Raw genomic sequence first — 57,671 nt, forward strand, 5'->3', positions numbered from 1 at the left:
CTTTGTTATGAACTGAAGGTGCCTCTGGTTTCGGGCGCGGCGATTCGCATGGAAGGTCAGTTGAGTGTGTTTGACTGGCAGCCTGGTGCGCCCTGCTACCGCTGTATCAGCCGTTTGTTTGGCGCTCAGGTGCTCAGCTGCGTGGAAGCCGGTGTAATGGCGCCGCTGGTGGGCGTTGTCGGTGCCATGCAGGCGATGGAAGCGATAAAGCTGCTGACCCGGTTTGGCACGCCCGCGCGCTCACGTTTGCTCATGTATGATGCCATGCGCGCAGAGTTTCGCACGATGCATGTCGCACAGGATCCGAATTGTGAAGTCTGTGGCCATTCTGAGTGCACAGGCTAAAGGCCGGTCTGATTGAACGCTGAGCGTGAGCGATTACAAAAGGCGGGTAAATGCACGAAAGAAAACGGGGTAGTCAGCGCTACCCCGCAGGTCTTAAACGATGCCCTGACTGCGCAGGTAGTCTTCGTAATTCCCGGTGAAATCGACGATGCGATCCGCCTTGATTTCCATAACACGCGTCGCCAGTGAGCTGACGAATTCACGGTCATGGGAAACGAAAATCAGCGTGCCTTCATACATTTCCAGCGCCATGTTTAATGACTCGATGGATTCCATATCCAGGTGGTTGGTGGGTTCATCCATAATCAGAATGTTAGGCTTCTGCATCATCAGCTTGCCGAACAGCATGCGCCCTTTCTCACCACCCGACAGCACCTTGGCGGGCTTTTTAATGTCGTCCTGAGAAAACAACAGGCGGCCAAGAATACCGCGTACGGCCTGCTCATCATCGCCCGGCTGCTTCCACTGACTCATCCAGTCAAAAACCGTCAGATCGTCAGCAAAATCGTCTGCGTGGTCCTGCGCGTAATAGCCAATTTTGGCATTCTCGGACCATTTAACGCTGCCGCTTTCTGGCGTCAGTTCGCCGACCAGGGTTTTTAACAGCGTGGATTTACCGATACCGTTAGCCCCTAATATCGCCAGTTTTTCACCGACTTCCAGCAGCAGATTAAGATTTTTGAACAGAGGACCGTTATCAAAGCCTTTCGTCAGGCCTTCCACTTCCAGCGCATTACGGAACAGTTTCTTATCCTGTTCAAAACGGATATATGGATTCTGACGGCTGGAGGCTTTCACTTCTTCCAGTTTTATTTTATCCATTTGTTTAGCGCGCGAGGTGGCCTGACGCGATTTAGAAGCGTTGGCACTAAAGCGGCTGACAAACGACTGCAGATCGGCAATTTGCGCTTTTTTCTTGGCGTTATCCGCTAACAGACGTTCACGCGCCTGGGTGGCCGCGGTCATATATTCATCATAATTACCGGAATAAACGCGCAGCTCGCCATAGTCCAGATCGGCCATGTGCGTGCAGACCATATTGAGGAAGTGACGGTCGTGCGAAATGATAATCATGGTGCTGTCGCGTTCGTTTAACACCTGCTCCAGCCAACGGATGGTATCGATATCCAGGTTGTTGGTCGGTTCGTCCAGCAGCAAAATATCCGGATTAGAAAACAAGGCCTGGGCTAAAAGAACGCGTAATTTAAAGCCTGGCGCAATTTCGCTCATCGGCCCGTAATGCTGTTCAACCGGGATGCCCACGCCAAGTAATAATTCACCGGCGCGCGATTCCGCGCTGTAACCATCCATTTCGCCATACTGTACTTCCAGGTCTGCGACTTTGTAGCCTTCCTCTTCGCTCATTTCGGGCAGGGAATAAATACGGTCACGTTCCTGTTTCACTTCCCATAATTCATGGTGCCCCATGATTACCGTATCAATCACACTATATTGTTCAAAGGCGAACTGGTCCTGGCGTAATTTACCAATACGTTCATTGGGATCGTAGGAAACATTGCCGCCCGACGGCACCAAATCGCCACCCAAAATCTTCATGAAGGTGGATTTTCCGCTGCCGTTCGCACCGATTAAACCGTACCGATTACCCCCGCCAAATTTAACGGAGATATTTTCGAACAGTGGCTTGCTGCCAAACTGCATGGTGATATTGCTGCTAACTAACACGGCATTGACCTTAGTGAAGAGAGTGGATGGAAAACGGCGGCTATTATGCCAGATGTGACGTAGCGCACGCCAGTCTCCGGCTACCCTTGCATGAGTGTCTGTTGAAAACGCATGACTTTTTATTTTCACTGCCCGTACGTTTGCCGCTTAACCCAGCCGCTGGCTAAACGTACCGGACGCTGCGCAGAGGGGAAGCCCTACCTGCGCACGCCACACCGGGTGCATGACAGCGAGAGTAATAAAGCAAAGAGCAGGGTTTTTTAAATAAAAAAAGCCGGCGACATAAATGTCGCCGGCTACCACTTACAAGGATTGTGTCGATTAATCGATCAGGAAGCTGTCCAGGCTTTTACCTTCGTCCAGCGCTTTTTTAATTGCTGCTGGCGTGCGGCCCTGGCCGGTCCATGATTTTTTCTCGCCATTTTCGTCGGTGTAAGAATATTTAGCCGGACGTGGCGCACGCTTAGTGCGTTTTTTACCCTGCTCCAGCGCACCTAATAATTCATTAGGATCGATGCCATCAGCCAACAGCATTTCGCGATATTTCGATAACTTCTCTTCTTTTTCACGATTCTGTTGTTCTTCAGCGTGCGCTTCTTCACGACGTTCCGTTACTACAACGGTCAATTTCTCAAGAATTTCTTCCAGATCGCTCAGTGGCAGTTCACGAGCCTGGGCACGTAATGTGCGAATGTTGTTTAGAACTTTAAATGCGTCACTCATCACAATATCCTTGATTAAGGGGTTTAAATAAACTGTAGCGTCAAGATTACCTAATTCAAATAAAAAAATAAATTAATTTATTACTACAGATAATTCCGATAGGTTTTTTAAATGTCAGTGAAGTATTCAGAATGCTTATGTGGAGAGATAATTAACCTCAAATTAACACTAAATGCCTGCTATCCTTGCACAATGTAAACGATTTCATTGATTACACTTACTGTATGAATTCGCTATGCGCTTTTAAATTTTAACGCTGAATATTTTTTAACACCGGTGAAGAATTTGGATTAATTTGCCTGTCCTGACTCAGACGTTCTCCGCCCGGAACACGCGGTCTGTGAACAAAATAGCTGACGTCGGGTACGAGGTTTATCGCGCTTCGCCACAATAATATCGGCTTTATGGCGAATAAAATGTGGGGATATTGCCTTTGTCCCCCTTCACTCCCCGACAAAAATGCTGCATCGGCACAGGCAAGGCGACGGCGTTTCACAGCCGTTATAAGGTTGAATACATTTACAGACAATTTATGCTTCACAGTAAGTGCGCCGGCTAAATAGCCAGCAACCCTTTTAAACCACCAGCTTTAAGGGTGATTAAATGAGTTTACTGAACGATATAACAGATAAATAATAAAGCGCAGGTATTACACTGTCTGATAACAGGCCGTGGTCTGCCGAAAGGCCACGGCCTGAAGGATTAATTTACCTGGGTCGCAGGTCCAAACACGTCATACTGAGGGAGCTGAACGTTTTGATAGGTTTCCCAGCCGCCGCCCAGCGCTTTGTAGAGCGCCACGAGATCCAGCCCGCTTTGCATGCGCGCCTGTGTTGCCTGCTCCTCGGCCTGGGCGAGCTGGCGCTGCGCATCAAGCACCTCAAGGAAGGTCGATAATCCCTGGCGATAGCTGTCGCTCGCCAAATCAAAGGTCCGTTGCAGTGCACCGGTCGTTTCGTCCAGCGCCGTGACGCGCTGCTGATCGGCCCGGTAACTCACAAGGGCGTTTTCGACATCCTGCAAAGCCGTCAGCACCGTCTGGCGATAATCCAGCGCCGCGCTGGCCTGCTGAGCACGTGCAAGCTTCACGCTGGAAACCAGCCGGCCCCCCTGAAAAAGAGGAATCGACAGCGAAGGCCCCACGCTATAGAAGTGGCTGCTCCAGTCGTCCAGATAACTGGCATCAGTATTGCGCACGCCCAACTGTCCGGTGAGAGAGAGGCTGGGGAACAGCTGTGCGACAGAAACGCCGATCCCGGCGGTTTGCGCATGGAGTTTCGCCTCTGCCTGGCGAATATCCGGGCGTCGACGCGCTAAGGTTGAGGGAATGCCGACCGCGACCGCATTCGGCAAGGCTGGCAGCGCTTTCGGCGTCTGCAGTTCTGCATCCAGCGCGCCGGGGGTTTTACCGATAAGCACAGCCAGACCGTTCATCGCCTGACGCGTTTGCGCCTGATACTGCGGTAGCTGCGCCTGTAAACTGCTCAACTGTGCCCGGGCATTTTCCACATCGGTTAACGGCGCCAGGCCATTGCGCTGCTGGCTTTGTGTCAGTTGCCAGGTCTGATCCGCCACCGCGATTTGCTGTTGCAGCGTGTTGACGGTTGCCTGCGCCCCACGCAGTTGTAACCAGGCACGGACAACTTCCGCTTCCAGCGACACCAGCGCATCGTTACGTTGCTCAATGGCCGCCTGTTGCTGTGCATTGGCTGATTCGATCTGACGTCGTACCTTGCCCCACAGATCCAGTTCCCAACTGGCATCGAAGCTGCCCTGATATAAGGTGACGGGCTGCGTCAGCCCGTTCAACTGGCTGGCGACAGTGCTGTCTACCTGGTCATTGACCCCATTCGCTTTCAGCAAACCTTCCAGCCCCAGTTGCTGACGCGTGACTTTTGCCGAACCGTTCAGGCTGGGAAACAAGCCGCCCTGCGCCTGAGATAACTGCTCGCGCGCGCCCGCAATGCGCAGGACGGTCTGCTGCAACGACAGATTACCCGCGATTGCGCGGGCAATCAGGCTGTCCAGTTGGGGATCGTTGAAGTTACGCCACCAGCGCGTATCCACTGCCGACGTCTGCGGTTTCGAGCGCTCCTGAGAATCCAGCGCGTGGTAGCTGCCCGGCAGCTGAGGTTTTGGCGCCTGGTAGTCCGGGCCCACGCTGCAACCTGCCAGCGATAACGTCAGCAATAAGGTAAAGGGATTCAGGCGATACGTAGTCATAACCTTCATGTCAGTGTGCTCCTGCACTGCCTTCGCTTTTGACGGGCGACAGCAGCCAACAAAATGGAATCAAAATCAGGGCGACAATACTTAAGCCTGAAAAGACGTCGATATAAGCCAGAATGCGTGACTGGACAATCATCTCTTTATAGAGCTGGCCGGTTGCCAGCGTCACGGGATCGCCCACCGCCGACGTAAAGTCGCGAATCGCCTGCGCCCAGTGCTGAACGGTAATGTTAAATTGTTCATTTAACGGCGTCATGTTGTGCACCATGTGGGCCGAACGCGCCTGCTCCCGCTCCGTAATTGCCGCCGTGGATAACGAGATGCCAATCGAGCCCGCAACGTTACGGAACATCGTAAATAATGCTGATGCATCCGCGTTCAGGCGTTGTGGGATGGTAATGAAGGCAATAGTGGTCAGCGGCACAAACAGGAAACCCAGGCCAATAGACTGCGCACTGCGCATCATGACCAGCGTGGAGAAATCGACATTGGGCGTTAACGTGGACGAGTAGAAAAACGCCAGGGCCAGGCAGCTAAAACCAAATGCGATGATATAGCGGGTTTGCACGACCGGCATCAGCTTAAGCACCAGCGGAATCGTCAGCACAATCAGCACGGCTCCGGGTGAAAGCACCAGCCCTGACCAGGTCGCCGTATAACCCAGATCCTGCTGGGCCAGTTGAGGCAGCACGACGGAACTACCATACAGAATCATCGCCATCCCGGCCATGAGCAGGCCCGCAACCCAGAAGTTACGGTCTTTCATTACCAGAATGTCGACCACCGGTTTGCGAGCATACATTAGCCAGTAGACGGCTCCGACAATGCCGACCAGCGCCAGTACCGCGAATAACACAATAAAGTGCGACGCAAACCAGTCCTCATCTTCACCCCGATCCAGCATTACCTGCAGGCAGCCCAGGCCCAGCGTAATTAAACCGATACCGATGTAGTCAATTTTCAGTTTGCCCCTGGCCCACTTGCGCTCCCATGGCGGATCTTCCAGCAGCGGCAAAATGGCCATGATCGTCAGGATACCGACCGGGATATTGATAAAGAACACCCAGCGCCAGCTGTAGTTATCCGTAATCCAGCCGCCCAGCGTCGGGCCGATAACAGGCGCCACGATAATCGCAATCGAGGAAAGGCCAAACGCTTTGCCCCGATCCTCAGGTTTAAAGTAGTCGAGCAGCACCGACTGCTGCACAGGCTGCAGGCCGCCGCCGAAAAACCCTTGCAGGACGCGGAACAGAATGATCTGCCAGAGTTCGGTGGCAATACCACACAGGAATGAGCAGATCGTGAACATGACGATACAGATTAAGAAAAACTGTTTACGGCCAAATAAACGACTGAAGAAGGCAGAGATGGGCAGCACAATGCCGTTCGCCACGAGGTACGAGGTTAGCACCCAGGTGGATTCATCGTAACTGGATGAGAGCGAACCGGCGATATGTGGCAGGGCCACGTTCACGATGGTGGTATCCAGGATTTCCATAAATACCGCCAGCGTTACCGTAATGGCCACGAGCCACGGATTACTGGCGGGTTTCCAGCTCTGCGATTCACTCATTCCACGGTTACCTTCGGTTCAACCGATATGCCCAGTGGCAGTGGACGGTTAGGATCCAGTCCTTTATCAATCACAATTTTGACCGGCACGCGCTGAACAATTTTCACGTAGTTGCCCGTGGCATTCTCCGCCGGGAAAGTCGAAAAGCGCGAACCGGTGCCCATCTGGATGCTGTCGACGTGGCCTTCAAGTTTCATGTCAGGCCAGGCATCCACGCTGATGGTTACCTTGTCGCCGGGATTCATTCGCTCCAGCTGTGACTCTTTAAAGTTGGCGGTGATCCAGATATCCGGGGAAACCAGTGAGAACAAGGCGCTGCCCGCCTGAACCAACGTTCCCAACTGGACATTTCGCTTAGTCACAAACCCGTCGTAAGGAGCACGAACCTGGGTGTAAGACAGATTCAGCTCGGCCACATTCAGTTGGGCTTTTGCCTGCTCGACCTGTTCCTGACGCGCTTCAACATTGGTTTCCTGCTGACGGATTTGCAGGGCCACCTGCGAGGCGACTTCCACCTGAGCTTTGGCGCTTTGCAGTTGTGCCTGCGCGGAGCGTAACTGCGCCGAGGCTGAATCAATATTGCGTTGACTGGTGGCGCGGGGATCGACGCCGCGCTGACGACGGTAATCCGCCTGCGCATTCAGGTAGTTGGCCTCGGCTTTGGCCTGATCGGCCAGCGCCTGGTCGCGTTGCGCCGGGTACTGAACGCGCGACAGTGCCAGTTGCGCCTGAGCCTGGTGCAACTGTGCCATGGCCAGGCCAAGCTGTGCTTTTGCCTGCGCGCGCTGGGCTTCGTTATCGCTGGGATCGATTTCCACCAGCAGATCGCCCTTCTTCACGCGCTGGTTGTCTTTCACCAGCAATTTTACGACGTAACCCGAGGCTTTCGCTGCGATAGTCACTGCGTTGCCTTCGGTAAACGCATCGTCAGTCGTTTCTTCATTACGGGTGGTAAACCAGAAGAAGAACGCCACGATCAACATCACCACGACGACGACCGCCAAAATAATTAACGGCTTTTTGCCGGGACGCTTACGCGGTTTCTCGTCGTTATCGCTTTGGCTATCGTGTGCTGGGCTGTTTTTATCGGGCGCGTTTTCTGTGTCTTTCTGGTGTGGGTCGCGGTTGTTGTTGTTCTCGCTCATAGTGTCCGTCGCTGGCTAAGGCCCTCAGTCCTGGGCGTAGAAAGTCAACTAAACATTAGATCGAAAACTGACAAAATCCAGTACAACTTTACTTAACTTGAGAAAGTCCGCACGTCCTGCCACGAGGGCAGGACAGGTTCGCGTCAGGCAACCAGTTTAAGCAACAGCCAGCCGGTCAGCATCGACCATGCGAGTAAGGGAACGGAGAACAGATGGAAGCGCCACCAGATGGCACGATCTTTCGCCATGCGCAGCGCAATCAGGTTGGCAAGCGAACCCGGCAGCAGGCCAAACCCACCGATATTGACCGCCCAGGCAAGGACGTCTGAAGGCGGCACTTTCTGCAAAAGCAGGATCGTGGCAGGCACATTACTGATTACCTGTGACAAGCCAATCGCCAACAGATAAAGCTCCCCTTTGGCAAGATGGGCAATCGCATCAAAATGGGCCTGCACAACAGGCAAGCGTGTCAGCAAGAACACGTCCAGGAACATGACGATGAAGACCACCAGCAGGCTCCAGTCGATATTCAGCAATACCTGGCGCGCCATAATAAAAAAGCAGACAAGAATCAGCAGTAGCGCCCAGCCGGTCAGGTGCCACTCCAGCGCGGCGATAAACAAGACGTAAAGCGCCAGACTGACGGCAAACAGTGGCTTCTGCCAGCTGTGCTGTTCTGCGTTCTCATGTTTTTCAATCGCGCGTTTGGCAAAACTAAACCAGGTGACGACCAGCAGGCTTAACAGCAGCCAGACGGCCAGCGGCGTCATTTGCCAGATAAAACCGACTACACTCAGCGAGCCGTGGCTCCACAGCAAAATATTCTGCGGATTGCCCACCGGCGTCAGCAACGAACCGGCATTTACGGCCAGCGCTTCGAAGATGATTAAGCGGGAAATCGGTAAATGGGAAAACTTGCGCAATGTCAGCGTCAGCGGCACCAGAATAAACAGGGCCACATCGTTGGTTAAGAAGGTCGAGAGCACCGCCGCCGCCAGCACCATAAACAGGGCCAGCGTGCGCTCATGCTTAAACCCCGCAATTAACCGACCGCCCAGAACATCAAAATACCCACTGGTTTCTAACCCCTTGGTGAGGATAAGCAGCCCACTCAGGGTGATGATGGTGTGCCAGTCCACTGCGGCAGGCAGATCCGCCCAGTGGTAATGAGCAAGAAACAGCAGAACAACCCCAACAACGACTAACAAGTGCAATATATGGTCATGCAGAAATGAGCGAAGCACAATGGGCATGATGTCCGGCGCCTTAACTGAGGATTAATTGTTTTGGTAAAATTTCTGGAATACGGCCAGGGTTTCATCACTGACGTGATGTTCGATGCCTTCAGAATCGCGGCGTGCCGTTTCCGGACTAATGCCAAGCGCTAACAGGAAGGTTTCAACGATGTGATGGCGGGCGCGGCTCTCTTCAGCCAGCTTTTCCCCTTCACGCGTCAAAAAGACGCCGCGATAAGGCACCTGCTCGACCAGGCCGGCAGTTCCTAACCGCTTTAACATTTTGGCGACGGTCGGTTGCGAAACCCCCAAACGCGCGGCCATGTCGACCTGGCGCGCCTCGCCAAACTCACCAATCAAATCAGAGATTAGCTCAACATAGTCATCAATCAGTTCACGACGATGCGCTTCGCGCACCTGCCGAAAACCTTCGACATGCTCTTCAATATCTTTTAGTGGTCCTTGCGGGGCAGAAACCACGCTTTTGGCACGACGACTCATTCAGCTTCCTCTTTATTTTTTCCACACCAGCCCTTCCGTGTGGATTTAGCTGCGCTCATTGTAAACCAGGCGCAAATAAGCTCAAATTTTTCGTCGTTAGCCTTGGCTAAACGGTATAGCCAGTGCTATATTTGTCGATAATGTAAACAGAGTGATGCATTAAAGCACGATCTCTGCTTACCGTTGCGTTAAATTTTATGGGAGGTGATGCTATGAGCACTCTGAAAAGCTGTATCGACTGCAGCAAATGCTTCCAGGCGGAAAAAACAACATCAGGAAAATCCTGGTGGTGCCTGCTGACGCGCTCCCCTTTTACGCTGCGCCTCATGCTTATTGAGCGTCTGCTGGGCCAGCAGCCGGAAACACGCTACTGCCAAAAACTGATCTGGCGCGGCTGAATCCGTTTTCACATTCAGATTCATTACCCACGCGCGGCCTGTTTTCCTTTCCTCGCCGCGCGCCTGCATTGATCCACGCTTCTGATCTGGTCACCTGTTCCCCCGCGCTCAGCGTTGCTATTGCCCTTTCCTGTAGAAGGTAAGCGTCAAAATACAGCCGCTGTGTAAGGCGCCCTTCTTTTGTTCTGTCCGGGCCTGAAAAAAGGCTTTCAGCCAGGGAAGTCCGGGGCGCGGGTTAATGTCAGAACGCAATGCGGCGCGGAGAAGACAGATACAGGGACAGTTGCGGTGGCAAAGACAAAGACAAAGACAAAGACAAAGACAAAGACAAAGACAAAGACAAAGACAAAGACAGGTTATTAGCGCGGGTTTTTGTTACCAATAAAAACGGCCCTGTAGAGGGCCGTTTTTAATCTCGACTAAGCTCGCTTAGAAGCTGTAGCCTACGCCAGCAATCCAGGTGCCAACGTCAACGCTACGGATGCGGCTCTGCTCATAGCCAACGTCCAGTGCAACGTTTTCCATTGGGTTGAACTGCATACCTGCGCCGTAAGAGAAACCGTAGTCGCTGGTGTCAGCTTTGTCGCGTGAAGTGGTGTCGTTAGCCTGGTATTTGCCGTAGCCAACACCAACCACACCATAGATGCTTGCCCAGTCATTCAGACGGAATGCTGGACCACCGGTGATACCGTAGTACTGGCCTTTATTGTAAATGCCGTCTTCGGTACGATCTTTCTCGGTGTAAGTGAATGAGCCGATCCAACCCAGTGGGTTAGAACCGTCTTCATAGCGATATTTCAGGTTGAAGCCGTTTGCTTTGTTAGCAACGCCCTGGTAGTCGCTCTGTGCGTAGCCACCGGTTACGGTGCTCTGTGCCATGGCGGAACCTGTTGCGACTGCTAACACACAGGCTAATGCTGAAAGACATGCAATTTTTTTCATAACCACCTCAAATGTGAAAGTACTTCTCTCCTGACAACGCTAAAAATATAACAAAAAATAGCGAGAAACTCTGCCCGCATTTTGTTGTCTAACACAGTGTTTGGTGTAACAGAAAGTTAATGGAGTTTCCTATGTCATTCATTTTTCTTATAAAAACCGTCATATCCTTGCAATAATGACCCCAAACAAATTTTCATTCTTTAAGTAAATTCCTAAAAAAACCTGACATTAATTTACTTTCCAGCCGGAAAAACTGCTTAAAAAGCAGGCAAACAGACAAAATTAAAATCAGTTTACGTCCCCTTTTTGACCAACATTTCCTTTACACTGGTCATCTTGTTAGCTCATTGACTGGGAAGTATCAACAGGATGTCAGTTTCGCCACTCAAATCGCTCACGCCAGCTTTACTCCCTGTCGTCGTGTTACTTATCTCGATGTTGTCGCTTCAGGGCGGCGCCTCACTGGCAAAAACACTTTTTCCCACCGTGGGTGCCACCGGCATCACCGCATTGCGCCTAGGCTTTGGCACCGTCATCCTTTGCCTTATCTTCAAGCCCTGGCGACTGCGTTTTCGTCCTGAACAGCGCATGCCGCTAATTATTTATGGCTTAGCATTGGGTACAATGAACTTTTTATTTTACCTGTCTATTCGGACGGTACCGCTTGGCATCGCGGTCGGGCTGGAGTTTGTTGGCCCGCTTACGCTTGCGCTGCTCGGCTCACGTCGGCCACTCGATTTTCTTTGGGTCGTACTGGCGGTCATTGGGCTGTGGTTTTTACTGCCGTTCAGTACCGGTATTACCTCCGTCGATCCGATAGGTGCACTATTTGCGCTCGGTGCCGGTGTCTGTTGGGCAGTCTATATTCTGTCAGGGCAGCGCGCGGGCGCAGAGCACGGCGCGGCAACGGTCGCCATCGGCTCTCTGATCGCTTCGCTGATTTTTGTTCCCGTAGGGTTGACGTTTGCCGCAAGCGGCATCTGGCAATGGAGCGTCGTGCCGGTTGCCATTTTAGTGGCCTTTCTTTCAACGGCGCTTCCCTATTCACTGGAAATGATGGCACTGACCCGTTTACCTGCGCGCATTTTTGGTACGCTGATGAGCCTTGAGCCTGCGGTGGCGGCACTGTCTGGCATGCTTTATCTGGATGAGAGCCTTTCCGGCGTGCAGTGTCTGGCGCTGCTGGCGATTATCCTGGCCTCGTCCGGCGCGACCCTGACCATGCGTCCCAGAAAGCGCCAGTTAAATGCAATAGAATTATCTGATAATAAAAAGAAATAACAGGTTTCCGCCTGCTGAAAGGCAGGCTAAATAACAATAACTCTCATGCTGATAATTATTTCAGTTAATGTGTAATAGAAAGTTAATATTTAATACAGGTAAAAATCATTCTATTGAATTTTTATTTAACCTTATGTATTTAAAGTGCTTTATGAAATTTTAATTTTAACAATTTATTAACTATTTCATCCGCGCACCCACGCACGCTAAGGTGAATGCTATTTCATCCATTGATTAAGCCAATCCTGCAAGGCGGCAAATCGCTGCTATACTTAGTTTCGTACTTGATTAGGACAACCATTGAAAGAGAGGACTGAAACAATGAGTACCGCTAAACTGGTTAAAACAAAATCTTCTGATCTACTTTATACCCGTAATGACGTGGCAGATGACGAAAAGCGCGCCACCATTGAGGTGCTCAATCGCCTGGTCGTGGAGTTCATCGATCTGTCCCTGATAACTAAGCAAGCGCACTGGAACATGCGCGGCGCGAACTTCATCGGTGTGCACGAAATGCTGGACGGTTTCCGTACCACCATCACCGACCATCAGGACACCATCGCGGAACGCGTGGTGCAACTGGGTGGTGTAGCACTGGGTACCACTCAGGTCGTCAACGATAAAACGCCACTTAAAAGCTATCCGCTGAATATCCACAGCGTACAGGATCATCTGAAAGCGCTGGCCGACCGTTATGCTGTGGTGGCTAACGATACGCGCAAAGCAATTTCTGAAGTGAAAGATGAAGATACCGCCGATATCTTTACCGCGGCTTCTCGCGACCTGGATAAATTCCTGTGGTTCATTGAGTCTAATATCGAATAACGGTCTTACAGACTATTACCAGGCGGGGAAACCCGCCTTTTTTACGTCTGCGTTACTATAATTTATGACTTTGTTAACATTTCTGACGCTGCGCCCTTCCCGTTTTCGCCTTCTGATGCACACTACTCCTGCACCACTTTAGCGCTTCGCACCAAGATGGTGCCACCATAATGGTGCATCGGCGCGACAGGTTGCAGAATCGTGTCAGCGATGATCTCCTGATCATTATATTTTTTACATTTTGAAAAGTTGGCATACTTTTTTCATATGAAAGCCCGCAAATGATAGCTCGCAAACCCGGGCCCGGTGCCCGGTCGCAATAAGGAAAAATGATGAAATCGCTATTTAACATCTCTGTGGCCGCGTTGGCGCTGGCCTTCTCTCTCTCCACTACCGCAGCAGAAAAGAAACTGATCGTCGCCACCGATACAGCTTTTGTCCCATTTGAATTCAAACAAGGGGACAAATATGTCGGCTTTGACGTGGATTTATGGGATGCCATTGCGAAGGAACTGAAACTGGATTACACCCTGAAGCCGATGGACTTCAGCGGCATCATCCCTGCCCTTCAGACGCACAACGTTGATGTGGCACTGGCCGGCATTACCATTACTGACGAGCGCAAGAAAGCCATTGAGTTCTCTGATGGCTACTACAAAAGCGGTCTGCTGGTCATGGTGCGTAACAACGAGAAAGACATCAAAGGCATTGACGATCTGAACGGCAAAGTGGTGGCGGTGAAGAGCGGCACAGGTTCCGTAGATTATGCGAAGGCGCACATTAAAACGAAAGATTTGCGCCAGTTCCCGAATATCGATAACGCTTACATGGAACTGGGCACCAACCGCGCTGACGCAGTGTTGCACGATACGCCCAATATCCTCTATTTCATCAACACCGCAGGTAAAGGCCGTTTCAAAGCTGTAGGTGATTCTATTGAAGCCCAGCAGTACGGCATTGCGTTCCCGAAAGGCAGTGATGAACTGCGTGAAAAAGTGAACGGGGCGCTGAAAACGCTTAAAGAGAACGGTACCTACAATCAACTCTATAAAAAGTGGTTCGGAACTGAACCGAAATAATCACTGAGCCCGTTTTTTATTTTTCAGCAGGGACCCTGTCCCTGCTTTTTTCCATCGCAACAACAGCGGAGTTTCACCATGGATTTTGACTGGAGCGTCATCTGGCCAGCCATGCCCGCGCTACTCGAAGGCGCAAAACTGACCTTAATTATTTCCATTATTGGCCTGGTCGGTGGATTGATCATCGGCCTGGTCGCGGGTTTTGCCCGCGCATACGGTGGCTGGCTGAGCAATAATATCGCCCTGGTTTTTATTGAAATCATTCGCGGTACGCCCATCGTCGTGCAGGTTATGTTCATCTATTTTGCCCTGCCTATGGCGTTCCCGGATTTACGCATCGATCCGTTCACCGCCGCGGTGGTAACCATTATGATTAACTCGGGTGCCTATATTGCGGAAATTACCCGCGGTGCGGTTCTGTCCATTAACAAAGGCTTTCGCGAGGCCGGGCTGGCTTTGGGCCTGTCAGGCCGCGAAACCCTGCGCTACGTCATCATGCCGCTGGCGCTGCGTCGTATGCTGCCCCCGCTGGGCAATCAGTGGATTGTCAGCATTAAGGACACCTCGCTGTTTATTGTGATCGGTGTGGCCGAACTGACCCGCCAGGGACAGGAAATTATTGCCGGTAACTTCCGCGCGCTGGAAATCTGGAGCGCAGTGGCCGTTATTTATCTTGTGATTACGTTGGTGTTGAGCTTTGTGCTGCGCCGTATTGAGAAAAGGGTGAAAATCCTGTGATTGAATTTAAAAACGTCTCAAAGCATTTTGGCCAAACCCAGGTGCTGCACAATATCGACCTGAAGATTAATCAGGGTGAAGTCGTCGTGATTATCGGCCCCTCCGGTTCGGGTAAATCGACGCTGCTGCGTTGCATCAACAAGCTGGAAGAGATCACCAGCGGCGAACTGATCGTCGATGGCCTGAACGTTAACGATCCCAAAGTAGACGATCGCCTTATTCGTCAGGAAGCCGGCATGGTGTTTCAGCAGTTCCACCTTTTCCCGCAGATGAGTGCGCTCGATAACGTGGCTTTTGGCCCGATTCGCGTTCGCGGTGCCAGCAAAGAAGACGCACGAAAACTGGCCCATAGCCTGCTGGCGAAAGTGGGCCTGGCCGAGCGCGCCAACCATTTCCCTTCTGAGCTTTCGGGTGGGCAGCAACAGCGCGTGGCGATTGCCCGGGCACTGGCGGTGAAACCCAAAATGATGCTGTTTGATGAGCCCACCTCCGCGCTGGACCCAGAACTGCGTCACGAAGTGCTGAAAGTCATGCAGGATCTGGCTGAAGAAGGCATGACAATGGTTATCGTCACACACGAAGTGGGTTTTGCCCAGAAAGTGGCGTCGCGCCTGATCTTTATTGATAAAGGCCGTATTGCCGAAGACGGCGATCCGGACCGTCTGATCAGTGATCCGCCCAGCGAACGTCTGCGCGAATTTTTACAGCACGTTTCCTGAGTGCGAACGGGCCGGCAGGCGGCCCGTTTTTCTCTGGCGACGCCACACGATGATGCGGCGAACTGACGCAAGCGCCTGCGTTAGCGGGACAATCGCTGCGCGCGTTGGGCGGCGGACATAAAGCTCCATGCCAGGAACCGGCTCTGCTTCTGCCCCTGCGCCATATTGACCACACGTACCACCTGGGTATCCAGCGCCTTCAGCTGTTTCTCCAGCGCGGGTAAATGCTCTTTGCGTGATACCAGCGACGTAAACCAGACGACCTGCTGAGCCAGACTGGCGCTTTCAGCGATCATTTTCCCGACAAAGCCCTTTTCTCCCCCTTCGCACCACAATTCATTGTGCTGGCCGCCAAAATTCAGCGGTGCAGCCGGTGCCAGTCCCAGGTTGCGCGTTTTGCGCTGTGAACCGGCCGCCGCCTCTGCCGCAGAAGCGTGAAAAGGCGGATTGCAGATGACCGCATGGAAGTTTTCATTCTTATTCACCACGCCATTCAGCACCACGGCGGGATTTTTTTGCCGACGCAGGCGGATCAGGCGTTGCATGCCCGGGTTCGCCGCGACAATTTTTGTCGCCGTTTTTAGTGCCGCGTCATCAATATCCGTACCGGTAAAACGCCAGCCATATTCCGCCGCGCCGATCAGGGGATAAATACAGTTCGCCCCGCAGCCAATATCCAGGATGTCCGCCGGCGGGATCCTGCCCTGGTTGTCCAGTGCCAGTAAATCGGCCAGGTAGTGAAGATAGTCAGCGCGCCCAGGCACGGGCGGGCACAACGAACCAGGCGCCAGTTGCCAGTCAAGGCCGTAGAACCGTTTAAGCAGCGCCTGATTCAACAGCATGACCGCTTCAGGATCGGCAAAGTCCACCGACATGACGCCATAGCCGTTGGGCCGGACTTTTTCTGCCAGCGGCGGGTGCGCTGCCGTCAGCGCGGCAAAATCATATTCACCCTGGTGGCGGTTACGGGCATGGAAAGGGGACGGGCTGGCAGATTTTTTCATACGTTCTCTCATATTTTCAGGCGCGCGTACAATACGCTGTGGCGGGCAGAAAATAAACCGCATTCTCGGTCAGAGCGGCCAGCAGGCCGACGTTGCGGACGTGCGAAATCGCGAGGGTACGGCGTCGTTGCAGGAAAGCGAGGTGAGCAAAAAAGCAAAATGCGCCCCGCCAGCAACAATGCTGGCCGGGCGTTAAGTCTGCGGGATTATTTAAAATCGACGCGCATTAAATCCTGAATCGGCATGCCCCGGGTGGTTTCAACACAGCGGTCAATATAGCTGGTGAATCCTGGCGGTGAGCTCATGCCCAGACGCAGTAATTTGTCGTTAGAGAACACTACATTCAGACGGGCGAACTCGCCGTAAAGACGCATTGCGCGCAACATCAGACGTTCGTTGCAGGGTCCGTAGATCTTTTTAAAGTTCTTACGCTCTTTAACGATTTCGCTGAAATCAACCTGCAGATAATTCGGTGCCAACGGGGCACTTTTTTCTGCACTGGCAAAAGCCGAATCAATTTCAGAGAAGGTATTACTGCTGCGCTCGCCGGCAGAGATGTGATAAACCATCTCCTCGGTGCAGCCATGATCCATCAGGAACACCAGCGATTTGGCACAGTAGTCTACCGGGATGACATCAACACGGTCATCGAGTGAGCAGAGGAATTTCTCCAGCTTCATGACCATTTTAAACACCCAGAAGATGCTGCCTGACGGCGTGCATCCTTCCTGAGAGTGGCCCACCACAATGGACGGACGCGCGATGACCAGTGGCAGATGCGGCAATTCCTGTTTGATCTTATTTTCGATATACGACTTGGAATAGGTGTAATCGACAATGTGATCTTCGCGTGAAGACAGCACCAGATCTTCTTTTACAATCTCACCGTGATCCGGGGCAGACGACATCGCCGTGCCGACGTGGACGAATTTAACAAATTCAGGCAAGGCTGCCATTCTGGCGGCCAGTTTAAACGTCCCTTCCACGTTGACGCGCCAGATATCGTTATTCTCACCAAATGACGCAATCGCTGCGCAGTTGATAACGTGGCTGATCTGATCGATGCGCGCATCATCCAGGAAAAGCTCCGGGGCCAGTAAATCGCCGACCAGAATCTGATCTGCTGTCAGGCGCGCAATCGCCTGCGCCGAACATGAAAACTTGGTTAAATTATCTTTAACCCTCTCCAGTCCCTGGTTAGCATCGCTGGCTCTGACGAGCAGCAATAACTCAACATCCTGGCGCATCAGCAATTCTGCCACGACTGCACCACCAACGAATCCAGAAGATCCTGTAACAAGAATTTTTTTCATATTCGACCACGAGAACAATTGATGAGATTGCATAATGCCTCAGTTTCGTTAAACAAATACGAAACTTTCATTAGCACAAAATGTATAAAATGATTCCGTTTAACTTTCGTTTACTTTTTAAACACATCTTTTCGCGGATTGCTCATCAAATAAATAGTTAATCTTTTGATATTTATCGTTATTAATGCTGTAGTACAGAACATTCCCTCCTGTCGCTGAACCAGACTAATCTGGTTAACAATGCGCAAAAAAGCGGCGCGGCTCTGACGGTTTAACGCATGGCGGACAGGCCAGGCTAGACTCTTTTTTTATCCAGGAGATGACGATGCATAAACGCTATTCCTATCAGCCCCGCGCCGGACACGGTTTGCCTCACGATCCACTGAATGCCATCATTGGCCCACGTCCAATAGGCTGGATCAGCAGCACCAGCGCCAAAGGCGTGCGCAACCTTGCGCCCTACAGTTTTTTTAACTGTTTCAATTACCAGCCGCCCATTATTGGCTTCGCCAGCAGCGGCTGGAAAGACAGTGTGCAAAACATCGCTGAAACAAAAGAATTTGTCTGGAATCTGGCGACCCGACCGCTGGCGGAGGCCATGAATGAAAGCTCAATTTCTGCCCCAGCCGATCAGGACGAGTTTGCCCTGGCAGGCTTAACCCCTCTGGCCGCCTCGCAGGTCAAGGCCTGTCTGGTACAGGAAAGTCCGGTGAATTTTGAATGCAGGCTGACACAACTGATTCAGTTACAGGATGCCGGCGGGCGCGCCATCGACAGCTGGCTGGTGCTGGGCGAAGCCGTTGCCATCCATATTGACGAAAGCATGCTGGAAAACGGTATTTATCAGACGGCGAAAGCGGAACCGATTTTACGCGCCGGTGGGCCCAGCGCGTATTATGGCATCAGTGAAGCACAGCGCTTTGACCTGGTGCGGCCCGATGCGCGCCGCAGCTAAGTCAGAGCAGTTCTGCCGAATGCGTTCGTAACGTTTTGACCGCACGGGCGATCTCAGGTGCCAGCCAGCGATCGTCCTGCCAGCGGGTAACGACTTCGCGCAGTTGCCGCCAGGCGCGTCGCGTGCCGCTGGCCAGTTGTGCCTCACCGTGGAACTCCAGCGCCTGTGCGGCCAGCAGGTATTCAATCGCCAGAACCTGATAGACGTTATTGACGAGCCTGAGCAATTTTAGCGCCGCGCCGGTACCCAGACTGAGGTGATCTTCCTGCAGTCCGGAAGTCATATAATTATCCAGTACCGCGGGCTGGGCCAGTTGGCGGTTTTCAGCGCACAATGAGGCCGCCACATATTGCGCAATCATCATGCCGGAATTCACGCCAGGCTGCGCGACCAGAAAAGGCGGTAAGCCACTGACCAGCGGGTTCACCAGCCTGTCCAGACGCCGTTCTGCAATACTGCCCAGTTCCGCCAGTGCAATCGCCAGCAGATCACAGGCCATCGCCACCGATTCGCCATGAGGATGGGCTTGTGACACCACGCGCCAGGCCTGCGGCGTACCCAGCACTAATGGATTATCGGTACAGGCATTCAGTTCGATGGCGATCTGGCGAGCAGCGTGATCAAACTGATCGCGGCAGGCACCGTGCACCTGTGGCATCGACCGCAGGCTTAGTGCATCCTGCGTGCGAATGCCACTACTCACCTTTAATAATGGGCTGTCACAGAGTAACCGCCGAAGCCGTTGGCCGCTGCGCTGAATACCCGGACTGGCTTTCAGCGCCAGCACGTCTTCATCGAAGGCGACCACCTGACCGCGTAACGCCTCAAAACTCATCGCGCCGGTTACATCAGCCCAGTCCAGTAACCGCTGCGCATCATCCAGTGCCAGGCAGGCCAGTCCGGTCATGCACGGTGTGCCGTTAACCAGACTCAACCCCTCTTTTGCACCTGGCCGTAACGGCACTAAACCATGACGCGCCAGCGCCTGCGAGGCGGGCATGATCTGCCCGTCGCACTCAGCATCTCCTACGCCAATCAACGTCAGGCTGATATGCGCCATATGAGTCAGGTAACCCACCGATCCCTGCGAAGGCACCTGCGGCGTAATATGCAGATTCAGCAGCGCCAGCAGGTGTTCAACCAGCGCGACCGAAACGCCGGATTTGCCGTGACTGTAGTTGGCAATCGCGACGCAGAGGATGGCGCGTACCTCCTGCTTCGTCAGCAATGGCCCGACGCCGCAGGCATGACTTAACAACGTATTGCGCGACAGCTGGCTGAGTTCTTCTTCCGCCAGCACGATATTGCAGAGTGCACCCAGCCCGGTGTTAATGCCGTAGGCAATCTGACCACTCGCCACGATGTGCGTCACTATCTCACGTCCCCGCGCAATGCGCTGCCAGGCCGCATCACTCAGTACCAGTTCCGCATCATGACGGGCAACCTCAACGACCTCCTGCCACGTTAAGGCCGTATCGCCCCAGACAACGCGCCGCATTACACCGGCTCCGCTGCATGGTGGCTGGAAATAAACTGCCTGAAACGGGCGGAGCCGCCTTCGCCAAACATCTCGGCAGGCGTTCCCTGACAGTCAATGGTGCCCTGATGCATAAACACCACACGGTTCGAGACATGACGGGCGAAGCCCATTTCATGTGTAACCACCAGCATGGTGCGCCCCTCTTCAGCCAGACTGCGCATTACCTTCAACACCTCACCGACCAGTTCAGGATCCAGTGCCGAGGTAGGCTCGTCGAACAGCATCACTTCCGGATCCATGGCCAGCGCGCGGGCAATCGCGACGCGCTGCTGCTGACCACCAGACAACTGCGCTGGATAAAAACTTTTACGATTGAGCAGGCCGACACGATCCAGCAACTGCTCAGCCTGAGCGATACAGGTTTGCTTATCACGTTTTAAGACGTAATGCGGCCCCTCGATTACGTTTTGCAGTACCGTCATATGGGACCAGAGGTTAAAGCTCTGAAACACCATACCCAACCGTGAGCGTAGCCGCTCAATCTGTTTGGGGTTGGCTGCCAGTTGATGGCCGCGGGCGTGACGCTTCATCTCAATCGTTTCACCGCCGACGCTGACCACGCCGGCATCTGGCGTTTCAAGTAAATTGATGCAGCGTAACAGCGTACTTTTGCCCGAGCCGCTGGCACCGAGAATGGAAATCACATCCCCTTTATGGGCCTGGAGTGAAATGCCTTTCAGGACCTCCATCGCACCAAATGATTTACGAATATCGCTGGCGGACAGCGTCACTGCGGGTAAATCCTGCATTTTACTCTCCTCCCGTCATGGGTTTAACGGCCGCTAATGGCGCTTTTTCAGGCTGATGGACCGGTGTCAGTCGGCGCTCCAGCAGGGCATACAACTGGATAATAATGAAGTTGAGAAGCAGATAGATGGCTGCCGCACAGAGAAACACTTCCATCGTGCGGTAGGTCCGCTGGATAGTCTGTTGCGCCACGCCTGTGACGTCCCAGACGGTCACCAGGCTGGCGAGCGCGGTGGATTTCACCAACAGAATCGCTTCCGTTGAATAGGCTGGCAAAGCATAGCGCAGCATGACCGGGGCAATAATGCGCCGCAGCAGCAAGCCCCGCGACATGCCGCAGGCAATACCGGCTTCCACCTGTCCCACCGGTACGGCCAGCAGCGCCCCGCGCAGAATCTCTGCGGTGTAAGCGGCGGTACACAGCGACAGCGCCAGCACGGCGCAGCTGAACGGTTCACGTAAAAAGGGCCAGAAAATACTGTGGCGAATCACACCAAACTGTCCCAGACCGTAATAAATCAGGAACAGCTGGATCATCAGAGGCGACCCCCGGAACACCAGAATATAGCCGCGGGCAAAACCGCTCACCAGGCGCCAGCGGCTCAGGCGCAGCGCCAGAATCCCTATCGCCAGCAGCCCGCCGCACAGGAATGAACAGATAAACAGGCCGAGCGTAACCGGCAGTGCGGCGCTCAGTTTCAGGAACGTATCCGTAAGAAAAGCAAAATCGATCATGATGCGGTTCCTTAATGCTGTGCCGCGGTCCGGCTCTGCCAGGCCCGGCCCAGTCGGGCTTCCGCGCGCAGAAACGCCCGATTCGACAGAACGGTTAACAACAGATAGCATCCCCCGCCGATCATATAGAAGGTGAAATAGTCCCGCGTTGAACCTGCGGCAATCTGGCTGGCGCGCATCAATTCTACAATGCCCGTAACTGAAACCAGCGCTGAATCCTTCAGGCTCATCTGCCAGACATTTGAGAGACCTGGCAGCGCATACCGCGCCACCTGAGGCAACAGAATACGCTGGCGAATACGCCAGCGTGACATGCCGATCGCCAGCGCGGCTTCTACCTCGCCATGGGCAAGCGCCAGCCGGGCGGCACGGTAAACTTCAGCCTGATACGATCCTGAAATCAGGCCGATCGCTAGCGCCCCGATCAGAAATGGCGGCGCTTCGATGAATCCCTCTGCACCAAATAACTGTCCGATCTGGGTGATCAGGCCTGCGCCCCCGAAGTAGAACAGGTAGATCACCAGCAACTCAGGAATGCCACGAAAAATTACCGAGTAACCTTCACCCAGCCAGCGCAGCGGGCGGTGAGCGGATAACTTAGCGGCCGCAATGCCTGAGCCCACGACGGCACCGACCAGTAATGCGACCAGCGACAGCAGTAAGGTGGTGAGCGTGGCAGACAAAATCAACCGCCCCCAACCATCGGCACCCAATCCCAGCAGGCTCATCATGCTCCACCCCACTTATGGCGTAACGTCAGTTTTAAACCATTTTTCACTGAGTTCTTTTACCGTGCCGTCAGCGAGTGCAGCCTTGATGGCCTCATCGAGTTTGGCTTTCAGATCGTTATCTGCCATCCGCACGCCCAGGGCTTCACCTTCTCCCCAGACAGGCCCACCCAGTTGCGGTCCGCTGAAGGTCAGGTTGCTGTTGTCTTTACGTGCCAGCATTGATTTGGCAAACGTCACATCATCAAATACCGCATCGATGCGTCCGGCCTGCAGATCGAGGATGGCATCGGCGGAGGTGGTGTACTCACGTACGTCGGCAATGCCTTTGAAATATTTATCGATAAACGGCGTATAGACCGTGCCGGAGGCAATGCCGATAGTTTTTCCTTTCAACGCGGCTTTCATCGGTGCCAGCGCGGCGTCGATCGCTTTTTCGTCGTCATTCAACTTAATCACGCCTTTGCCGGGCGGCAGCAGCGTGCCTTTCACCGCAATGAAAGTGGCGGGCGTGGAGGCATAAGGAATCGTGAAATTCACGACTTTTTTACGTTCCGGGGTAATGACGATGGCATCCATCATGACGTCGTATTTTCCGGCATTCAGCCCGGCAATCATGCCATCCCAGTTCTGAACCACCAGTTTGCATTCCATCCCCATGCGTTTACACAGATTCGCCATGAGCTCTGGTTCAAAACCGCCTAATTTGCCGCCTGGCAAGGTCAGGTTCCAGGGCTCGTAACTGCCCTCTGTGGCAATCGTGATGGATTTCCACTCTTTCGCCTGTACTGCAACGGTGCTGACAAGCAGGCTGGAAAACAACGTCGAAAGGCAAAAACGGCGAAACGTTACGGGGTGCTTCATTCGGCTTCTCCTGGATTAAAAAGGCGTTTTAAGCGTGTCGCTGTTGTTATTAACAAAAATCTCACAAAATGATGAATCATGTATATACAAGCAAGCGACGCAGCGTTCATTGACGTCCTGATATTTTTGTGAGCCAGACACGATAAATAGCGGCGAGGTTTCTCTGAACCTTCACTTGTACATACAAGCTAGCAAAGGTCGTGCCAGCTCCGCTGTCGCTCTCTACGGCGAAGCGCCGACTGATGACCGTCCAGCCTGGCGGATTGATGCACTATCAGGGCGCATAATTGCATGAATGCAGTGCATCTTATTCAGCGTGGTTAGGCTTCATCCCCTCTGTCCGTGAGCCAGTTGGAAGGACAACCTGTTTAGCTGCGCCTCAAATGGCGAGGTGGATAAAAAAGAAGTTTGTTAAACCGCGTCAGGCCGCAAAGATCGTCAGCCGTGTTGAACACGAGCGAGGACACCGCTGGGCGGCCTTCGTCAGCGACATCAGGCTGTACACGCTGGTATCGGCATGCCGAAAGAATGAGTTAGAGAAGCACGGTAAGCATCAGCCCGCCTTAACCCAGGCGGGCGCTGCGCATCATGAACGTCGCCGTCAGCCCTTGCCCTGCGCCACAAAGCTGTGTAACAGCGGCTTCAGGACTTTTTTCAGTTCTGCCGCGCGGGCTTCATGCCAGGTAAAGGGCGGTGTCTCGTCCATATAATTGATTTGCGACAGCTCCAGTTGCACCGCCTGGATCTGCCGATCGGGTTGACCGTAAGCGCGCGTAATGTAGCCGCCTTTGAAACGGCCATTGACGACCCAGCTATAGCGATCCTGCTCGCTGCATACCGATGTCAGCCCGTCGATGACGCGATTGCTGCAACTGGCCCCGTCATTGGTACCAATATTGAGATCCGGCAGGCGACCGTCAAACAGTCGTGGAATTTCACTGGCAATCGAATGAGCGTCAAACAGCAGCGCATAGCCAAATTCCGCTTTCATCTGCGCCAGTGTCTGCTGGATCTGCTGATGATAAGGCTGCCAGATTGTCTGAATATATCCCTGTCGCTGTGCATCCGTGGGGGCTTTGCCCGCAACAAATGTCGGCGTGCCGTCAAACAGGGTTTCCGGAAACAGGCCGGTGGTGGCGGTCGTATAAAGCGGTTGATTGTCTGAGGGACGATTGAGATCGACAACAAAGCGTGAGTAGCGGCCAATGACCAGACTGGCTCCCATATCACGCACAAAATCATAAAGTTGTGGAATGTGCCAGTCCGTATCCGGTAAGTCACGGGCGGCATCGCTGAGCCCGGCTTCAACTTCCGGTGTTAACATCGTGCCGGCATGGGGAATACTGACCAGCAGCGGGATAGTCCCTTGGGTAAAATGAAAAGGTGTCATTGTACTTCTCCGCGGTAGATAACGGTACAGGGCAGTTCACCGCCCAGCCAGTAAACCAGTTCCGCCGGGCGGGCCAGCGGCCAGTGAACAAAACTGGCCACTTTTCCCGCCTCCAGCGAACCGTGACTTGCCTCCAGCCCCAGCGCCTTTGCCCCCCACAGGGTCACGCCTGCCAGCGCTTCTTCCGGTGTCATACCGAACAGGGTGCAGCCCATATTCAGCATCAGGCGCAGCGACAGCGCGGGCGATGTGCCGGGGTTGGCATCACTCGCCAGTGCCATGGGCACACCATAGCGTCGGAACAACGCTACCGGCGGGCGCTGCGTTTCCCGCAGCAGATAAAACGCGCCGGGCAATAACACGGCTACCGTACCCTGTTCTGCCATTGCCTGAACATCCGTTTCCGTTGCATATTCCAGATGATCGGCGGACAGCGCGCCATAACGGGCGGCCAGCGCCGCACCGCCCAAAGAGGAAAGCTGCTCGGCATGCAGTTTCACCGGCATGCCCAGCGCCGTTGCCCGGTCAAATACCCGGGCGACCTGCTGCGGGGTAAACGCCAGATGTTCGCAGAATGCATCCACCGCATCCGCCAGGCCTTCGGCGCTGATCTGAGGTAACAGGCGGTCACAGATGATCGTGATCCAGCCATCGGGATCCTGTTTAAATTCGGGCGGAACCGCATGAGCGGCCAGGCAGGTGGCCTGCACATCCGCAGCCACCTCCTGACTGAGCTGTCGAATGGCACGCAGCATACGTAATTCACTTTCTTCATCCAGACCGTAGCCGGATTTAATCTCGACGGTGGTCACGCCCTCGGCCAGTAAGCGATTCAACCGCCAGCGGGCTGTCTCCACTAACGTTTGTTCACTGGCATCACGGGTGGCCCGAACGGTAGAAAGGATGCCACCGCCCTGGGCCGCAATATCGGCATAGCTCACGCCGTTGAGGCGCTGCTCAAACTCCTGACTGCGATCGCCACCAAAAACCAGATGCGTGTGGCAGTCCACTAAACCCGGCGTGATGATCCCGCCCGGCAGACGATGATGTTCACTCGCCTCAAAAGCCGGCATCGCGGCGGCGGGCCCAACCCACACCAGCCTGCCCGCCTTTACTGCCAGCGCACCCTGTTGGATAAGATGATAGTGGCCGCTTTGCATGGTTACCACATCTGCCCCGCTCCACACGCTGTCTACCTGGAGTTTTTCTGCCATTCCCGCCTCACAATGCGCTTGCCGTTTACAGCAAACTTTAAAGTATGTATATGTATATACAACTACATCCTTTGAGGATCAACCATGGCAACTTTTTTTGCGCCACGCGCATGGCTGGCCGGAGGCTGGCATAAACAGGTGCGTATCAGCGTCAACGCGGCGGGCATGATTGATGCGATTACGCCCGACGGTGATGACAGGCAAGCGACACGTTTAGCCGGTAACGTGATTCCCGCTATTGCGAATTTGCATTCACATGCTTTTCAACGTGCCATGGCCGGTCTGGCTGAAGTGGCGGGCGATCCGCAGGACAGCTTCTGGACCTGGCGCGATCGGATGTATCGCATGGTGCAGCGTCTGACGCCCGGGCAGGTAGGTGATATCGCCGCCCTGCTGTATATCGATATGCTAAAAGGCGGTTATTGCCAGGTCGCAGAATTTCATTATCTGCATCACGATATTGACGGTAAACCTTATGCGGACGATGCCATGCTGCGCCAGCTTATTGCGGCGGCAGAGACGGCAGGCATAGGTCAGACGTTGCTACCGGTGCTTTACAGCTACAGCGGTTTTGGCGCTCAGCCGCCGGTGCCGGGACAAAAGCGCTTTATTCAGCAGACCGACAGCTATCTGCAACAGCAGGTACGTCTTCAGACATGGATAAAAGATAAACCCCTGCACAACGCAGGCCTCTGCTTTCACTCACTGCGCGCAGTCAGTGAAGCGCAAATGCATGCCGTGCTCAGCGCCAGCGATACCACGTTACCCATCCATATTCACATCGCCGAGCAGGAGAAGGAGGTCAATGACAGTCTGGCCTGGAGCGGCGAGCGTCCGGTGAGCTGGCTGATGACGCGTTTCGATGTCGATGCACGCTGGTGCCTGATTCATGCAACGCATCTCGATGACAGCGAAGTGACGCGCCTTGCCGCCAGCGGTGCGGTTGCCGGGCTCTGCCCGACCACGGAAGCCAACCTCGGTGACGGTATTTTTCCCGCCGTGGACTATATCGCCCAGGGCGGACGCTGGGGCATTGGCTCCGACAGTCATGTTTCGCTCAGTGTTCAGGAGGAGTTGCGCTGGCTTGAATATGCCCAACGCCTGCGCGACCGTCGTCGCAATCGCATCACGCTGCCCGACCAGCCCTCAGTCGGCGATCTGCTGTGGCAACAGGCCGCGGCGGGCGGTGCCCAGGCCTGCGGAATAAAGAGTGGGGCGCTGGCCGTCGGGCAACGCGCCGACTGGCTGGTATTACGCGATGACGCCTGGCTGGGCAGTGTGGATGAGCCTGCCCTGCTCAATCGCTGGCTGTTTGCTGGCCAGCGCGAGCAGATTCGCGACGTGTATGTGGCGGGTAACCGGGTGATCAGCGATGGCCATCATGCAGAAGAAGAAGCCTGTGCAGCCCGTTTCGCGCAGGCAATGGCAGCGTTGCGATGAGAAGCGTTTTTTCTTTAGACAGCTTACCCGTCAGTCGCTGGCGCAACGGCGGTGGCGAAACACGTGAAATTATCGGCTATCCGCCCGGGGCAGGCGACTTCGCCTGGCGCGCCAGTATTGCCACCATCGCCAGCGACGGCCCCTTCTCGGCGTTTACCGGTGTCGATCGCATTATCACTCTGCTAAACGGCAGCCCTGTTCTGCTGCGTGGCGAGAACGTCGCGCATCGCCTGTTGCCGGAAAGGCCCTGGGCTTTTGCGGGGGAGCAGGCACTTGAGGCTCAGTTGCAGGGTAAAGCGCCCAGTCAGGATTTTAACATCATGACACGACGAGGCGAATGGCGGGCACAGGCTGACGTCGTCACCGACGCCGTCAGCAGCGAGCACGGTGTGGCCTGGGTGCTGGCAGGAGAATGGCGCATAGTGAACGATGCGCCATTAGCGGAGCAGCACGGCGTCTGGTGGATCGATCATCCCACCCGACTGCAGCCGGACAGCCAGGATGCGAGGTTACTGTTTATTCGTCTTACCCGTGCCCTTTAAAGCGCCCCAGCAGCTTGTAACGCGAGCCGGGATAGAGTAAACGCGCATAGGTCACAATCTTGTTATCGCTCCAGGTCTGGCGACGGATGAGCAGACAAGGTTCGTGCTCATCAATCGCCAGATGTTTACGCTGTCGCGCATCCGGCATCACCGCCTCAACGATATGTTCACCCGCCGTCAACGGTGCCGCGCGCATCAGGTACGTATAAGGCGTGAGCGTGTGGTAATCCTGGGCCAGGTAATCCGGGGCCAGTTGTGGATTCACCAGCCGATCCTCCAGCTGCACCGGCATGTCATTTTCATAATGCACAATCAGAGAATGAAACAGCGTTTGTCCGGTTGTCAGGCCCAACACGGAAGCCTGTTCCGGATCGGCTTTATTCTGACCAATGGTAAGAATCTTGCAGCTGTGCTTATGACCCCGCTGCGCAATTTCATCCGCGATGTTGTGCACCTCAAGCATGGCTGTGTAGCCTTTCATCTCCGCGACAAACGTACCAACGCCTTGCATGCGCACCAGAAATCCTTCGCTGGTTAATTCCCGCAATGCCCGGTTAATCGTCATACGACTTACGCCAAGCTCATTCACCAGCTCGCTTTCTGAAGGCACCCGTTGGTTAGCTTTCCAGTGGCCTTCACGAATCTGGCTGATGATCGCCTGTTTGACCCGTTGATAGATGGGTGCGGGTTCGTCACTCATGGCCGCTGCCAGTTGTGCAATTGCCGTGTGCTCGGCCATATCGTATTCCTTAAGCTGATAATGCCCAAAGTTTACTGCCTGACGGGCTGGATGTATATACATTCCAGCCCGAGATCGGCACGTAAACTGTGCACCTGTTGCCCTACAGCGGTGCAGGAAACCCGCCTGTTGCTCACGTTAGCCCTCTGTTAATACCTGATCAATTTTGTGATCGGTCTGGCATGCCGATTGCAACTTGTATAGACAAGAATAGACAGTTATGTTTCACTCGCGTTATTCCGCTATTCGGGTCAACAGAACGGCCAGCGAATAAGCCAACCCTTGTATAGACAGGAGCAAAGTATGTCAGGTTCGTCTCAGGGATTACGTCTGGTGCCAGGCAAGGTCGATCTCGCGATGTTGCGCGCAATATATCAAGGCAACGTCACACTCAGCCTTGATGACGGCGCCCGCCACGCCATCACTGAAGCGCAACAAACCGTTGAAGCGATTGTGGCCTCCGGTAGCGTGGTGTACGGCATCAATACCGGTTTCGGTAAACTGGCGCAGACTCAAATCCCCGCCAGCCGCCTTGCCGATCTGCAGCGAAACCTGGTGCTGTCTCACAGCGTCGGCCTGGGGGAACTTCTGCCCGATAACGTGACGCGCCTGGTGGTCGCCAGCAAAATCATCAGCCTTTCCCGTGGTCATTCTGGCGTGCGGATTGAACTGGTGGAGGCGTTGCTGGCCCTGTTCAATGCGGGCGTGATGCCGTGCATTCCCGCCAAAGGATCGGTGGGGGCCTCTGGCGATCTGGCCCCACTGGCGCACATGTCGCTGATGCTGCTGGGTGAAGGTGAAGTACGGGTCAACGGTGAACGTATTCCGGCGACGGAAGGTCTGGCAAAAGTGGGCCTGACGCCGTTTGTGCTGGGTCCCAAAGAAGGGCTGGCCTTACTCAACGGTACCCAGGTATCGACTGCGCTGGCCCTGCGCGGCCTGTTCGAAGCGGAAAATCTGTTTGCCGCAGGCTTAATGGCGGGCGCGCTGTCGCTGGAAGCGATTAAAGGCTCATTAAAACCGTTCGACGCGCGTATTCATCAGGCGCGTGGCCAGCATGGCCAGATTGCCGTGGCGGCCGCCGTCACCGCCCTGATTGAAGGCAGCGAGATCCTGGGTTCTCATACCCATTGTGGGCGCGTGCAGGATCCCTACTCTGTCCGCTGCGTCCCTCAGGTCATGGGAGCGTGCCTGGATAACCTCAGCCATGCCGCCCGCATCCTGCAGATTGAAGCCAACGCCGCGTCCGATAACCCGCTGGTGTTCACCGAAACCGGTGATGTGATCTCCGGTGGCAACTTCCATGCTGAACCCGTGGCTTTTGCCGCAGACATTATTGCCCTGGCCGTCGCCGAAGTGGGCGCCATCTCTGAACGTCGACTGGCCCTGCTGCTGGATACCGGTTTGTCCGGTCTGCCCCCTTTCCTGGTCCGCGACGGCGGCGTGAACTCCGGTTTTATGATTGCTCAGGTCACCGCGGCGGCGCTCGCCTCCGAAAATAAATCGCTGGCGCATCCCGGCAGCGTCGACAGTTTGCCTACCTCGGCTAACCAGGAAGATCACGTGTCGATGGCCACCTATGCCGCCCGCCGACTGGGCGACATGTGCTTTAACAGCGCGGCGGTAGTCGGCATTGAAGCCATGGCAGCGGCCCAGGGCATTGAGTTTCATCGTCCCCTGCAAAGTTCTGCACTGATAGAACAGGCCATTGGCACGATCCGCGAACGCGTCGCCTTCCTTGAGGAAGACCGCCTGCTGGCACCGGACATCGAAGCGATGCGCCAGTGGGCAAGCCGCTGCGACTGGCCGCAGGCACTCACCGCATTGTTACCCAGCATGGGCACCCATTCAGTTGAATAAGGAATCCGTCATGAGCGAAACCCTGTCAAAAGTGGTAGCACGCGAGATTCGTGCGCCGCGTGGAAATACACTGCACTGCGCAAACTGGTTGATTGAAGCGGCCTACCGCATGATTCAGAACAACCTCGATCCCGATGTGGCAGAGCGCCCGGAGGATTTGGTGGTCTATGGTGGGATTGGTAAAGCCGCGCGTAACTGGGCATGCTTTGAGCAAATTTTACGTTCGCTACAGGTGCTGCAACCCGACGAAACCCTGCTGATCCAGTCGGGCAAGCCGGTTGGCGTGTTTCGCACCCATGCGGATGCGCCACGCGTACTGCTGGCTAATTCCAATCTGGTGCCGCACTGGGCCAACTGGGATCACTTCCATGAACTCGATAAGGCCGGGCTGATGATGTACGGCCAGATGACCGCCGGTTCCTGGATTTACATCGGTGCGCAGGGGATTGTACAGGGCACCTACGAGACGTTTGTCGAGGCCGGACGTCAGCATTACAACAATGATTTAAGTGGACGCTGGATCCTGACGGCCGGATTAGGCGGCATGGGCGGTGCCCAACCGCTGGCCGGCGTGCTGGCCGGGGCCTGCGTGCTGGCCATTGAATGTCAGGAATCGCGTATCGATTTCCGTTTACGCACCCGCTATGTCGATCACAAAGCCACCTCGCTGGATGAAGCCCTGACGTTAATCCACGCGGCCACGCAGGCGAAAAAGGCAATCTCCGTGGGTCTGTTAGGCAACGCGGCAGAAATCCTGCCGGAGCTGGTGAAACGCGCCAAAGCCGGTGGGCCGAAGCCGGACATCGTGACCGATCAAACCTCGGCGCACGATCCCGTCAACGGCTATCTGCCGATTGACTGGGATGTGTCGCGCTGGGAGCAGGAACGTAAGGCGAATCCTAAAGCCGTAGAAAAAGCCGCCCGCGCCTCCATGGCGGTGCATGTGCAGGCGATGCTCGACTTTTGTCACATGGGCATCCCTACTGTGGATTATGGCAACAATATCCGCCAGGTCGCGCTGGATGAAGGTGTCAGCAACGCGTTTGATTTCCCCGGTTTTGTGCCCGCCTATATCCGTCCCCTGTTTTGCGAGGGCAAAGGACCGTTTCGCTGGGTGGCCCTGTCTGGCGATCCGGAGGATATCTATAAAACGGACGCTAAACTCAAAGCGCTCTTCCCTGAACATAAAACGCTGCATCGCTGGCTGGATATGGCGCAGGAACGCATCGCTTTCCAGGGGGTACCGGCACGTATCTGCTGGCTGGGGCTGGGCGAACGCCATCTTGCGGCGCTGGCCTTTAATGACATGGTGCGCACCGGCGAGCTGAAAGCGCCGATAGTCATTGGCCGCGATCATCTCGACTGCGGTTCTGTCGCCTCGCCCAACCGTGAAACCGAAGCGATGAAAGACGGTTCGGACGCGGTCTCTGACTGGCCATTACTGAACGCCCTGCTCAACACGGCGGGCGGTGCGACCTGGGTCAGTCTGCACCACGGCGGCGGTGTGGGCATGGGCTTCTCTCAGCACGCCGGCGTGGTGATTGTGTGTGACGGCAGTGAAGCGGCAGATGCGCGTCTGGGCCGCGTGCTGTGGAACGATCCCGCCACCGGCGTGATGCGCCATGCCGATGCCGGCTATGAACTGGCGCAGACCTGTGCCCAAAAGCACGGACTGAACTTACCGATGCAATAACGGTATCAAAACGCGCGGTTCCGGCGAGCACCATGCCGGAACCGCACAGCCCCAGCCTGCTGTCACATCGAGCCACGTCAGACGGTAATGAACCTACGACAATCCGGATAATACGCCCATAAACCGTGTTGAACCCACAGCATCATCGAATGCCAGAGTAAGATGGATCTTACCGGAACCTGCGCCGTGCCCCTGCTGGCCGAACCGTCCTGCGAAGACAGCCTTATCGGTATTGGCTTTCTGTGCGTGATACGAGAACCGGCATAAACGACTGCATTTTTGTACACTTGCTTATTACTTATTCCATTTTGATTTAGCCTGTCATCCCATTTCGCCTTTTCGGTAATAGACGTACCGCTGTCAGATCTCTAAAGTGAAGCTTCCTGAATGATATGGAGCGCGATACTGCATGACTCTTTCCCCTGCCCTGCTTGACGAAGCGCTGCGCTGGCGCCATCAGTTTCATCGCGAACCTGAACTGGGTTATCAGGAACATCAGACCAGCGATAAGGTCGCTCAGGAGCTGGAATTTGCAGGCCTGCAGGTGTTTCGCGGTCTGGCTGGCACCGGCGTGGTGGGCACGCTGGAAAATGGCGCCGGGCCGGTTATCGGCCTGCGCGCGGATATGGATGCGCTGCCGATCAACGAGAAAGGTGATGCGGCCTGGCGCTCTGCGACGCCCGGCGTGATGCATGCCTGCGGCCATGATGGTCACACGGCAATTTTGCTGGCGGCAGCAAAACATCTGGCGGCTACGCGTCGCTTCAGCGGCACTGTGCATTTCATTTTTCAGCCGGCGGAAGAGAATCTGGGCGGTGCACGCAAAATGGTCGAAGAGGGCTTATTTACGCGCTTCCCGATGGATGCCGTTTACGCGATGCATAACTGGCCGGGCTTACCGCTGGGATCGCTGGCCGTCAATCCCGGCGCAATGATGGCCTCGCTGGACGCCTTTGAAATCACCCTGAGCGGTAAGAGTTGCCATGCGGCCATGCCGGAGAGCGGTGCCGATCCGATGGTGGTCGCCGCCGAACTGATCCTGGCGCTGCAAACTATTCCCTCACGTCGCCTGTCGCCGCTGTCATCTGCGGTTGTCAGCGTCACCCAGATTCAGGGCGGTGAGGCGATTAACGTGATTCCGGAGCAGATTGTTCTGCGCGGAACGGTGCGCTGTCTGCAGGACGACGTGCGCAAACGGGTTCATGCCCTTGTTGATGATTTTGTGACGACGCTGCCGAAACCTTTTGGCGTATGTGGGGCCATTCACTGGCTGCCCGGCTATCCGGTAACGGCGAATCATGCTGGCCCGGCTCAGCAGGTGCATGACGTTGCCGTTAGTACCTTCGGCGAAGGCCAGGTGCGCTGGCAGGTGAATCCGTCCATGGCCTCGGAAGACTTTGCCTGTATGCTGGAAGCCTGCCCTGGCGCCTACTTCTGGCTGGGTGCCGATGGCGCAACGCCCTCCGCACCGCTGCACAATGCCCATTATGACTTCAATGATGCGCTGATTCCGACCGGAATCCAGTTCTGGCAGAACCTGGTGGAACAGGCTCTGCCACAGACGCGCGCTTAAAAACCCGCTGCCGCGAGCCTGTCCAGACCGGCCTGCAGCGTCGCCGCCTCACCGCTGGCACGCAGGCAGCAGGCAATCTGCAGACGCAGCGAGGCGGGCAGTGGACGTTGCTGATTCAGCACCTCCTGCGTCCAGCGCGCGGTCTCCTCTGCCGATTTGTCCGCGGGCAGCGCTACACTGATTTCCGGCTGCCTCTCCACCCAGACCTCGGCCTGCTGTCCAGCACCGCCCACGTAGCTGATGGACGGGCAGCGCTGCGGATTGGCGTAAACCTCGCCCTCTGTGCCATTCAGCAAAATAGCCGGGGCATCGATATCAAAAAAAAACGTTGCCACCCGCGGCACGTATTCGGGATGCGAGACGCTCGACAGGCGTAGCGCCTCGCGTTCGCCAAACGGGGTGGCCAGTTTTGCCAGCGTATGGGCGCTGTTGCGGACGCCCATGCGCCAGCGCAGCGACAGCTGTTTTGCCATTGGCGGACAGAGGTGATCGATGGTGATAAACACCAGTTCGCCCTTGTCGAGCAACGTCTGTGCCTGCTCTGCAGTGGTGACCGGCATGATGCCCAGCGCCGCAAACACCGCTTCGCTGGTGATGCGCGTCGCATCGTCACTGACGCCGTGAACCAGCACCGGCAAACCCAGCCGGTTCAGCACCAGCGCCAGCAGGGGCGTCAGATTGCCCTGACGACGCGCACCGTTATAGCTGGGAATGACCACGGGCATCGGACGGCCTGCGGGTGCCTGCAGGCGCAGCATACGCGCCTGCATCGCCTGATAAAATCCGCGCATCTCCGCCTCGCCCTCGCCCTTGATACGCAGGGCAATTAAAATACTGCCCATTTCAAGATCCGGTACGCTGCCGTCCAGCATAGCGCCGTAAAGTGCAACGGCACTGTCGAAATCAATATCACGTGCATGGTTCTTACCACGCCCGACTTCTTTGATAATTTTATTCAGTTCCATCACTCGTTTCCGTTCAGTGGTACCGACTTAACGCCGCGTCGCACGCGGTTTGCGCGCGCCAGGTTTGGATCGGGCCTTCAGGGCTTCAGGCTCAGGCGTCACCGGTTGTTCAATGGCGAACACGGGCAACGCGGCTAACAGCCGGGCACCGTAAGCTTTGCTCAGCAGACGGCGATCGTAAATCACGATTTCGCCATAGCACTGGTGGCTGCGAATTAAGCGCCCGACCTGCTGAATTAACGTAAAGGAGGCGCTGGGCAGGCTTTGCACTTCAAACGGATAGCGTTTGAGACTTTTTAGCCACTCTCCCTCGGTTAAAATTACCGGACTGTCTATGGGCGGGAAAGCGATTTTATGAATGTGCACCTGGCTGAGCAGCTCGCCTTTTAAATCCAGCCCCTCGGCAAAGGACTGCAAACCAATCAGAATGCTGGTTTCGCCCTGTTCTATCCGCTTACGGTGCAGGGCGATCAGCCGGCTACGCGGTTGATCGCCCTGCACCAGCATCATCAGGCGCAACTCGGGCAACGCCTCGACAAATTGCTGCATGGCCCGACCGCTGGCAAAGAGGACCAGAATGCCTTTGTGTTTATCGGTCTGCATTTGCTGGCGAAAAAAGGCCGCCATCTCGGCGATATGGGCTGCTTCATTCGCCATCAGCGGCTCGTAGCGCATCTGCGGGATAACGAGCTTACCCTGGTCGACGTGGCTGAACGGCGAGTCCAGCGCCACGAAGCGGTCCCCGGCCTTTTCATTCAGCCCGGACATCTCCTGCAGGCGGGTAAAACTGTTTAATGAGCGCAGTGTCGCAGAGGTCACCACCACATGCGGGATTTTCCGCCACAGCATTTTTTCCAGTTGATCGCAGACGCGAATGCCTGCGCAGTGAAACAAGAGATGTGCCTGTCCCTCACGCAGCTCGCGGGTAATCCATTTGGAGACGGGTGCACCAGAGGCTTTCTCCATCGCGGCCAGCCGCCACAGTTTGCTGACCGATTCAAACCAGCCAAAGTGGCGGTTAAGCTGCAATAAATTGCGATGCAGACGGACCAGATCAACGCTGCCGGTTTGTTCACTCAGCGCGTTGATCAGTCCCTCCGCCAGCCCGCGCAGCGCATCGCTCAGCTTAAACAGACGCGCGCACAGCGCCAGCACATCCTCAGGCAACGCGCCCAGTACAAAGCGAAACTCGCCGGGCTGATTATGCGCGGGTAACAGCGGGCTCAATGCATCGCTTATCACGGTCAGTAACTCGCGCAGTTCATCACAGTGCGCTTTCAGGCGTTTAGAACTGGCCAGCGGAGGCGGCGACTTGGGCCGCATCTGGCTCATTATCGCCTCGACCAGTTTGACAAACAGATCGAGCTGCAGGCTGGTCCAGCCCGGCGTAATATCCGCGCTCATCTCCAGCGCATCCCGCGCCACGTCGGGCAGATGGTGGCCTTCATCCACCACCAGCATCAGGTTTTTGGCGGGCGGCAATACCGATTCATTTTCCATTGCCGCCATCACCAGCGCGTGGTTGGCGACCACCACATCGACCTGCTCGATCTCACGTCGCGCGATAAAAAACGGACACTCCCGATACCAGCGACAATGCACGCCCAGACAACTGGCTTTATCCGTCGACAGGCGCTGCCACAGGCTGTCGCTGACGTTTTCATCGCTGTGATCGCGCAGGCCATCCCACTGATGGCGATCGAGTGACTTTTGCAGCCGTCCGCACAGGATCTGCTCGTCTTTGGTGCTGCTGACCGCGTCATCATCCAGGTAGAACAGCAAATCAGCCTGCTGATGATCATCCGCCACCAGCGCAGCCAGGTTACGCGGGCAGACGTAACGTCCCCGCCCAAAGGCCGCTGTAAAGGTTAAATCCGGAATGATTTTTTTCAGCAACGGCAAGTCTTTGCTGAAGATTTGATCCTGCAAGGCCACGTTGGCCGTGCTGATCACCAGCCGTTTCTCTTCGGCACGGCTGACGGCGATACCGGGGATCAGATAAGAAAGGGTTTTGCCCACGCCCGTGGGCGCTTCCACGGCCAGGTGACGACCGTCATCACCCGACAGGCATTTTGCCACCTCAGCAATCATCTGACGCTGGGCCGGGCGAGGAATAAAATCGGGCACCTGTTGCTGCAGCGCTTTGTACCACTGTGCTATCTGGCTTTTTATTGCTGCTGTCAGGGCCATGTTCAGATTACCGTGTTACTCATTGGCCTGTATTTTTACACAGTATTGCGGTGTCGTCAGCTTTCAGGTCTGTTTTTTCGTGCCCGCTTCAGAAACGGGCGGCGAGGCGAGCGGGCTGAGCACCGGACAAACCGAGCGGCGCAGTGCATGTTTGATTGCCGATCCCGTTGACCCGGCGCACTCTCGCAGCACATCCGCTACGTCAGCAGCTTAAACATCACCGTGGTCGCGTCCATCTCACCGTGAATGGATTCCGCATAGAGAGGAATAAATCCGGCCACCTGCCAGTTCAGCGCCAGGTAAAGCTCGCTGGCGACATCGCCACGCCGCGTGTCCAGCACCAGTAAGCGTTTCCCCTGCTGGCGTGCCCGCTGCTCTGCCTGCTGCATTAACTGGCGTGCAATGCCCTGCCGCCGCGCGCGGGGATGCACTAATAATTTACTGATCTCGGCCCGGTGTCGGCCATTCGGCATTGCGCTCGCGTTCAGCATAACCGTCGCGACAACCGTGCCATGCTGACGGGCGACCAGCAGCTCACTTTGGCCCTGTTCCAGTCCGGCAAGCTGACGTTGCCAGAACTGATGAATGGCCGCCCGGTCATCGGGATCGATAAACCCGACGCTGGCCCCGTCGGCGACACAGGCCTGTAAAACCTCGACCAGCTCGCTTAACGCCTGGTGCGCCGCACCGGCGCTGAGTGGTTCATAGAGTGTCATGGTTTACATACCACCAGCAGGTAACGCGCACCTTCAGTCAGATGCGCCTGAAAGCCGGATGCGCCCGTAAGATGGAAACGCAGGCTGTCGCCCGGACCGAGTGTCCAGCTCTGCGCGCCCATCGTTACCGTCAGTTGCCCTTGTCGCAGCCAGATATGCTGCTCCATGCCCTGCACGGGCGGCGCATTATAATCAATACGGGCACCCGGTCGCAGCGTTCCCTCAATAAGCTCACATCGGAAGGTGGCCGCAGGCGGCGATACGTTACGGCGAATAAAACCGCTGGCTTCGTCCTGCCAGACCGGTTGGCGATCGCGCGGAATCAGCAGATCGTTACCTTCTTCAACTTCGCTCAACAGGCGTGACATTGTTAAACTGTAAGCGACGCATAAGCGGTTCAGGAGAGCAGCCGTTGGACTGGTTTCAGCGCGCTCAATACGCGATAATGTTGCCCGGCTAATGCCTGTTGCGGTGGATAACTCATCCAGTGACCAGCCCTGTTTTATGCGCAGTTCTGCCAGGCGAGCCGCGAGGCGTTGTTCAGTATTATCAGCAGCCATTTTTATCTCTATTATGAAATTTAATTCTCATAAATGAGATAGGACACCATTTAAGCGCAGCCGTCAAGTTGTACATTTAAAAATTGGTTGTACAACTTAACAGGCTTCGCTATGGTGGTTTCATTCAGGTCAGTGAAAGAGGTAAATATGACCTTATACAGTATCGGCGACGTCGCCGAGCGCTGTGGCATAAATCCGGTTACCTTACGCGCCTGGCAACGACGTTATGGATTATTGAAACCACAACGTACTGAAGGCGGTCATCGACAGTTCGATGAAGAAGATGTTCAGCGCATCCAGGAAATTATGCGCTGGATTGAGAGTGGAGTCCCGGTAGGCAAGGTAAAAGCCCTACTGGAAGGCGGCGATGTTGATACGCATGATGGCTGGACGGCCATGCAGGACGAGCTTATCAGCATACTGCGCCATGTAAGACCGGCAAAGCTACGCAATAAAATCGCCTTAATTGGTCGCGAATATGCAGTCGATTCGTTGATCGATCATGTTTTTATGCCCGTAAGGCAAAAACTCAGCCTTGATCAGAATACGGCCCGCACGATGTGCAGCCTGCTGGACGGCATTCTGATCGACTATGTGGCGTTCTGTCTTGCCAGTAATCGCAAAAAGGCAGGCAAGGAAGCGCTGATCATTGGCTGGGGCATTGAGGATCGAACCCGCATCTGGCTGGAAGGCTGGCGGTTATCCCAGCATGGCTGGCGGATTGATGTGCTGTCAGAACCGCTGGATGTTCCGCGACCGGAGCTGTTTCCCGGGCTGAATATGTTTGTTTTTACGGGGAAAAAACTGACGCGTCGTCAGCAGGAACAACTGTCGCACTGGCAGGAGCAGGGATTCTCTGTGCTTTTGCATGAGGCTCACTGACACAAAAACGCACGCTCGGCACTATGACGGCTGCCTTGCGCGCGCTATCATCCCCGCCTTCCCATCAACACCTTCAGGTTATTTATGAACTGGAAAAAAACCTTTTTCGCCACGCTGTTTGCTATTCTGGCGCTTGGCGGAACCAGTGGGCTGATGCTGGTTGGCTATTCGCTCATCGTCCATTCACGCTAAATCTGCGCTGTAGCCGTTCAAACAGGCGATCGCAGACAATCGCCAACAGTGCGACCAGTAAAGCGCCCTGCAGCACATAGGCGGTATTAAAGCCGCTTAATCCAATAATGATGGGCGATCCCAGGCTTTTTGCCCCTACGGTAGAGGCGATGGCTGCCGTACCGATATTGATAATCACCGACGTGCGCATTCCCGCAATAATCACCGGCGCGGCCAGGGCGAGCTCCACCTGCCATAAGCGCTGCCAACGGCTCATTCCCACCCCTACGGCAATCTCCCGGCTGCTGGCAGGCACGTTGTCCAGCCCTGCTAAGGTGCCCTGAAGGATGGGCAGCAAACCATAGAGCAACAATGCCACGATCGCGGGCCAGGCGCCAAATCCCATCACCGGTATCGCAATGGCCAGCACGGCCACAGGCGGGATGGTCTGACCGGCTGCCGCAATGGTTTCCAGCAGAGGGCGGAAAGCGCGGCCACTGCGACGCGTCGCCAGCACGCCACAGCCGACGCCGATAACGGTTGCCAGCAGACTGGCTACGACCACTAAAAACAGGTGCGCCAGGGTGAGTTGCCAGAAACTGTCCTGCTGGTAGAGTGGGCGCGCAAGTTCAGGAAACCAGGCGGCAAACAGCGGGCCACTGTAGGGCATCGCCCAGAGCAGTCCCAGATAGAGCAGCACCAGCCACAGTAGCGGATCGGCTAACCGTCGCATCGGCCCGTCTCCGCATGATGCAGCAGGTCAGCGAAGTGAAGCACACCAAGCGGGCGGTGATCGCCATCGACTACCGGCAATTTATCGGTGCCGCGACTGATAAACTGCGACAGCGCCTCACGTAACGTCAGATCTGCCCTGAGCGGTTCTGCTTCCAGCCATTCGCCATGACGCACCACGCTGCCGACCTGTCCGAGCGCCAGTAGCCGCAGTCCTCTTTCACTGCGGCCAAAAAAATCCCGGACAAAATCGTTGCCTGGCCGGGTCAGCAACGTCAGCGGTTTCCCCTGCTGAACGATCTCACCGTCATGGAGCAGCACGATGTTGTCGGCCAGCGTCAGGGCTTCATCAATATCATGCGTCACCAACACAATCGTGCAGCCGGAAACCTGATGGATACGTAACATTTCCTGTTGTAGCGCGCTGCGCGTTACCGGATCCAGTGCACCAAACGGTTCATCCATCAGTAACACCTGGGGATCGGCTGCCAGCGCCCGGGCAACCCCGACGCGCTGCTGCTGCCCGCCGGAAAGCTGATGCGGATAGCGATGCAATAAGGCCGGATCCAGATTCAGTAGCGTGATGAGTTCCGCAATTCGTGCCTGGCGGCGTGCATTCGGCCAGCCAAGCAAGGCGGGCACCGTGGCAATATTCTTTTCGATCGTCCAGTGGGGAAATAACCCCGTCGACTGAATCGCATAGCCCATTTGTCGGCGCAGGGCCTGCGCATCCAGCTGACGAATCGACGTCCCCCGAAAGCGAATATCGCCCTGATCGTACTCCACCAGGCGGTTGATCATTTTCAGCGTGGTCGACTTGCCGGAACCCGACGTACCCAACAGAACGCTAAAGCTTCCCTCGGCAAGCGTCAGAGAAAGATTTTTCACCGCCGCCTGGCCCGCAAAGTATTTTGTGACGCGCTCAAACTCAATCATCGCTTCGCTCCAGCAGGGCTATCACTACCCGAAATAACGCATCCAGCACGACCGCCAGCGCAATGACCGGGATCACGCCTAACAGCACCAGATCCAGCGCATTGCTCAGCAATCCCTGGAAAATAATGGCGCCGAATCCGCCTGCGCCAATCAGCGCCGCGATCACCGCCATGCCCAGCGTCTGCACCACCACCACACGTAATCCTGCCAGCCACACTGGCAACGCCAGGGGGACGTCAACGGCAAGGAACTGCTGGCGGCGGCTCAGTCCCATGCCGCGCGCAGTTTCGCGCACGTCCGGAGGCACCTGTTGCAGACCGGTCACCACATTGCGCACAAGCGGCAACAGCGCATAGAGCACCAGGGCGATGATCGCGGGCGCCATCCCAATGCCGCTGATGCCCCATTCACCTGCCAGGGGAACACGTTTTGCCAGCGCCGCCAGCGGGGCAATCAGTAAACCAAACAACGCCACTGAGGGCACTGTCTGAACGACATTCAGTACGCCAAACACACTGCTTTGCCAGCCAGGCCGTCGGTAGAGCGCTATGCCAAGCGGCAACGCGATGAATAAGGCAGGCAGAACGGTGCCGACTAATAACGTCAGATGGCGCAGTAAAGCGGCATCGAACACCGCCTCACGACTGGCATATTCTTTAAGCAGAGACAGCTGTGAAAGTTGACCGCTGAACAGCAGAAACAGAGGGATGATCCAGACCGACAGATTCAGCACGAGCTGCCAGCGCTTATGTTTGGTTAACTGACGCACCGTATCCGTGATGAGCAGTAGCGTAATGGCACTTGCACACCACATGCCGCTGGCAAACCGGGTACGCGCGAGCCGGCTACCCTGCTCCGCCACCCATGTTGCCTGATCGCCGCACACGCCAGTCAGCGCCGCCAACAGCAGGGCGGCGGTGAGGAATTGCAGGGCGCTGCGCAGGGAAGACGATCGTATCCATAACAGTGCCACCAGCATCAGCCACAGCGGGAGCACCAGGCTGCCGTGTGCGGTTTGCCAGAGCATCAGGGACTGGCCGCTGACCAGCCGGTTGGCCGCCACAATGACAAACGGCAGCCCGCCCAGCACCAGACTCAGGAGCAAAACAAGGACCAGAGCCACAGGCTGTCGCCAGGGCCAGTTGATGACCGACCGCGTAAGCGACACCGTTACAGCAGCTTTTGCTGTTGCAGCCACGCTTTTGCCACACTGCTGGCATCCTGCCCTTCCACAGCAATTTTGGCGTTGAGCTGTTGCAATGTTTTTTCGTCAAGTGCACTGAACGCCGGTTTTAGCCAGGCATCCATTTGCGGATAGGCTTTGAGCACCGCTTCACGTACAACGGGTGTGGGCGCATAGATGGGCTGCACGCCTTTGGGATCGCTCAGGGTTTTCAGGCCCAGCGCGGCAACCGGGCCATCCGTGCCGTAGGCCATGGCCGCATTTACCCCGGAGGTTTGCTGGGCGGCCGCACCGATAGTTACCGCCGTATCGCCGCCTGCCAGCGACAACAGTTGATCCTGCTTAAGCGTAAAGTCATAGGCTTTTTCAAAGGCCGGCAACGCATCGCTGCGTTCAATAAATTCCGCCGAGGCAGCCAGCTTAAACGTACCGCCTTTTTTGAGGTAAGCGCTCAGGTCCTGAAGTGAATTAAGCTGATTTTTTTCGGCCACATCATTGCGCACCGCAATGGTCCAGGTGTTATTGGCGGGCGCGGGCGTCAGCCAGATCAGGTGATTTTTCTCTGCATCCAGCTTTTTGACCTTCTCATAACCCTGACGGGCATTCTTCCAGGCGCTGTCTTTTTCGTCGTTAAAAAAGAACGCGCCATTACCGGTGTATTCCGGGTAGATATCCAGTTCCCCCGCCGTAATGGCACCGCGTACCACCTGGGTGGCGCCCAACTGGATTTTATTCACGGTTTTGACACCATGCTTTTCCAGCACCAGCAGAATCACATTTCCCAACAGTGAGCCTTCGGTATCAATCTTGGAACCGACACGAACCGGTTCGGCCGCATGCACCATCCCGAGGCTAAACACTACTGCACCGATGCCCGCCCAACCGCGAATAGTTGCCATGTTGCTTTCCTTATCACGTTATTCACCTGGAGTCGCCGTTGGTTGTCAGCACTGCGTAACGCGCACGGGCACCCCACCGTTTTTATTCATTGCAATAAAAGCGTAGCCTGGTAACAGCGTTGCGCGATGGGTTTTGTGACGAAACCGGCCCTGACCGCATCAGCCAGGGCGAGAACGTTATGCCGGGAAAGTGAAATGCTCAAGGTAGGCAGGAATACGCGGGAATGTATGAAGAAACCAGGGCGTAAACTGCTGCGGCTGCTGCTGCATTTGCCGGGCGATATCCTGCATTGAACGGTAGTCGAAAGCGTCGGCCTCCTGCGGATTAAGCTGGGGCAGCTCATCGCTGACCGCAAAAAACACATGGCCGTATTCATGCTCTGTCAGACCATTACTCAGGGGCAGGTTGTAGCTCAGTTCGAAGATCGGCGTCAGCGACAAGGTCATGCCCATTTCTTCACGTAACCGACGTTCAGCCGCGTCTTTAGTCGACTCATGAGGATAAGGATGGCCGCAGCAGGTATTACTCCAGAGGCCGCCGCAATGGTATTTATCGCTGGCGCGACGCTGAAGCAGCAATTCCTGACGGGCGTTAAAAACATACACCGTCACGGCACGGTGCAGTAATCCTTTTTCATGTACTTCCAGCTTTTCCATTTTGCCAGTGGGGCGATCAAGATGGTCGACGAGGATGACTTCAATAGCAGACATGAGGATTCCTTGAATGTGTTCCTCATCATTCTGGCACAAGATCGGCGAGGTTGAGGGGATAAAATTGTGCTGTTTATGCACAAATCTGTCAGAGGGTGAAGCCGATCGGCAAAAATATCGGGCCAGCGGAGGCTGGCCCGATGGGCGTTACAGTTTAAAGCTTTTAACAACCTGTTCCAGTTGCAGACTTTGCGCTTCCATCGCCTGGGCGGCTGAAGAGACTTCTTCAACCAGCACGGCGTTTTGCTGCGTGGTGCTGTCTAGCTGGTTGATGGCCACGTTGACCTGCTCAATGCCCATGCTCTGTTCACGGCTGGCCGCCATAATCTCGCTCATCAGGGTGGTCACGCTGCTGACGCCCTGCACCAGTTCGTCCATCGTCTGCCCGGCCTGCTCGACCAACTGGCTACCCGCATCGATATTGGCTACGGACTCTTCGATGAGTTTTTTGATCTCACGGGCAGAGTTAGCGGAACGTTGCGCCAGGTTACGGACTTCTGATGCCACCACGGCAAAGCCCCGGCCCTGTTCTCCGGCACGCGCCGCTTCAACGGCGGCGTTCAGCGCCAGGATATTGGTCTGGAAGGCAATGCTGTCGATCACGCTAATGATATCCACGACTTTACGTGAAGAGTGATGGATTTCACCCATAGTGCTGACGACCTGCCGAACCACCTCTGTGCCACGTGCCGCCACCTGTGACGCCTCACCGGCCAGCTGGTTCGCATGTGTGGCGTTATCGGCGTTCTGACGCACGGTGCCGGTCAGCTGTTCCATTGAGGCCGCCGTCTCAACAATCGAGCTGGCCTGATCTTCCGTCCGTGACGACAGATTCGTATTACCGCTGGCAATTTCACGTGATGCGGCTGAAATGGCCAGTGCGCTGCTGCCAACCTGCTGCATTAACCCTTGCAGGTAGCTGATAAAATTATTGAAGCTCTGTGCCACCGCGTTGAATTCCGGGCTGTTGCTGGCCGGCAGGCGCTGGGTCAAATCCGCACCGCCTGTCGACAAGGCTTCAATATTTTGATTCAGCATTCTCAGGCGCTTCATCATCGCGCGGACAAAGCCTAACAGCACCAGTAACAGAATAACTGCCAGCGGGATCTGTACCAGGCCCAGACGCATCAGCATGTTGTGGGACTGTGCTTTCAGGAGGCTGCTCGGAACGCTACTGGCCAGATACCACGGGCTGCCCGGAATAGCCTGTAAAAACAGCGTCTGTTCACCGTCATGACTATTGTAAGTGGTTTCTGTCGGCTGGGTGCCTGCGTGAGCCAGCAGGGTTTTCAATGGCCCAGCCATTGGATTCTGCAGATCGCTCAGGTTCTCAAGTTTTGGCGTACCGTTCGCCAGCGCTGCGTTGCCGACCACTTTGCCGTCAGACTCAACGATCAGTACGTCTCCATGAATCGCCTCGCCCATTTTTTTAGCCAGTTGGTTGAAAAAACCCAACGTAACGTCGATGGTTGAGACGCCCCAGACGGAACCGTCGCGGTAGATGGCCATCGCACAGTTGGTACGCGGCTGTGGGCTGGCGGCATCCTGATAAGCCTTAGCCCAGGCGCACTGCCCTTTTGGTGCAGCCATCCCGTCTTTGTACCAGGGTTGCTCCCAGTACTTGTCAGCCGCCTCAGAGTTCCAGTAGGTATTCACCTGCAGCTTATTGCTTGCATCACGCGCGAAAAAGCTGCTGTCTTTCTCTTTTCCGGCTTCGCGACGATTAGGTAAGGGCCAGATACCGCCGCCAAAGACGTTGCTGTCCTGATACTGGTTGACCAGCGCCGGTAATAAGGTGTCGATCGCCGCGCTGTCGATGACGGCCGCAGCCTCGGTGATGGCGCGTTGCTGCGCCTGCACACGGTTCATTTGCTCAACAATGCCGGTAGCCAGTGAATCCACCTGATAACGAATCAGGCGGCTTTCATTTTCCACCAGTTGAGGCGCAACAAACTGATTAATTACCCAGATAGTGACCAACATTAACGCAACAAAGAAGCCGATAAGTGTTGCAGTGAAGCGGGATTGCGTGGTCTTTAACATTATTGTTCCCCTGACCTTTTGTGGCGCCATTGCCTGATCCGGGTTAACGGCACAGCAAAGGGGAACTTGAGTAGACTAGATCACAAATTTAACAAGTCATTTAACAATAAAGATATTTAATTGCGCCAGGTGCGTAACTTTCTTACCCCTGGCGGCAGGCGAGCACTCGATTGCGCGGCTTATCCCGCCTCGACGACCTGCTCGCGTGGCCGGAAAATATGGGTATTTCCGCCAGCGGAAAGGCGTTCACGAAGTTGTTGCCCGCCCTGGGGTTCAGCCTGTGCAAACTGACGCTCCGCTTCGGTTACCGGCGTGGCCCACAGTAACGTTGGCCTGTCGCCATCGCGCCTCGGCAGGACAAACTGCGCGCTTTCCGGTGCCAGCTCGTTGGCTAACAGATAGCTTTCAAATCCCACAGGTGCCACTTCCGAAGCGAGTGTATGGCCTTCGCCGAGCCAGGTGAGGCGCGCCCATGGTAAATGCACAAATTCTGCCAGCGCGCTGGCCATTTGCACCGCATTGCTCTCCGTCATCACCTCGCCATCAACAGCCATGCCCAGCTCTGCCCGGCGATAGTGCGGTGCCAGTTCATCAAACAGAAAATCCACCTGCGGCATAGGACGAATACTCATCCCCAGCGTCAGAAAATACCAGATGCCGTTGTGATAATGCTGCGACAGCGCCATTGGCGGCCAGTTGCCTTGATCGATCGCGTAGTATTTTACCGACTCGCCAAACTGCGCCTGATAACAGGTCATCAGATCCTGCTGTACCTTGTCCCATTCGCTGCCGTCATGCCATTCACGCCAGAACTGCCGTTGCTGTTCGGCCAGGGCGTAATAATGGTTAGTGGACGCCGAACCCAGGGGTGCGGTCAGCCGGTTCTTTTTAATACAGCCTGCAGAAAAACTGACCTGCTTATCCTGATAAAGACTCCAGCCCGGGATCACGGCAAGAAGCTGACCGTAGTACCAGAGTGCTGCGCCCGCATCGCCCGGTTCCCAGAGTATTTGCAACCCTACCGGATCCAGCGGCGGCTCCGCTTCCAGGTTACGACAGTATTCGGCACTTAACAGGGGGGCAATGCCCTGCGCCATCGCCTGGTGATCGTCCTCAACCGGCGCGGGCAGGAGGTTACGTAACCAGCAGCCCCGCACCGCAAACTGGCTACGAAACAGGTCAGTGGGCCAGATATAGAAATAAGCAGTACGCGCATCCTGTTCGACAATGGCCGTCAGGGTGCGCTGCTGATTGTGGGCTTCGGCAATCAGTGTTTGGTACGTCATAGCGCCTCATTCGTGCTTGAGGAATCCATTTTCCCCGAGGATAGAGCAGGATCATGCCTGTCGCCATGTCAGACAAGGGTAAAACTCTCAAAGTGGGGAGGTCCGGGCAGGATGGCTGAAGCAGAAACGGGACGCGCTTCCCCGGTACGGGGAAGCGTTAATCAGCACGAACCGGATGTCGGTTCGTGCCGGGGCTTACTGATAGGTAAACTGGGCGTTCTGGGTGCGTACCGAGTCCAGACCAATCATGACGTTAAATTTGCCCGGTTCAGCAACGTGTTTCATCTGCTGATTCCAGAATTTCAGTGCATCAACGTCAATCCTGAAGGTCACTTTCTGCGACTCCCCGGCTTTAAGCATGATCCGTTTGAACCCGTGCAGCTCTTTTACCGGCCGGCTCATGCTGGCTACCGGATCGTTCAGGTACAGCTGGACGACTGTGGCCCCGTCAACTTTACCGCTGTTTGTTACGGTCACGCTGGCTTCAACACTGCCGTTGTGCGGCATGGTTTCAGCGGACAGCGTCACCGGCGACACGGTAAACGTGGTATAGCTCAGGCCGTATCCAAACGGATAGAGCGGGCCATTTTCCGCATCGTAATAGTGGGACGTGTACTTGTTTGGCTTGGCAAAGTTATAAGGCCGGCCGGTCGGCAGATGGTTGTAATAGATGGGAATTTGTCCCACGGAACGCGGGAAGGACATCGGCAGCTTGCCGGACGGGTTGTAATCGCCAAACAGCACATCCGCAATGGCATTGCCCCCTTCTGTCCCGCTGAACCAGGTTTCCAGCATGGCATCGGCCATACGATCTTCGTTGACCAGCGCTAATGGACGACCGTTCATCAGTACGATGACCAGCGGCTTGCCTGTTGCCTTCAGCGCAGCCAGTAATTTTTGCTGCGCAGGTGGAATCATCAGATCGCTACGGCTGGACGCTTCGTGTGCCATCCCCTGCGCTTCCCCCACGGCGGCCACGACGACATCTGCCTGTTTTGCCTTCTCTACCGCCTCATCGATCATGGCCTGTGCGGAGCGCGGATCGACGACGATGGCAGGTTCATACATATTCAGGAAGTCCTGAATACCTTTGTTGTCTGACACATTGGATCCTTTGGCATACAGCAGCGTCGCTTTACCCTGCGTCGCATTTTGCATCCCCTGCAACAGCGAAACAGACTGTTTCGCGACACCTGCCGCTGACCAGCTGCCCATGATATCGCGCTGGCTGTCTGCCAGCGGCCCGATCAAGGCAATGGTGCCGGATTTTTTCAGCGGTAACGTATTCAGGCGGTTTTTCAGCAGCACCATACTTTTGCGTGCCACATCCCGGGCTTCGGGACGATGCAGGCGGCTTTCCGCATTGGTGTCCTGGGGATCGCTCTCTTTCGGCCCCAGATGACTATAGGGATCGTTAAACAGCCCCATGTCGTATTTCACGTTAAGCACGTGGCGCGCCGCATCGTCGATTTCCGCCCGACTGACAATGCCGCGTTTCACCAGGTCCGGTAAGTATTTGCTGTAATATTCATCGCTCATACTCATATCGACACCGGATTTGAGGGCAATACGCACCGCATCCTGGGGATCGCTGGCCACGCCATGTTTAATCAACTCTTTGATCGCACCGTGGTCGCTGATGGTGATCCCTTTAAATTTCCAGTCACGGCGCAGCAGATCTTTCAGCAGCCAGCTGTCGGCCGTGGCGGGCACACCATTAATGGAGTTGAGCGCCACCATGACGCCGCCGCTGCCGGCATCCAGAGAGGCTTTATACGGCGGCAGATAGTCCTGGAACATGCGTTGCGGACTCATGTCCACGGTGTTGTAATCCCGTCCGCCTTCAACCGCGCCGTACAGCGCAAAGTGCTTTACGCTGGTCATAATATTGTAGCGGTCTGCCGGGCTTTTGCCCTGCATCGCCTTCACCATGGTGCGTCCCATTTCGGACGTTAAATAGGTGTCCTCGCCGAAGCCTTCGGACACGCGTCCCCAGCGCGGCTCCCGGCTGACGTCAACCATCGGCGCCCAGGTCATATTTAACCCATCGTCTGCCGCTTCATAAGCTGAAATGCGCCCAACCTCTTTAACGGCATCCAGATCCCAGCTGGAGGCTAACGCCAGCGGAATCGGGAAAATCGTCCGCTGACCGTGCACGACGTCATAGGCGAAAAACAGCGGAATTTTCAGCCGGCTGAGCTGCATCACCTGATCCTGCATTGCCCGGATATCCGGGCGCGTAACCGTATTAAAAATCGCGCCCACCTGCCCCTTGTGGATCATCTCACGCACGGCTTCTTTTGGCGTATCCGGTCCCACGCTAATTAAACGCAACTGGCCAATTTTCTCATCCAGCGTCATCTTTTTAAGCAGATTATTGACGTAGGCATCACGCGCCTTTTCGGTCATCGGATGCTGAACGGTGGGCTCCCCGGCCAGTGCAGGTTGCAGCGCAAGGGAAACAGCGAGGCTAACAGCGCAAATCCATTTCATCGGGTTGGGTTCTCTTAAGTAACTGCGCAATATCGACTAAATGCAGGATGGCATCATCAGAGCATAGCATGTCGCCTGCGGCTATCACACTGCGCCCGACGCAACTGACGTGCTACAGTAAGGACGCATGCATACGACAAGGGAATTGCCCATGATGACATCGTCTGTCCTGATTGCCGATCTGCGCCGTCTGGTTGGCACAAGTAACGTTCTGACTGAGGCCGCGCACACGGCTCGCTATCGTAAAGGCTTTCGTTCTGGTGAAGGCGAGGCGCTGGCCGTGGTGTTTCCGGCTACGCTGCTGGAGCTGTGGCGCGTACTACAGACGCTGGTCGCTGCGGATGCGATCATTTTGATGCAGGCGGCCAATACCGGCCTGACCGAAGGCTCGACGCCGCAGGGCGACGACTACGATCGTCCGTTGGTGATTATCAGCACACTGAAGCTGGATAAGCTACAGCTCATCGATAAGGGCCGACAGGTCCTGGCCTTTCCGGGCAGTACCCTGTATCAACTGGAAAAGATCCTGAAGCCGCTGGGCCGTGAGCCGCACTCGGTGATTGGATCTTCCTGTATTGGTGCGTCGGTGCTGGGTGGCATCTGTAATAACTCTGGCGGCTCGCTGATCAAACGCGGCCCGGCCTACAGTGAAATGGCGCTGTTTGCTCAGATTGATGCCCAGGGGCGACTGAAGCTGGTCAATCATCTGGGCATTGACCTGGGCACCTCGCCGGAAGAGATTCTGGGACGTCTGGATGACGATCGCTGGCAGCCGGACGATGTCCTGCATGATGGCCGTCACGCGTCCGATCATGATTATGCTGACCGCGTGCGCGATGTGAATGCCGATACGCCCGCCCGTTTTAACGCGGATGCCCGTCGTCTGTTTGAAGCGTCCGGCTGCGCAGGCAAGCTGGCGGTTTTCGCGGTACGCCTGGACACATTTGAGCAGGAACCGCAGCAGCAGGTGTTCTATATCGGCACTAACGATGCCGCCGTGCTCAGCGACCTGCGCTGCCATATGCTGGCCCATTTTAAAAACCTGCCCGTTGCCGCGGAATATATGCACCGGGATATCTACGATATCGCCGAAGTGTACGGCAAAGATACATTCCTGATGATTGACAAGCTGGGCACCGACAAGATGCCCCTGTTTTTTACGCTTAAAGGTCGGGTTGACGGCTGGCTTAATAAACTGTCTTTCATAAAACCGCATCTGACTGACCGGCTGCTGCAACGGCTGAGTCGCCTGTTTCCGGCGCATCTGCCGAAACGCATGAAGCAGTATCGCGATAAATACCAGCATCATTTAATGCTGAAAATGTCGGGTGACGGCGTCGAAGAGGCGCGCAACTACCTGCGGGAGTTTTTCCGTGAAGGTGGCGGAGAGTTTTTTGAGTGCGAAGGCAAAGAAGGCGCGCACGCTTTCCTGCACCGCTTTGCCGCTGCCGGTGCGGCAGTGCGTTATCACGCCGTTCACGCCACAGAGGTGGAAGATATTCTGGCGCTGGATATTGCGCTGCGCCGCAATGACAGAGACTGGTTCGAAACCCTGCCTGCCGGGATAACGCAGTCACTCAGTCATCAGCTGTATTACGGCCATTTTTTCTGCCATGTCTTCCATCAGGACTACATCGTTAAAAAAGGGGTAGATGTCCATGCCCTGAAAGCGCAAATGCTGGCGATTCTGAAGACGCGCGGCGCGGAGTATCCGGCAGAGCATAACGTCGGCCATCTTTATCAGGCCCAGCCGCAGTTGGCCGCGTTCTATCGTCAGCTCGATCCGACCAACAGCTTTAACCCCGGTATTGGCAAAACCAGTAAGCTGAAAGGCTGGGCGGTCAGGCAGCCCTGACGCCTCAAAAGGCCATGAAAAAACAGGCAGCCATAGGGCTGCCTGTTTCATTAACGCGGTTGCTCTGTGACCGTTACGTCATCGCTGACATCCGAGGCCAGCAGCTGGCGACGTTCGATAATCATGGTCTGCGGCGTCGACAGGACGATCCCTTCTTTACGTAATCGCGTCAGAATATCAAACAGCAGATCGCTTTTTGCGCCTGCAATCTGGCGCTGGCTGGCCACGTTACCGGTTACGCTGAGTACAATGCCCTGCGCGGTAAGATCTTTAAACGACACTGACGGTTCCGGCGTCTCCAGAATGCGCTCATTCTCTTCATACACCTTAAGCAGAATTTCACGTACCTGCACGGGGTCAATATTGAGCGGGAACGTCAGGGTAATCGTCACCACGCCCTGCGCGTTACCCATGGTCGCGTTACGGACGTTCTGAGAAATAAACTGCGAGTTAGGCACGATCACCGTAGATTTATCGCCCAGCTGAATTTCCGTCGCACGCACGTTGATACGACGAATATCCCCTTCCACGCCGCTGATCGTCACCAGATCGCCCACTTTCACCGGGCGCTCAGTCAGCAGAATCAAACCCGAAATAAAGTTCTTAACGATCTCCTGTAAGCCGAAACCGATACCGACGGATAATGCACTGACGATCCAGGCCAGCTTGTTCCATTGCAGCCCCATAATCGACAGGGTCAGCAGGATAATCAGCACATAGCCCACGTTACTGAACAGCGTCACCAGGGACACCCGCATCCCGCTGTCCATGGTGGTTTTGGGCAGGAAGTCGTTGTCCAGCCAGCGCCGCACTGAACGCAAGACGTAAATCCCGACAATCAGGCACAGCAATGCATTAACCAGGTGCGCCGGAACGATATTCAGCGACTCCAGGCCTTTACCGCCCCAGAATTCGATGGCTTTCTGCAACAACTCAATCGGCGTGGACGAGGCAAAGGTGCCGTTGAGCAGCGCCAGCGCCACAAACAGCACCAGGAACGTTTTACCTATCGCCGCCAGAATGGTCGCCACCTGCTGCAGATGACGTTCATCAATGTTCAGTGAACTCTGGATGCGTTTACCTGTCGTGTTACTGATCGAGAACAGACTCTCACAGCCGTCGTTGACCAGATGACTGAGAATATAAAATGAGCCAAACAAAATGCCGCACCACACCAGCTCATAGCTGAGAAAACGCGCCAGCGTGACGTAGCCGATCACCAGTGAGGCCAGGATGGTCAGCGCGGTGATCGTCAGCGCCATCTGAATCAATCCAACCAGGGTAGAACGCGCTTCCGGCGGCGTACCCGACTGCGCCAGGCGACGACGAACGCGCTTGGTGCGCATGCTGATCGCCAGTGCCGTAGTGCCGATAAGTAATGCTGTCAGGCCGTTGGCAAAAATACTGGTATTCAGGCTGGTGCCGACGGTGTAGTTAAAGGACTCGACCATCTGAAAGATAAACACCAGCAGGGCCGTAATCGGCGGGAACGGTTTAAGCGCGATGGCGACTTCGTTCGAAATCGTCGGCAGACGCCAGCTGGGGCGACGCGTGGATAAAAAGGCACGGCCCAGCCCGGCAATCAGGCCGCAGTAGACGCTGAGTTCGACCAGACGGTAAATAAAGTCCTGCACATCGCTGGAGACTTCATCGCGGCGCGTAAAGGCCTGCGAAATAAAGACGAAGGTCAGGACAACGGCCGCCAGGCTGGTCAGCGCCACGGCAGTCGCCAGAAAACTACGGCGCAAACGCCCTTCAGGCAATTTATTGATACTGACCCAGGCCAGGAACTCTTCACCATAGCGACGGCCGAGCGTCATCACCAGCACCGCGGCCAGCAACCAGCCAACCGTGCCAATGCGCCAGCCCGGCTCCCAGGAGAGTGCGGCCGTGTCTTTCAGCTCATTGAGAAAATCGCCAATTTTTTCCGCATCCAGATCCTGACTACTTAACACGGGCGCCCAGAAGCGCGGCCCCAGAATACTGCCTGAATTCAGGGCGAGTTTATTTTTTAGCTGGTCGCGGCGCAGATTGACGATTTGTGAGGAGAGCATCAGTGCACTGTTTTTAATGCCTTCCGCCTGCTTGATTTGATCGTCAAGCTTGCTCTTCTGACTTTCCAGCGCGCTGCGTTTGCGCGTCACGTCCGGTGTCTCTTTGACGCCGCTTTCCGGTTTGGGTGCCGGACCGAGCACGGCCAGCTGCGCTTCCAGTTGTTGACGATCGGGCTGTAACGCCTGCGCAAGCGTATCCGTATTGCCTGATAGCTCCAGCGCCATCTCATTCAAACGACTGAGCTTATTTTCGTCGCTTTCAACGGAGACCTGGCTTTTAATTTTATCGAGGATCTTCTGCATTTTCGGCAGCTCGACAGAGGCATCCACCTTGGGTTTGTCGTCGGTTTGCTGCGAGGCTTGCGTCGCATCGTCGGCAAAACTCAGCGCGGGGGCGAGCGTCATCAACGCGAAAAAAATCAGAACACTAAATGAACGTAACTTGAGCATATCAATGAGATTCCGGCACAGTAATCAGGCGAATCACCCTCGCCATTTGCGGGTAGTTTAGATTTTCGTCTGCCATGAAACTATAGGAATACAGGTCAATCTCAGCCGGGGAACCGTAGCGCCCCGGCAGAGGATTACTCTACAGCGGCCCCACTGGCTGCGTTGCTGGCAACCTCATCCGCTTTTTGTTTTTTATAGGCCAGTGCAGCCGCCGGAACCGGCGCAGCCTTGCCGGTTTCCAGCCAGTCGCGCAGACGATTCGCATCGGCGAAATGGGTATATTTGCCAAACGCATCGAGTACCACCAGCGCGACCGGGCGGTTCTTAATCATCGTCCGCATGACCAGACAGTGCCCCGCCTGATCGGTGTAACCCGTTTTCGTTAACTGGATATGCCAGCCATTTTTATATACCAGGTGATTGGTATTGCGGAACGGTAGCGCATAACTCGGATGGGCAAACACGGCGGTTTCTTCTTTGGTCGTGCTGAGCTCACCCAGAAGCGGATATTCACGCGTCGCTTTCAGCAGCTTCACCAGATCCTGGGCGCTGGACACGTTTTTGATAGAGAGGCCCGTGGGTTCAACGTAATGCGTGTGCATCATGCCGAGCGCGCGCGCCTTGGCATTCATTGCCCGGATAAAAGCATCGTACCCGCCCGGATAAGCGTGAGCCAGACTGGCTGCCGCGCGGTTTTCCGAGGACATCAGCGCCAGCATCAGCATACTGCGGCGACTAATTTCGCTGTTCAGTTTGACGCGCGAAAACACACCACGCATCTCGGGGGTCTGGCTGATATCGACCTTCACCATCTCGTTCATCGGCTGGTGCGCATCCAGTACCACCATGGCCGTCATTAACTTCGTGATAGACGCGATGGGGCGCACCCGATCCGGGTGACTGGAGAACAGGACTTTACCATTGGTCAGATCGACAATCAGGGCGCTCCCTGAGGCGATTTGCGGCTGAGCAATCGGGGCCATCTGCGACAACGTGGTGGTCGCCTGTGCTGGAAGGGTAAAAACCTGCCCGGAAACGAGCAGCGCCAGCGACAACAGTGAAAAGCGAATTTTTGCAGGCATCGTGGAAAAAAGACCCGGTTAAGATTGTGCGCTGTGTAAACACAGGCCGCCAACGCCTGAACAGGCAGAGCGCGGGCTGGCCGCAGCATCATACGCTGAAGTCAGGGAATTTTCCTGGTGAGATTGTTTCTGAGCGTTAAAAAAAGGTTGCCGCCCTGTAGGCGGCAACGGCAGGTTAAAACAGACGCGGGCCATAGCCCCATAACACCACGGTCAGAGCCAGTAGCACTTCGAAGACCAGCACACCAATAGCCAGTGTTGAACTGGAAAAACGCAGACTTTCGTCACGGTCGATATTCAGAAACAGCGGAATGCCGACATACAGCAGATACCCGGTATACAGGAGCGCCAGCGCTGCCGCCAGCACACATAGCCAGACCAGCGGATAAAGCGCGACAAGGCCGCTCAAAAACAGGGGCGTAGCGACATAGCCCGCAAATACGGTGCAGCGCCCCATGCTGGGACGATGGGGATAGTCACGCGCCATCCAGTGAATCACCCGCCCCATAACGGCGACGCCGCCCAGGATCACCAGATAGAACAGAATCCCCAGGCCCAACGCCGTCAGCAAATTAAGCTGCACATATTGCCCTTCTCCCAGGTTCCAGCCTGACTGAGTGGTGCCAATCATGGCGCAGATCACCGGCACAGCGGCCATCAGCAGCACGTGGTGAGTGTAATGGTGCGAAACCGTTTCGTTCTCTTGCTTGATAGTGCGCATTTCCTGGTTCGGATGCGCTAACAAACCCCAGACATGGTTCATACGCTTACTCCTCTGACCGATTGGGCCACCCGATCTGTTAACATTTCCACAAGGGGGCAGCAGTCATTTGAGTATAATCGGCAGGATAATTTCCGGGGCCTCTGCGCAAAAAAACGGCGAAAAAGATCGCTTACGGGGTCTTAATCCGCTGTCCTGGCAAATCGGGTATAGACTGAAAGAAAAATCTTCACACAGGGAGTTCAGCCTTGCATTTGGATATCAATGGGTTAATTACGCAGTACGGCTATCTTGCGCTGTTTATTGGCTGTATTGCCGAGGGCGAAACGTTTTTGCTGCTGGGCGGGGTTGCCGCTCACGAAGGGCTACTGCACTACAGTGGCGTCGTACTGGCGGCGATGGCGGGCGGGGTGGTGGGCGATCAGATGCTCTACTGGATTGGCCGGCGTTTTGGTACCCGCATTTTGCGACGCTTTAAAAAACATCAGGATAAAGTGGTGAAGGCGAACCGCCTGATTAAGCGTCGTCCCAGCCTGTTCGTGATTGGCGCACGTTTTATGTATGGCTTTCGTATTATTGGGCCGATCATTATTGGCGCAAGCCGCCTGAAGCCGCTGAAGTTTTTTCTCCTCAACGTCACCGGGGCGGCTGTCTGGGCACTGCTGTTTGTTACGCTCGGCTATTTTGCAGGCGGCATTATCGCCCCCTGGCTGCACAAACTCGACCAACACTTTAAACACCTGCTATGGCTGGGCGCGGCGGTGGTCTTTGCGTTTGTGCTGCGCTGGGCGATTCGCCGCTGGAATCATCACCGGGCCGATCAGTAGCCTTTAAACTGTGGGTTGGCCAGCATAAAGCCGCCGTCGATAATAAACGACTGACCGGTGGTATAGGTCGCCCACTCGGAACTCAGCCAGGCTACCATACTGGCAATTTCGTGCGTATCGCCAGGGCGGCCGGCAGGAATTTCTGGCATTTTTACGTTGTGCGCATCCGCGTCGGACATCTTGTTCATCGGCGTCGCAATCGCCCCCGGGGCGACCGCATTGACCAGAATATTGTGGGGCAGCAGACTCAGCGCCATCGATTTGGTCAGGCCGCCTGCCGCATGTTTTGCCGCGGTGTAGGCCACTGAGCCCGGCAGGGGCGTATGCTCGTGCACAGAGGTGATATTGATGATGCGTCCGCCCTGCCCTTGTTTGATCATGTTACGTGCCGCCACCTGCCCACAGATAAAGACGCCATCGACATCCACGCTGAAGGTTTTACGCCAGTCTTCCCAGGTCACGTCCATAAAGTCGGCTTTAAAATTTGCCCCGGCATTGTTGACCAGCACATCGATACGGCCCAGTTTGTCGATCAACTGCTGCAACACCTTGCCGCCTTCTGGCGGATCGGCCAGATCGAGCTGAATCGTCTCTGCCCGTTGTCCGGTCTCTTCTACCCGACGGGCGGTCCGCTGTGCGCCTTCCTCGTCTGAACGCCAGGTGATGCCAATATCAAAGCCCTGTTCGGCTAACATCTCAGCACAACGGCTGCCGATGCCCGAATCCGATGCGGTCACAATGGCCACTTTTCGTTGGGGTGCTGTCATAACGGTCTCCTCTGGAAGTGTATGAAAAGTATATACCGGGCTGAAAATTGTGCCGGACGCGGACAACGGGCTCGCCAGGTTAACGATCCGTGCCCGAACGAAGCGGTATGCAGGTACCTGGCTATAGTTAAGTCAGACACTGACAGGGAGAACGCGATGAGTAAGGTTAAACGCAAGATTGACGATCATGGTGTCATAGGTGATCTCCGCACCTGTGCACTGGTCGCAAACGATGGCACGATCGACTATCTCTGCTGGCCGGAGCTGGACAGCCCGTCGGTGTTTTCGGCCTTACTGGACAGTGACGAAGCGGGCCTGTTTTCAATCGCACCCGAGTGGCAAAACGCCCGTCGGCAACAAATTTACCTGCCGGATACCAATATTCTGCAAAC

The 57,671-nt window shown here is 55.4% G+C and carries 51 protein-coding genes (2 of these 51 cut by a window edge); 17 read left to right on the forward strand and 34 right to left on the reverse strand.

All coding sequences use genetic code 11. The annotated features are described in order from the left end of the window. On the forward strand, nucleotides 1-345 hold the final stretch of the coding sequence (gene moeB / locus C1N59_RS13870) for a molybdopterin-synthase adenylyltransferase MoeB (protein WP_394549743.1). Its footprint begins 423 nt before the window's first position; only the last 345 of its 768 coding nucleotides appear in the window; its start codon lies beyond the left edge, outside the window; the stop codon is at nucleotides 343-345. Nucleotides 346-438: 93 nt separating this feature from the next. Here moeB and C1N59_RS13875 read toward each other — a convergent pair whose 3' ends face one another. The 7 genes from C1N59_RS13875 to mntR all read right to left on the reverse strand — a co-directional run bounded on the left by C1N59_RS13875 (nucleotide 439) and on the right by mntR (nucleotide 9,437). After that, the gene (locus C1N59_RS13875; protein WP_039341417.1) at nucleotides 439-2,031 is read right to left on the reverse strand and encodes an ABC-F family ATPase; all 1,593 of its coding nucleotides are present in this window, start codon (nucleotides 2,029-2,031) and stop codon (nucleotides 439-441) included. Between the two features lie 321 nt (nucleotides 2,032-2,352). After that, on the reverse strand, nucleotides 2,353-2,754 hold the full coding sequence (locus C1N59_RS13880) for an H-NS family histone-like protein (protein ID WP_014606234.1): 402 nt from the start codon (nucleotides 2,752-2,754) through the stop codon (nucleotides 2,353-2,355). A gap of 702 nt (nucleotides 2,755-3,456) precedes the next feature. Further along, complete coding sequence (locus C1N59_RS13885) at nucleotides 3,457-4,986, reverse strand: efflux transporter outer membrane subunit (RefSeq protein ID WP_058701048.1); 1,530 nt, start codon at nucleotides 4,984-4,986, stop codon at nucleotides 3,457-3,459. Nucleotide 4,987: 1 nt separating this feature from the next. Beyond that, nucleotides 4,988-6,556: a DHA2 family efflux MFS transporter permease subunit gene (locus tag C1N59_RS13890; protein ID WP_054634255.1), complete on the reverse strand. Its 1,569-nt coding sequence runs from the start codon at nucleotides 6,554-6,556 to the stop codon at nucleotides 4,988-4,990. Beyond that, the gene (locus tag C1N59_RS13895; protein ID WP_394549745.1) at nucleotides 6,553-7,701 is read right to left on the reverse strand and encodes an HlyD family secretion protein; all 1,149 of its coding nucleotides are present in this window, start codon (nucleotides 7,699-7,701) and stop codon (nucleotides 6,553-6,555) included. The genes C1N59_RS13890 and C1N59_RS13895 overlap by 4 nt, the downstream gene beginning before the upstream one ends. A 143-nt stretch (nucleotides 7,702-7,844) precedes the next feature. Then, on the reverse strand, nucleotides 7,845-8,954 hold the full coding sequence (locus C1N59_RS13900) for an SLC13 family permease (protein WP_054634256.1): 1,110 nt from the start codon (nucleotides 8,952-8,954) through the stop codon (nucleotides 7,845-7,847). A 24-nt stretch (nucleotides 8,955-8,978) separates the two neighbouring features. Beyond that, nucleotides 8,979-9,437, reverse strand: a complete 459-nt coding sequence (mntR, locus tag C1N59_RS13905) for a manganese-binding transcriptional regulator MntR (protein WP_033737682.1) — start codon at nucleotides 9,435-9,437, stop codon at nucleotides 8,979-8,981. Between the two features lie 212 nt (nucleotides 9,438-9,649). Here mntR and C1N59_RS13910 point away from each other — a divergent pair, with 212 nt between their 5' ends. After that, nucleotides 9,650-9,835: a hypothetical protein gene (locus tag C1N59_RS13910; protein WP_033737683.1), complete on the forward strand. Its 186-nt coding sequence runs from the start codon at nucleotides 9,650-9,652 to the stop codon at nucleotides 9,833-9,835. Nucleotides 9,836-10,264: 429 nt separating this feature from the next. Here the strand turns inward: C1N59_RS13910 and ompX are convergent, their stop codons facing one another. Further along, nucleotides 10,265-10,777 carry an outer membrane protein OmpX gene (gene ompX, locus C1N59_RS13915; protein WP_033737684.1) on the reverse strand — a complete coding sequence of 171 codons (513 nt, stop codon included), beginning with the start codon at nucleotides 10,775-10,777 and terminating at the stop codon, nucleotides 10,265-10,267. Between the two features lie 369 nt (nucleotides 10,778-11,146). Here ompX and rhtA point away from each other — a divergent pair, with 369 nt between their 5' ends. The 5 genes from rhtA to glnQ all read left to right on the forward strand — a co-directional run bounded on the left by rhtA (nucleotide 11,147) and on the right by glnQ (nucleotide 15,419). Beyond that, a complete protein-coding gene (gene rhtA, locus C1N59_RS13920; protein ID WP_394549747.1) occupies nucleotides 11,147-12,058 on the forward strand; it encodes a threonine/homoserine exporter RhtA in 912 nt (303 codons plus the stop codon). A 321-nt stretch (nucleotides 12,059-12,379) separates the two neighbouring features. Then, the gene (gene dps, locus C1N59_RS13925; RefSeq protein WP_033737686.1) at nucleotides 12,380-12,883 is read left to right on the forward strand and encodes a DNA starvation/stationary phase protection protein Dps; all 504 of its coding nucleotides are present in this window, start codon (nucleotides 12,380-12,382) and stop codon (nucleotides 12,881-12,883) included. Nucleotides 12,884-13,215: 332 nt separating this feature from the next. Further along, a complete protein-coding gene (gene glnH, locus C1N59_RS13930; RefSeq protein WP_262960090.1) occupies nucleotides 13,216-13,962 on the forward strand; it encodes a glutamine ABC transporter substrate-binding protein GlnH in 747 nt (248 codons plus the stop codon). A 78-nt stretch (nucleotides 13,963-14,040) separates the two neighbouring features. Next, the gene (glnP, locus tag C1N59_RS13935) at nucleotides 14,041-14,700 is read left to right on the forward strand and encodes a glutamine ABC transporter permease GlnP (RefSeq protein ID WP_033737688.1); all 660 of its coding nucleotides are present in this window, start codon (nucleotides 14,041-14,043) and stop codon (nucleotides 14,698-14,700) included. Next, on the forward strand, nucleotides 14,697-15,419 hold the full coding sequence (gene glnQ, locus C1N59_RS13940; RefSeq protein WP_058707624.1) for a glutamine ABC transporter ATP-binding protein GlnQ: 723 nt from the start codon (nucleotides 14,697-14,699) through the stop codon (nucleotides 15,417-15,419). Before glnP ends, glnQ begins: the two co-directional genes overlap by 4 nt. An 80-nt stretch (nucleotides 15,420-15,499) precedes the next feature. On the opposite strand, the gene rlmF is transcribed toward glnQ, so the two are convergent. Both rlmF and C1N59_RS13950 read right to left on the reverse strand, forming a co-directional pair. Then, a complete protein-coding gene (gene rlmF, locus C1N59_RS13945; RefSeq protein WP_033737779.1) occupies nucleotides 15,500-16,423 on the reverse strand; it encodes a 23S rRNA (adenine(1618)-N(6))-methyltransferase RlmF in 924 nt (307 codons plus the stop codon). 206 nt (nucleotides 16,424-16,629) lie between these two features. Then, the gene (locus C1N59_RS13950) at nucleotides 16,630-17,736 is read right to left on the reverse strand and encodes an SDR family oxidoreductase (protein WP_033737689.1); all 1,107 of its coding nucleotides are present in this window, start codon (nucleotides 17,734-17,736) and stop codon (nucleotides 16,630-16,632) included. Between the two features lie 325 nt (nucleotides 17,737-18,061). Between C1N59_RS13950 and C1N59_RS13955 the strand changes: the two genes are divergently transcribed. Beyond that, nucleotides 18,062-18,691, forward strand: coding sequence for a flavin reductase family protein (locus C1N59_RS13955; protein ID WP_394549748.1), 630 nt, complete (start codon nucleotides 18,062-18,064; stop codon nucleotides 18,689-18,691). 1 nt (nucleotide 18,692) lies between these two features. Here C1N59_RS13955 and hutH (C1N59_RS13960) read toward each other — a convergent pair whose 3' ends face one another. The 7 genes from hutH (C1N59_RS13960) to hutI all read right to left on the reverse strand — a co-directional run bounded on the left by hutH (C1N59_RS13960) (nucleotide 18,693) and on the right by hutI (nucleotide 25,909). Continuing rightward, nucleotides 18,693-20,189, reverse strand: coding sequence for an HAL/PAL/TAL family ammonia-lyase (gene hutH, locus C1N59_RS13960; protein ID WP_394549750.1), 1,497 nt, complete (start codon nucleotides 20,187-20,189; stop codon nucleotides 18,693-18,695). Further along, nucleotides 20,189-20,980 carry an ABC transporter ATP-binding protein gene (locus C1N59_RS13965; protein WP_054634261.1) on the reverse strand — a complete coding sequence of 264 codons (792 nt, stop codon included), beginning with the start codon at nucleotides 20,978-20,980 and terminating at the stop codon, nucleotides 20,189-20,191. The genes hutH (C1N59_RS13960) and C1N59_RS13965 overlap by 1 nt, the downstream gene beginning before the upstream one ends. A gap of 1 nt (nucleotide 20,981) precedes the next feature. After that, nucleotides 20,982-21,713 (reverse strand): ABC transporter permease, encoded by a 732-nt coding sequence (locus C1N59_RS13970; RefSeq protein WP_394549752.1) that lies wholly within the window; start codon nucleotides 21,711-21,713, stop codon nucleotides 20,982-20,984. 11 nt (nucleotides 21,714-21,724) lie between these two features. After that, nucleotides 21,725-22,444, reverse strand: a complete 720-nt coding sequence (locus tag C1N59_RS13975; protein WP_394549754.1) for an ABC transporter permease — start codon at nucleotides 22,442-22,444, stop codon at nucleotides 21,725-21,727. A gap of 12 nt (nucleotides 22,445-22,456) precedes the next feature. Further along, on the reverse strand, nucleotides 22,457-23,305 hold the full coding sequence (locus C1N59_RS13980) for a transporter substrate-binding domain-containing protein (protein ID WP_394549755.1): 849 nt from the start codon (nucleotides 23,303-23,305) through the stop codon (nucleotides 22,457-22,459). Nucleotides 23,306-23,906: 601 nt separating this feature from the next. Then, entirely contained in the window at nucleotides 23,907-24,695 is a 789-nt protein-coding gene (gene hutG, locus C1N59_RS13985; protein ID WP_394549756.1) for an N-formylglutamate deformylase, read from the reverse strand. Next, complete coding sequence (gene hutI / locus C1N59_RS13990; protein WP_394549758.1) at nucleotides 24,692-25,909, reverse strand: imidazolonepropionase; 1,218 nt, start codon at nucleotides 25,907-25,909, stop codon at nucleotides 24,692-24,694. Before hutI ends, hutG begins: the two co-directional genes overlap by 4 nt. Before the next feature lie 84 nt (nucleotides 25,910-25,993). Here hutI and C1N59_RS13995 point away from each other — a divergent pair, with 84 nt between their 5' ends. Then, nucleotides 25,994-27,349, forward strand: coding sequence for a formimidoylglutamate deiminase (locus C1N59_RS13995; protein ID WP_394549760.1), 1,356 nt, complete (start codon nucleotides 25,994-25,996; stop codon nucleotides 27,347-27,349). Beyond that, entirely contained in the window at nucleotides 27,346-27,891 is a 546-nt protein-coding gene (locus C1N59_RS14000; protein WP_394549762.1) for a HutD/Ves family protein, read from the forward strand. Before C1N59_RS13995 ends, C1N59_RS14000 begins: the two co-directional genes overlap by 4 nt. Here C1N59_RS14000 and hutC read toward each other — a convergent pair. Then, nucleotides 27,875-28,630, reverse strand: coding sequence for a histidine utilization repressor (gene hutC / locus C1N59_RS14005; RefSeq protein WP_394549764.1), 756 nt, complete (start codon nucleotides 28,628-28,630; stop codon nucleotides 27,875-27,877). The two genes, C1N59_RS14000 and hutC, sit on opposite strands and share 17 nt — an antisense overlap. Before the next feature lie 303 nt (nucleotides 28,631-28,933). On the opposite strand from hutC, the gene hutH (C1N59_RS14010) reads away from it, so the two are divergent. The 3 genes from hutH (C1N59_RS14010) (at nucleotide 28,934) to C1N59_RS14020 (ending at nucleotide 33,756) form a co-directional block, all read left to right on the forward strand. Further along, nucleotides 28,934-30,490, forward strand: coding sequence for a histidine ammonia-lyase (gene hutH / locus C1N59_RS14010; RefSeq protein WP_058707629.1), 1,557 nt, complete (start codon nucleotides 28,934-28,936; stop codon nucleotides 30,488-30,490). Between the two features lie 10 nt (nucleotides 30,491-30,500). Further along, on the forward strand, nucleotides 30,501-32,183 hold the full coding sequence (hutU, locus tag C1N59_RS14015) for a urocanate hydratase (RefSeq protein WP_394549765.1): 1,683 nt from the start codon (nucleotides 30,501-30,503) through the stop codon (nucleotides 32,181-32,183). Nucleotides 32,184-32,592: 409 nt separating this feature from the next. Then, nucleotides 32,593-33,756: a M20 aminoacylase family protein gene (locus C1N59_RS14020; protein ID WP_058707631.1), complete on the forward strand. Its 1,164-nt coding sequence runs from the start codon at nucleotides 32,593-32,595 to the stop codon at nucleotides 33,754-33,756. On the opposite strand, the gene ybiB is transcribed toward C1N59_RS14020, so the two are convergent. From ybiB to C1N59_RS14040, 4 genes are all read right to left on the reverse strand, one after another. Beyond that, nucleotides 33,753-34,721 (reverse strand): DNA-binding protein YbiB, encoded by a 969-nt coding sequence (ybiB, locus tag C1N59_RS14025; protein ID WP_394549767.1) that lies wholly within the window; start codon nucleotides 34,719-34,721, stop codon nucleotides 33,753-33,755. The two genes, C1N59_RS14020 and ybiB, sit on opposite strands and share 4 nt — an antisense overlap. Before the next feature lie 27 nt (nucleotides 34,722-34,748). Next, a complete protein-coding gene (gene dinG / locus C1N59_RS14030) occupies nucleotides 34,749-36,911 on the reverse strand; it encodes an ATP-dependent DNA helicase DinG (protein ID WP_394549769.1) in 2,163 nt (720 codons plus the stop codon). A gap of 197 nt (nucleotides 36,912-37,108) precedes the next feature. Next, on the reverse strand, nucleotides 37,109-37,627 hold the full coding sequence (locus C1N59_RS14035; protein WP_058707634.1) for a GNAT family N-acetyltransferase: 519 nt from the start codon (nucleotides 37,625-37,627) through the stop codon (nucleotides 37,109-37,111). Further along, nucleotides 37,624-38,187: a helix-turn-helix domain-containing protein gene (locus tag C1N59_RS14040; protein ID WP_006118574.1), complete on the reverse strand. Its 564-nt coding sequence runs from the start codon at nucleotides 38,185-38,187 to the stop codon at nucleotides 37,624-37,626. The genes C1N59_RS14035 and C1N59_RS14040 overlap by 4 nt, the downstream gene beginning before the upstream one ends. Before the next feature lie 147 nt (nucleotides 38,188-38,334). Between C1N59_RS14040 and C1N59_RS14045 the strand changes: the two genes are divergently transcribed. Beyond that, the gene (locus C1N59_RS14045; protein ID WP_006118575.1) at nucleotides 38,335-39,069 is read left to right on the forward strand and encodes a MerR family transcriptional regulator; all 735 of its coding nucleotides are present in this window, start codon (nucleotides 38,335-38,337) and stop codon (nucleotides 39,067-39,069) included. A 172-nt stretch (nucleotides 39,070-39,241) separates the two neighbouring features. Here the strand turns inward: C1N59_RS14045 and C1N59_RS14050 are convergent, their stop codons facing one another. The 8 genes from C1N59_RS14050 to bglX all read right to left on the reverse strand — a co-directional run bounded on the left by C1N59_RS14050 (nucleotide 39,242) and on the right by bglX (nucleotide 49,523). Further along, nucleotides 39,242-39,973: an ABC transporter permease gene (locus C1N59_RS14050; protein ID WP_033737703.1), complete on the reverse strand. Its 732-nt coding sequence runs from the start codon at nucleotides 39,971-39,973 to the stop codon at nucleotides 39,242-39,244. Continuing rightward, nucleotides 39,961-40,908 (reverse strand): ABC transporter ATP-binding protein, encoded by a 948-nt coding sequence (locus C1N59_RS14055; RefSeq protein WP_058707635.1) that lies wholly within the window; start codon nucleotides 40,906-40,908, stop codon nucleotides 39,961-39,963. The genes C1N59_RS14050 and C1N59_RS14055 overlap by 13 nt, the downstream gene beginning before the upstream one ends. Beyond that, nucleotides 40,901-42,076 (reverse strand): ABC transporter permease, encoded by a 1,176-nt coding sequence (locus tag C1N59_RS14060; protein WP_394550863.1) that lies wholly within the window; start codon nucleotides 42,074-42,076, stop codon nucleotides 40,901-40,903. The genes C1N59_RS14055 and C1N59_RS14060 overlap by 8 nt, the downstream gene beginning before the upstream one ends. A gap of 2 nt (nucleotides 42,077-42,078) precedes the next feature. Further along, a complete protein-coding gene (locus C1N59_RS14065; RefSeq protein WP_394549771.1) occupies nucleotides 42,079-42,990 on the reverse strand; it encodes a glycine betaine ABC transporter substrate-binding protein OsmF in 912 nt (303 codons plus the stop codon). Between the two features lie 177 nt (nucleotides 42,991-43,167). Further along, nucleotides 43,168-43,701, reverse strand: coding sequence for an isopentenyl-diphosphate Delta-isomerase (gene idi, locus C1N59_RS14070; RefSeq protein WP_006118580.1), 534 nt, complete (start codon nucleotides 43,699-43,701; stop codon nucleotides 43,168-43,170). Between the two features lie 147 nt (nucleotides 43,702-43,848). After that, complete coding sequence (locus tag C1N59_RS14075; RefSeq protein WP_054634278.1) at nucleotides 43,849-45,744, reverse strand: methyl-accepting chemotaxis protein; 1,896 nt, start codon at nucleotides 45,742-45,744, stop codon at nucleotides 43,849-43,851. A gap of 179 nt (nucleotides 45,745-45,923) precedes the next feature. After that, entirely contained in the window at nucleotides 45,924-47,030 is a 1,107-nt protein-coding gene (locus C1N59_RS14080) for a suppressor of fused domain protein (RefSeq protein ID WP_394549773.1), read from the reverse strand. A 195-nt stretch (nucleotides 47,031-47,225) separates the two neighbouring features. After that, entirely contained in the window at nucleotides 47,226-49,523 is a 2,298-nt protein-coding gene (gene bglX, locus C1N59_RS14085; protein ID WP_033737709.1) for a beta-glucosidase BglX, read from the reverse strand. 151 nt (nucleotides 49,524-49,674) lie between these two features. Between bglX and dld the strand changes: the two genes are divergently transcribed. Next, nucleotides 49,675-51,378, forward strand: a complete 1,704-nt coding sequence (dld, locus tag C1N59_RS14090; protein ID WP_039341475.1) for a D-lactate dehydrogenase — start codon at nucleotides 49,675-49,677, stop codon at nucleotides 51,376-51,378. Nucleotides 51,379-51,428: 50 nt separating this feature from the next. Here the strand turns inward: dld and C1N59_RS14095 are convergent, their stop codons facing one another. The 3 genes from C1N59_RS14095 to C1N59_RS14105 all read right to left on the reverse strand — a co-directional run bounded on the left by C1N59_RS14095 (nucleotide 51,429) and on the right by C1N59_RS14105 (nucleotide 55,727). After that, nucleotides 51,429-53,882 carry a DUF3772 domain-containing protein gene (locus C1N59_RS14095; protein WP_394549776.1) on the reverse strand — a complete coding sequence of 818 codons (2,454 nt, stop codon included), beginning with the start codon at nucleotides 53,880-53,882 and terminating at the stop codon, nucleotides 51,429-51,431. 134 nt (nucleotides 53,883-54,016) lie between these two features. Further along, nucleotides 54,017-54,964, reverse strand: coding sequence for a D-alanyl-D-alanine endopeptidase (pbpG, locus tag C1N59_RS14100; protein ID WP_033737712.1), 948 nt, complete (start codon nucleotides 54,962-54,964; stop codon nucleotides 54,017-54,019). Nucleotides 54,965-55,139: 175 nt separating this feature from the next. Next, the gene (locus C1N59_RS14105; protein WP_033737713.1) at nucleotides 55,140-55,727 is read right to left on the reverse strand and encodes a Yip1 family protein; all 588 of its coding nucleotides are present in this window, start codon (nucleotides 55,725-55,727) and stop codon (nucleotides 55,140-55,142) included. A 206-nt stretch (nucleotides 55,728-55,933) separates the two neighbouring features. Between C1N59_RS14105 and C1N59_RS14110 the strand changes: the two genes are divergently transcribed. Next, entirely contained in the window at nucleotides 55,934-56,512 is a 579-nt protein-coding gene (locus C1N59_RS14110) for a DedA family protein (protein ID WP_033737714.1), read from the forward strand. Here the strand turns inward: C1N59_RS14110 and C1N59_RS14115 are convergent. Beyond that, the gene (locus C1N59_RS14115) at nucleotides 56,506-57,279 is read right to left on the reverse strand and encodes an SDR family oxidoreductase (RefSeq protein WP_033737715.1); all 774 of its coding nucleotides are present in this window, start codon (nucleotides 57,277-57,279) and stop codon (nucleotides 56,506-56,508) included. The two genes, C1N59_RS14110 and C1N59_RS14115, sit on opposite strands and share 7 nt — an antisense overlap. Nucleotides 57,280-57,435: 156 nt before the next feature. Between C1N59_RS14115 and C1N59_RS14120 the strand changes: the two genes are divergently transcribed. Then, nucleotides 57,436-57,671, forward strand: partial view of a glycoside hydrolase family 15 protein gene (locus C1N59_RS14120; protein WP_394549778.1) — the start only. 1,579 nt of this gene lie beyond the right edge of the window; only the first 236 of its 1,815 coding nucleotides appear in the window; its start codon is at nucleotides 57,436-57,438; its stop codon lies beyond the right edge, outside the window.

This window comes from Pantoea sp. SGAir0183 (genome assembly GCF_043545505.1).

Excerpts from the sequence above, each read along its gene's own strand:
- dps (WP_033737686.1), top strand. The coding sequence starts at position 12,380 with ATGAGTACCGCTAAACTGGTTAAAACAAAATCTTCTGATCTACTTTAT.
- C1N59_RS13965 (WP_054634261.1), bottom strand. The coding sequence starts at position 20,980 with ATGCAGGATTTACCCGCAGTGACGCTGTCCGCCAGCGATATTCGTAAA.
- bglX (WP_033737709.1), bottom strand. The coding sequence starts at position 49,523 with ATGAAATGGATTTGCGCTGTTAGCCTCGCTGTTTCCCTTGCGCTGCAA.
- C1N59_RS14115 (WP_033737715.1), bottom strand. The coding sequence starts at position 57,279 with ATGACAGCACCCCAACGAAAAGTGGCCATTGTGACCGCATCGGATTCG.
- dinG (WP_394549769.1), bottom strand. The coding sequence starts at position 36,911 with ATGGCCCTGACAGCAGCAATAAAAAGCCAGATAGCACAGTGGTACAAA.
- C1N59_RS14080 (WP_394549773.1), bottom strand. The coding sequence starts at position 47,030 with ATGACGTACCAAACACTGATTGCCGAAGCCCACAATCAGCAGCGCACC.
- dld (WP_039341475.1), top strand. The coding sequence starts at position 49,675 with ATGATGACATCGTCTGTCCTGATTGCCGATCTGCGCCGTCTGGTTGGC.
- rhtA (WP_394549747.1), top strand. The coding sequence starts at position 11,147 with ATGTCAGTTTCGCCACTCAAATCGCTCACGCCAGCTTTACTCCCTGTC.
- hutU (WP_394549765.1), top strand. The coding sequence starts at position 30,501 with ATGAGCGAAACCCTGTCAAAAGTGGTAGCACGCGAGATTCGTGCGCCG.
- C1N59_RS14000 (WP_394549762.1), top strand. The coding sequence starts at position 27,346 with ATGAGAAGCGTTTTTTCTTTAGACAGCTTACCCGTCAGTCGCTGGCGC.
- hutH (WP_058707629.1), top strand. The coding sequence starts at position 28,934 with ATGTCAGGTTCGTCTCAGGGATTACGTCTGGTGCCAGGCAAGGTCGAT.
- C1N59_RS14055 (WP_058707635.1), bottom strand. The coding sequence starts at position 40,908 with ATGATTGAGTTTGAGCGCGTCACAAAATACTTTGCGGGCCAGGCGGCG.
- C1N59_RS13980 (WP_394549755.1), bottom strand. The coding sequence starts at position 23,305 with ATGAAGCACCCCGTAACGTTTCGCCGTTTTTGCCTTTCGACGTTGTTT.
- pbpG (WP_033737712.1), bottom strand. The coding sequence starts at position 54,964 with ATGCCTGCAAAAATTCGCTTTTCACTGTTGTCGCTGGCGCTGCTCGTT.
- C1N59_RS13970 (WP_394549752.1), bottom strand. The coding sequence starts at position 21,713 with ATGATCGATTTTGCTTTTCTTACGGATACGTTCCTGAAACTGAGCGCC.
- C1N59_RS14020 (WP_058707631.1), top strand. The coding sequence starts at position 32,593 with ATGACTCTTTCCCCTGCCCTGCTTGACGAAGCGCTGCGCTGGCGCCAT.
- C1N59_RS14035 (WP_058707634.1), bottom strand. The coding sequence starts at position 37,627 with ATGACACTCTATGAACCACTCAGCGCCGGTGCGGCGCACCAGGCGTTA.
- C1N59_RS13995 (WP_394549760.1), top strand. The coding sequence starts at position 25,994 with ATGGCAACTTTTTTTGCGCCACGCGCATGGCTGGCCGGAGGCTGGCAT.
- C1N59_RS14065 (WP_394549771.1), bottom strand. The coding sequence starts at position 42,990 with ATGGCAACTATTCGCGGTTGGGCGGGCATCGGTGCAGTAGTGTTTAGC.
- glnH (WP_262960090.1), top strand. The coding sequence starts at position 13,216 with ATGAAATCGCTATTTAACATCTCTGTGGCCGCGTTGGCGCTGGCCTTC.
- mntR (WP_033737682.1), bottom strand. The coding sequence starts at position 9,437 with ATGAGTCGTCGTGCCAAAAGCGTGGTTTCTGCCCCGCAAGGACCACTA.
- hutH (WP_394549750.1), bottom strand. The coding sequence starts at position 20,189 with ATGCGGCGCGTTGTCTGGGGCGATACGGCCTTAACGTGGCAGGAGGTC.
- ompX (WP_033737684.1), bottom strand. The coding sequence starts at position 10,777 with ATGAAAAAAATTGCATGTCTTTCAGCATTAGCCTGTGTGTTAGCAGTC.
- C1N59_RS13885 (WP_058701048.1), bottom strand. The coding sequence starts at position 4,986 with ATGAAGGTTATGACTACGTATCGCCTGAATCCCTTTACCTTATTGCTG.
- C1N59_RS13910 (WP_033737683.1), top strand. The coding sequence starts at position 9,650 with ATGAGCACTCTGAAAAGCTGTATCGACTGCAGCAAATGCTTCCAGGCG.
- C1N59_RS13955 (WP_394549748.1), top strand. The coding sequence starts at position 18,062 with ATGCATAAACGCTATTCCTATCAGCCCCGCGCCGGACACGGTTTGCCT.
- C1N59_RS14040 (WP_006118574.1), bottom strand. The coding sequence starts at position 38,187 with ATGGCTGCTGATAATACTGAACAACGCCTCGCGGCTCGCCTGGCAGAA.
- C1N59_RS14105 (WP_033737713.1), bottom strand. The coding sequence starts at position 55,727 with ATGAACCATGTCTGGGGTTTGTTAGCGCATCCGAACCAGGAAATGCGC.
- hutC (WP_394549764.1), bottom strand. The coding sequence starts at position 28,630 with ATGGCCGAGCACACGGCAATTGCACAACTGGCAGCGGCCATGAGTGAC.
- rlmF (WP_033737779.1), bottom strand. The coding sequence starts at position 16,423 with ATGAAAAAATCTGCCAGCCCGTCCCCTTTCCATGCCCGTAACCGCCAC.
- glnP (WP_033737688.1), top strand. The coding sequence starts at position 14,041 with ATGGATTTTGACTGGAGCGTCATCTGGCCAGCCATGCCCGCGCTACTC.
- C1N59_RS13880 (WP_014606234.1), bottom strand. The coding sequence starts at position 2,754 with ATGAGTGACGCATTTAAAGTTCTAAACAACATTCGCACATTACGTGCC.
- ybiB (WP_394549767.1), bottom strand. The coding sequence starts at position 34,721 with ATGGAACTGAATAAAATTATCAAAGAAGTCGGGCGTGGTAAGAACCAT.
- C1N59_RS13975 (WP_394549754.1), bottom strand. The coding sequence starts at position 22,444 with ATGATGAGCCTGCTGGGATTGGGTGCCGATGGTTGGGGGCGGTTGATT.
- C1N59_RS14050 (WP_033737703.1), bottom strand. The coding sequence starts at position 39,973 with ATGCGACGGTTAGCCGATCCGCTACTGTGGCTGGTGCTGCTCTATCTG.
- idi (WP_006118580.1), bottom strand. The coding sequence starts at position 43,701 with ATGTCTGCTATTGAAGTCATCCTCGTCGACCATCTTGATCGCCCCACT.
- C1N59_RS13950 (WP_033737689.1), bottom strand. The coding sequence starts at position 17,736 with ATGAAAAAAATTCTTGTTACAGGATCTTCTGGATTCGTTGGTGGTGCA.
- hutG (WP_394549756.1), bottom strand. The coding sequence starts at position 24,695 with ATGACACCTTTTCATTTTACCCAAGGGACTATCCCGCTGCTGGTCAGT.
- C1N59_RS14095 (WP_394549776.1), bottom strand. The coding sequence starts at position 53,882 with ATGCTCAAGTTACGTTCATTTAGTGTTCTGATTTTTTTCGCGTTGATG.
- C1N59_RS13890 (WP_054634255.1), bottom strand. The coding sequence starts at position 6,556 with ATGAGTGAATCGCAGAGCTGGAAACCCGCCAGTAATCCGTGGCTCGTG.
- C1N59_RS14075 (WP_054634278.1), bottom strand. The coding sequence starts at position 45,744 with ATGTTAAAGACCACGCAATCCCGCTTCACTGCAACACTTATCGGCTTC.
- hutI (WP_394549758.1), bottom strand. The coding sequence starts at position 25,909 with ATGGCAGAAAAACTCCAGGTAGACAGCGTGTGGAGCGGGGCAGATGTG.
- C1N59_RS14045 (WP_006118575.1), top strand. The coding sequence starts at position 38,335 with ATGACCTTATACAGTATCGGCGACGTCGCCGAGCGCTGTGGCATAAAT.
- C1N59_RS13900 (WP_054634256.1), bottom strand. The coding sequence starts at position 8,954 with ATGCCCATTGTGCTTCGCTCATTTCTGCATGACCATATATTGCACTTG.
- C1N59_RS13895 (WP_394549745.1), bottom strand. The coding sequence starts at position 7,701 with ATGAGCGAGAACAACAACAACCGCGACCCACACCAGAAAGACACAGAA.